A 55933-nucleotide genomic window follows, 5' to 3' on the forward strand; every position below is an offset into this window, starting at 1 on the left:
GCCGGTGATCAGGCCGTCGACGGCGGAGAACTGGCCGGTGACACCGATCGCGGCGCGGACCCCGTCCGGTGAGGTGGCGAGGTCGTGGCCCGCGACCTGGGCCTGTCCTTCGTCGGCGGAGATGAGCGTGGAGAGGATCTTCACGACGGTGGTCTTGCCGGCGCCGTTCGGACCGAGCAGCGCGAACACGGACCCGGCGGGGATCCGCAGATCGATGCCGTCGAGCACGGTCTTGTCGCCGTAGGACTTGCGCAGACCGACCGCGGAGACGGCCGGCGGCGTCTGGGGACCGTTGTTCCGGCTGGACGTGGGCATGACAGATGAAGGCATGGGGCCCTCCGGTCGAAGGCTGAAGTGGGTGAGGGGTGGGGCCGGACGAGGAGGTGCCGCTGGTGCCGCTCAGGCCTTGGCGCGGCGGATGTCGATGTTGCCGTGCCGGGTGCGGGCGCGGACCTGGACGGTGTCCTCGCTCTGCTCCGGTGTCTCGGACACGGTGAGCGTGTTGCGTACCTGGCCGGAGCCCGAGCTGACGTCGAGCCAGGCGGCCGTGCCCTCGCGGACACCGATCTCGATGGCGCCGTAGGAGGTCTCCAACTGGACGGTGCCACGGGCCACTTCGCCCACCCGCAGGGTTCCGTGGGCGGTGGTGGCGGTGACCGAGTCCTCGGCGCGCCGGATCTCGATGTCGCCGTTGGCGCCGCTCACCCGCAGTTCGCCGGTCGCGGCGCCGACGGTCGTGGTGCCGTGCGAGTTCTTCAGGACGGCCGGACCGTCGACGAGTCCGATGCGCAGGCTGCCGGAGCTGGTGGTGATCTCGGCCATGCCCTCGACCCGGTCCACGGTGATCGATCCGTGCGACGCCTTCAGCTGCAGCGGTCCGGTCGTGTCGAGGCGGACGTCACCGGACGACGTCTTCACCCGGACCTCGCCGAGCCGGCCCTCGCCGAGCACCTGGGCCCAGGAGCCGGTCATGTCGACGCGCGAGCCGGTGGGCAGCTCGACCGTCACGTCGACGGTGCCGGTGCGGCCGAACAGATTGGACTTGGGTGTCCTGACGGTCAGCGCGCCGCTCGTGTACGTGACCTCGGTCTGCTCGGCCGTCCGCACGTCCAGGTCCTTCTTCGGGTCGCGGGGCCGCACCTCGACGACCGTGTCGAGACGGTCGACCGCGGTGAACTGGATGGAACCGGCCTCCACGTGCGTCGTGGCCGAGATCGCTTCAGGAGTTTCGAAAGAAGGCATGGCTGTCCCGTCCTCTTGAGTCTCTGGGGCGTCCCCGCTGGTGGGACGTGGTGCGGATGAAGTGGAGCGGGCGGAGGCGCGGCTAGCGCACCCAGCCCGTGAAGCTCTGTCCGATGGTGCGGGCCTTCTCCGTCGTGCGCGGCCGGGTGTCGCCGTCGACCGCGGACGACACGGCACGCACCAGCCACGCGTTGACCGACAGGCCCTCCCGGGTCGCGGCCTCCTCGGCGCGGGCCTTGAGGTGGGCCGGCAGACGCAGGTTGACGCGGGCGGTGCCGCCCTCGTCGCCCTCGGCCGGGACCGGGGTCTTGAACGATTCGACGGGCGGGGCCGGCTCCGCGGGGGCGCCGCCGTCGGTGGGCGGCAGCGTCACCACGAAGTCGGGGTCGAGCCCCCGCAGCCGTACGTCGACCGAGCCGGGGGCGAGTTCACGGGTGATCTCGTCCATCGCGGCGGAGAGCACGTTGAGCATGGTCAGCCGGGTCGCCGACTCCAGGGGAGCGGTGAGCCTCTCGGCCAGCTCGCGGGCTTCGTCGCCGCCGGCCTCGGCAGCCACCGCGAGTTCGCGGCGGAGGTTGTCGACATACGGGGTGAGGTCCATAGCGCCATAATGGCACCACTGTGGTGCCATGCGCAAGCCTGAATGGTGCCGCGCTGCGTGAACTAGGGAGGAACCGCACTGCCTGCGGAAACATGGAGGGGTGGCTCAAGTCGTTGGGGTGCCATGGGCGTTCACGTGCTTTGGGGTGCGCGGAAGGGTGCCATGTGGCGCTATGTGGCACCCGGTGGCACCGGAGGGTGCCAGGTGGTGCCGGGGTGATGTCGAGTGGTGCCACTCGGTGCCGGGTGGTGCCACGTGGTGCCACTCGGCGCCAAGTGATGCCGCTTGATGCCGCGGGGTGCCACGCGCGGGCGGCCTGTCTCCGCCTCGCGGTCCGCCACCGCGCACTCGCCTGCCGCGGGGGAGGGCTCAGCCTCTCCGGTGCCTGCGGGGCGGGGTCCGGGGTGGAGCGCCAGGTGCCTGGGGAGCCTCAGGTGTGGGGGGAGCCCCGGGCGTGGGGGAAGTCCGGGTACGCCGAAGGCGGCGGCCCCGGGGAATGGGGTCGCCGCCTTGTGTGTGGCTGTGAGGCCTGTGGGCTGATCAGTACCAGCCGTTGGCCTGCCAGAAGTTCCAGGCGCCGGCGGGGCTGCCGTAGCGGGAGTTCATGTAGTCGAGACCCCACTTGATCTGGGTCTTGGGGTTGGTCTTCCAGTCGGAGCCGGCGGTTGCCATCTTCGAACCGGGCAGGGCCTGGACCAGGCCGTACGCGCCGGACGAGGAGTTCGTGGCGCTGATGTTCCAGCCGCTCTCGTGCTCGACGATCTTGCTGAAGGCGTTGAACTGCGCGGCGTCCGGAATCATCTTGTGCGCGATCGACTTCGCGGAGGAGGCGGCGGTGGGCGTGGCGGCCTGGGCGGGCGCCGCGGCCAGAACCATACCGGTGGTGGCAGCGGCCACGGCTGCACCGGCGAGAGCCTTCTTCGGGGAAGCGACGATGCGGCGGATGACGGAGACGGACACGGAGAACCTTTTTCTTCGGGGACATGGAGTCGCTCGCAAGCCGTGACCACGTGGTGTGTGGAGGGGGCGTACGTCGGCGCCGCGATCCCGAGTGGGCTCGTGGCGCCTGGCGACTGCTCCAGAGAAACAGGCTTGAACCGCGTCCGCAATGACCCCTTTTACTAGTCGTGGTCGCATCCGCGACGAAAGTCCCCCGTGTGACGTGGCTCTCAAACCCCAGGTCAGAGGGTATGGCGACGCGTTCATGCCACGGCATGAGGTCTACGAAGCCGCTTCGTATGTGACCTGGGTCCTGTGGCTCGGTTCACCCCGCACCTGACGGACGGTGCGGGGCACGCCACGGAGTGCCGCCGGACGATGTGACGTGGGTCCCGGGTCACCGGGGGTCGAACGTGACCGGGCTCTCGAAAGCCGCCCGGCGCGTGGCCCGGCGCAGCGCCTTGAGGAGGGTCCCGCCGACCGTCAGGGTCAGGACGACGGTGACGACCGCCCGGCCCAGGTCCCAGCCGAGGGACGTGGCCAGGCAGTACGCGAGGAAGCGGGCGAGGTTGGCGGGAACGGTGGAGTGCGGGTCGAAAGCGACGTTCGAGGCCAGCGCGTCCATGAAGGGCCAGCCGGCCAGATTCATGACGGTGCCGTAGGCGAAGGCGGCGAGGAAGCCGTATCCGGCGAGCATCAGCAGCTCTCCGCGGCCGCGCAGCCGGTCCGCGCCCGGCAGCAGCCCGGCGCCCATCGTGAACCAGCCCATGGCCAGCATCTGGAAGGGCATCCAGGGCCCCACCCCGCCGGTCAGCAGTGCCGACGCGAACATCGTCACGGACCCGAGCACGAACCCGAAGCCCGGTCCGAGCACCCGCCCGCTCAGCACCATCAGGAAGAACATCGGCTCGATACCCGCGGTCCCGGCCCCGATCGGGCGCAGCGCGGCACCGGTCGCGGCCAGCACGCCGAGCATGGCGACCGCCTTCGGGCCGAGCCCGGACTCGGAGATCGTCGCCGCGACCACCGCGACCAGCAGGACGAGCAGCCCCGCGAACAGCCACGGAGCGTCCTGGGCGTGCGCGCTGACCTGCGAGCCGGGCCCCGCGAAGAGCGGCCAGGCGAATCCGGCGACCCCGGTGGCGCTGACCAGGACCAGGGCGGCGACGGAACGCGGGCCGAGGCGGATGGCCCTGGCCTGGGGATGAGGCCGGGAGCGGGGCCGGGGGTGGTGGACGGAGGTTTCGGGGGCGCTCACGCGAGGGCCTTCCTGACCTGGGCGACGGTGAGCCACGGCTCGGGGGCCAGGATCTTGGCGACCTGCGGGGCGAAGGACGGGGACGCGACGACCACCTCGGCGGTGGGGCCGTCGGCGACGATCTCACCGTCCGCGAGGATCACCACACGGTGGGCGAGGTCGGCGGCGAGTTCCACGTCATGGGTGGCCAGCACGATGGCGTGCCCCTCGGCGGCCAGTCCGCGCAGCACGGTGACCAGCCGGGCCTTCGCCGCGTAGTCGAGGCCGCGGGTCGGCTCGTCGAGGAGGAGCAGCGGGGGGCGGGCCGTCAGGACGATGGCGAGCGCCAGCGCCAGCCGCTGCCCCTCCGACAGATCACGGGGGTGCGTGTCGTCCGCGATGTCCGGCAGCAGTCCGGACACCAGAGCCCGGCAGGATCCGGCCTCGGCCCCGGCGTCCTCGTCGGCCGCCGCGCACTCGGCGGCCACCGTGTCCGCGTACAGCAGATCCCGGGGTTCCTGCGGTACGAGTCCCACACGGCGTACGAGGTCGCGCGGCGCCGTGCGATGCGGCACCGCCCCACAGACCCGTACCGATCCGGCGGTCGGCTCGACCAGTCCGACCAGTGCCCCGAGCAGCGTCGACTTCCCGGCGCCGTTGCGGCCCATCAGCGCGATGGTCTCGCCGGGCCCCGCGGTGAGGTCGACCCGGCGGAGCGCCTCGACGCGCCCGCGCCGGACGGCCAGCGACTCGACCACGGCCACGTCCGCCGGAAGCGGTGCGGTGTCGGGGCCGCGCCTGCGCAGGAGACGGGAGAGGGAGAAGGGGGAGGTGACCGGAGGGGCGGGGCGCGCCGGTGCCGAACGGAGGGGGAGGGCCGCGGCGGGCCGCGTGCCGCCGGTGACGTCGGCGTTCTCGGCGCCTCCGGTCGGTGCGGTGCCTGCGGTGCCGTCGGCGAGTCCGGTGCCTGCGGTGCCTGTGACTGCGGTGCCTGTGGTGGGTTCCGTGGGTGCCGTGGAGAGTCGCTCGCGCAGTGTTCCCGCCCGGCGTCGCGCGTCGCGCACGGTCAGGGGGAGCGGGGACCAGCCGGCCAGGCGGCCCAGTTCCACCACCGGCGGGCAGACCGGGGAGACGGCCATGATCTCGGACGGGGTGCCGAGCGTCAGGGGCGCTCCCGGCGCGGGGAGGAGGGCGAGGCGGTCGGCGTACTGGACGACGCGTTCCAGGCGGTGCTCGGCCATGAGGACCGTGGTGCCGAGGTCGTGGACCAGGCGCTGCAGGACGCCGAGGACTTCCTCGGCGGCGGCGGGGTCCAGGGCCGAGGTGGGTTCGTCGAGGACCAGGACCCGGGGGTGCGGGGTGAGCACCGAGCCGATCGCGACCCGCTGCTGCTGGCCACCGGAGAGGGTGGCGATCGGGCGGTCGCGCAGGTCGGCCAGGGAGAGGAGGTCCAGGGTCTCTTCGACACGGCGCCGCATCACGGCCGGCGCCAGGCCCAACGACTCCATGCCGTAGGCGAGTTCGTCCTCCACGGTGTCCGTCACGAAGTGGGAGAGCGGGTCCTGGCCGACCGTGCCGACCACATCCGCGAGTTCGCGCGGCTTGTGCGTGCGGGTGTCCCGTCCGGCGACGGTGACCCGGCCGCGCAGCGTTCCGCCCGTGAAGTGCGGGACGAGTCCGCTCACCGCGCCGAGCACCGTCGACTTGCCGACCCCGGACGGGCCGACGAGCAGGACCAGTTCGCCCTCCGGGACCTCGAAGTCCACGCCCCGGATGGTGGGTTCGGCGGCCCCGGCGTACGTCACGGAGACATCCTCGAAGCGGATCACGATGGTTCCTCGGGGGCCGGGGTTCGTTGGGGGGTCGGGGCCACGAAGGCGGGGAGCAGGCCGAGCAGGACCGCCGCCGCCGGCCAGAGGGGAAGGGCGGGAGCCACCAGGGGGACGACTCCGGGGCGCAGCGCGGCGGGGTCGTAGGACGCGGCGGCGATCATCAGGGCCGCCACCGCGATGCCCGACCCGGCGACCAGCCAGGCCCGTACGCCCCAGGTGTCCGGCCGGTAGCGCGACCGCAGTGAGCGGCGGCCGCCCAGCCACAGGCCGCCGAGCGCCGCGGCGAGACCGGCCAGCAGGACCGGCAGGCCGTAGGTGTCGCCCTCGGCGGTCAACAGCCCGTATGTGCCCGCGCAGACGCCGATCAGGCCGCCCAGGGTGAGGGCTCCGGTGGTCCGGCGGACGGCGGGCGGGACCTGTGCCGTGCGTCCGTACCCACGTGCGTCCATCGCCGCCGCCAGCGCGACCGAACGTTCCAACGCGCCCTCCAGGACCGGGAGTCCGACGTGCAGCAGGCCGCGCAGGCCCCGGTCGGGGCGGCCGCGGAGCCGGCGGGCGGCGCGCAGCCGCTGGACGTCGGCGATCAGATGCGGGGCGAAGGTGAGCGCGACGACCACCGCGACGCCCGTCTCGTACAGCGCTCCCGGCAGCGACTTGAGCAGCCGCGCCGGGTTCGCGAGGGCGTTCGCCGCACCGACGCAGACGAGGAGCGTGGCCAGCTTCAGGCCGTCGTACAGCGCGAAGAGCAGGCCCTCGGCGGTGACGCGGCCGCCGATGCGGACCCCCTGAGCCCAGTGCGGGAGGGGGATCTCGGGGAGCGTGACGATCACATGGGTGCCGGGGATGGGGGAGCCGAGGAAGACGGCGAAGGCCAGGCGGATGGCGAGGACGGCGGCGGCCAGTTTGACGAAGGCGGTGTAGGAGCGCGCCCAGGGGGCGTCGGTGCGATGGGTGGCCACCACGAAGCCCGCCACTCCTATGAGGAGGGCGAGCAGGAGGGGGTTCGTGGTGCGGGAGGCCGCCGTGCCGAGACCCAGGGCCCAGATCCACCAGGCGCCGGGGTGCAGGGCGTCCGCGCGGTGCGTCCCCGGGGTTCGGGAAGGGGGGCGCGGACGCCCGTTCGGGCCGGTGCCCGGCGCCGTCCGCCGGGGCCGCGCCGTCCCGGGTTCCCGGCCCTGCTCGGACGGGCCCTGCTCGGACACACCTTGCTTGGACACACCTTGCTCGGACAGGCCTTGCTCGGAAACGCCCGTTTCGGACAGGGGGAATGCCCGTCGCTCCGCGGAGCGACGGCCCACGGCCGCGGCGGGGCGTTCACGGTCGCCCTTGGTCATGATCCGCGCCTCAGCCCTTGTGCCGACGGGCCTGCCAGACGGCCCCCGCGCCCAGCACCGCCACCGCGGCGGCGCCCGCCAGCAGGCCCACCGAGGGGCCGTGGTGGGCCGGCTCGGAAGCGTGCGGACGGGCTGACGCGGTCGGCCCGGTGGCCGCGACCTGGTCGCCGCAGCCCGTTCGCGGATAGCCCGCTATCGCGCACAGAAGCGCGTTGGTGTCGTAGCGCAGCGGTTTGGCGACCGAGGCCAGCGCCTCCGCGGTGCTCGCGTCGGGGGCGACGCGGGCGCAGGCGGTGCGCGGGGACGGCGGACCCTCACCGGACGGCGCGTCGGCGGCCGTGCCGGAGTCGATGACCAGGGCCACGCGCTTCTTGCCCTGCTGGACGGGCGTCCTGGCGCATATCGTGGCGAAGTCCCGCTCCCCGCGCGGCTGTACGGCGTGCTGGGAGTCCTCGCTCACCGCGAAGCGGAAGCCCTGGACATCGCCGTCGGACGGCCGCGCGGTGGACGGGCCCTGGGTGGCGTACGTCCACTTCCCGCCGGTCAGGTCCCAGAAGGACCAGTAGCGGTAGCCGACGGCCCGGGCCTGCCCCGCGCCACCGAGGACGAGGAGCAGGAGGGCCAGCGCGAGCGCCAGGGCCGGCGCGGTCGTCCGACGGCTGGTCACAGCTGCTGCTTCTTGTTGCGGCCGCTGATCAGGAAGCCGATGCCGATGCCGGCGACCAGGCCGATGCCGATGATCCACCAGACGCCGAGCCCGTTGCCGTCGTCCTTCTTCTCGTCGTTCTTCTTCTCGCTCGGGGTGGCCGAGGAGCCGGCCGCACCCGGCGTCGGGCCCGTCGCGTTCAGCTTCGCGACGAGGTCCTGGCCGCCGAAGTCACGCGGGTCGGTGCCGGTGGTGTGCGCGGCGAAGATCAGCTGCGCGTACGCGGCGGGGCCCGACTTGGCCGCCCAGTCGGCGGAGTTCTTCTCCAGCCAGGCGAGCGGCTTCTGCGCGGGCTTCGTCGCACCGATGGCCGACAGGGCCACGACCGCGTCCGCCGTGTTGCCGTAGTCGGGCTGGTCCTCGGCCCCGGCGAGCGCGGACTTCAGGTACGGGGTCTTCGCCAGTTCCTTGGCCAGATACTCGGCGCCGTTCGCCGCCGCGTCCGACCGGTTGGGGGTGTCGGCGACGACGCAACCCGTGAGGTCGAACGGGTTACCGGCCTCCGCCACGAAGCCCTGGCCCATGCCGGCGAGCACGCCCGCCGCGGTCGCGTCCGCGTTCGCCACCAGCTTGCCCTTCTTGTCGGGCTGGTAGGCGAAGGCGCCGCCGCCCTCTCCCCCGCAGGCCTTCGACAGCTTCACCAGGGCGTCGTACGGGGACTTGCCGTCCTTGGAGACGTCCTGGGGCTTCTTGCCGACCGCCTTCAGCGCGCCGATCACGACGGACGTCGAGTTGGCGTCGCTGGGACCGCCGGCCATGTAGCCCCAGCCGCCGTCCTTGTTCTGTGCGGACTTCAGCCAGGTCAGGGCCTTGCCCGTGGCGTCGTCGTGCCCGCCGAGTGCGGCGAGGGACTGGACGGCGGCCGCGGTGCTGTTGGTGTCGACCTGTGTCTTGGCGTCGCACGCGGCCGCGGCGTCGGCGCGGTACGCGGCGAAGGCACCGTTCGCGCACTGCTGTCCGGTCAGCCAGTCGACGGCCTTCCCGGCGGGCCGCACGCCGACGGTGTGCTGGGCGAGAAGCGCGAGCGACTGCCGCCAGACGCCGTCGTACGTCGGGTCGGTGGAGCCGTACAGACCCGAGGGGATCGCCGTCGAGGGCGACGCCGAGGGGGACGAGTCGGCGGCGGACGCGGCCGGCGCGACGACCGCCCCGATGACGGCGGTGGCGGCCAGTACCGCTGCGGTGCGGCGAACAAACATGACTCTCCCTGCGGGGAGCCGGGCAGCACCGGGCACACTGAGGCATCCGGGCGGCTCCGGCTCCGTATCCCTCGACGGTGCCGGCCGTCGGCGGGCTGCCGAGGGCACGAGCCGGTCACGTCCCGTCCGAGGCGATCCGGCTCACCACCGAAGTGGCTCACGGTTGCGGGTCAGCGCCGGATTTGCACCGGCTTCTCCTCGTACGGGTGTGATGACGACGCGCTCACTCTACCGGCCGCGCGGAATCCGCTGAGTGTCGCCTGTGGCACGGGCCCGGGGTGATCCAGGCGACATCCGCTAGGTTCGGGCCATGCGAACGGGGAGACTGCTCGGCTCGGGGCGTTCGGCGGACGTCTACGAGATCGACGAGGCGTGGGTGCTGCGGAGGGACCGCGAGGGCTGGGGAGACGCGACGGCCGAGGCGGCGGTGATGCAGCACGTGCGCTCGCACGGCTACCCGGTGCCGGGCGTGCGGGCGGCGACCCGCGGCGATCTGGTGATGGAGCGGCTGTCCGGGCCGACCATGCTGGAGGCCTTCGGCCAGGGCCTGCTCTCCGCCCAGGAGGCGGGCCTCACCCTGGCGCGGCTGCTGCGCAAGCTGCACGCCGTGCCCGCCCGGCTCTCCGCCGATCCCGCCGTCCGCGTCCTGCACCTGGATCTGCACCCCGACAACGTGATGCTCACCCCGGACGGCCCGAAGGTCATCGACTGGGCCAACACCGAGGAGGGGCCGCCCGGTCTCGACTGGGCCATGTCCGCCGTGATCCTCGCCCAGGTCGCCGTCGGCGGCGAGCCGGTCGGGGACGTGGCCGCCGAGACGCTGGACGCGTTGCTCGACGGGAACGAGGACCAGGTGACCGAGGAGGGGCTCGTGGAGGCGGGGCGGCGCCGGGCGGCCAATCCCACCATGAGCGCGCACGAGGTCCAACTCCTGGGCGAAGCGGACGGGTTGATCCGCGCGCTGCTGCGCTGAGCGGTGGCCGGCGCCGCGGGTCACCGCACGCGTGCGGGGACCGTCGCCTCCACCGGCTGGCACAGCACCAGGGCGAGATCGTCGGCGAGGGGCGCGCCGGTGTGCCGGAGCAGGCGGTCGTGCAGGATGCCCAGGGCGTCCTCGGGGAGGGGTTCGCGCAGCGCGAGGGCGGCCTCGCCGAGCAGCGGGAACGGGATGCCCTCCGGGTCGCGGCCCTCGGTCAGGCCGTCCGTGTAGAGCAGCAGACGGTCGCCCGGCTGGAGTCGTACGCGGTACTGGCGGGGATCGGGGCGCAGCCCCAACGGCGGTGAGGGGAACTCGGGTTCGAGGAACTCGATGCTCCGGCCGGAGCGAAGTGGCGCGGGGTGACCGCAGTTGACCAATCGCACCTCGCCGGGCGCGAACTCGGCGAGCAGGGCGGTGACGAAGTCCTCCGATCCCAGCTCCGGTGTGAGGCGGGTGTCGAGACCATGGGCGAGGGACGGCAAGTCCGGTGCCGTATAGGCGAGTTCGCGGAAACCGGTGATCGTCTCGACGGTCAGCCGGAGGGCGTCGAGGCCGTGTCCGCGTACGTCGCCCACCAGGACCCGCAGTCCGTACGGGGTCACCGCGACGTCGTACAGATCGCCCCCGACCGCCGACTCGCCGGCGGAGCAGTGGTAGCGGGTGCACACCTGAGTGCCGTCCAGGGTGCGGGAGATGGGTCGCAGGACCGTCTCCTGGGTGACCCGGGCGACCTCGCGGGACCGCGCGAGCGCGGCGCTCAGGCGCTCGCCCCGGCCGGCGGCGTACACGGTGACCGCACAGCCGAACAGCAGCCCTCCGGTACGGACACCGAAGTCGAAGCCGGCCACGGTGGTGTCGCCGAGATCCGTCGCGAGCCCCAGCGCCACCGCCCAGGCGCAGACCAGCAGGGTGCACCGCACCCCGAACCGCACGCACGCCAGCAGCGGCCCGATCAGCAGCAGCGTGACCAGCGACGGCACCCGGGCGTCCACCAGATGCGGCAGGGCGACCAGCAGGCAGACGGCAGGCGGCATCAGCGTCAGCCAGGAGAACCCGGCTCCGACGTGCCCACAGCCTCCGCCGGCGGCGGACCTCCGATCGTCCTGCTCCCTCTCGCGCATCACCCGACCATCGCCGAAAATCGCACCCGCCGCCCTCGCCGACGGAGACTTGATCGCATCTCGTCGCATGGTGCCCGGAACTGGCGTTGCGCTGCGGTCTTTCTGTCCGAGTCGGTGGAGCGGCGCGTCGCGCGCGTGCGGTCCGGCCACACTGGTCCGCGTGTCCGACAAGACGACCGGTGGACGGCCCGGCAATCCGCCCTCACAGACGCGGAGTTTCATCGGACGGCTGGAGGAACTCGGCCGACTGGAGCGAGAACTGGACCCCGGCGCCGGGACCGGCCGGCTGCTGAGCCTGGTCGGCGTCGGCGGAGTGGGCAAGACCCGGCTCGCCCTGCGGGCCGTCGGTCGGGTCGAAGGCGCGTACCCGGACGGCGTCCGGCTGGTGGAGCTCTCCCCGCTGCACACCGCCGGCCTGGTGGGCCTCGCCGTCGTGGAGGCGCTGCGGCTCACCGACCGCTCGACCCGGCCGGTCACCGAGGTCATCGCCGAATGGGCCGAGGGCAAAAGGCTGTTGCTGGTCCTCGACTCCTGCGAGCACGTCCTCGCGGACTGCGTGGGCTTCGTCGAGGAACTGCTGCCCGTCCTGCCGGGCCTGCGGGTCCTCGTCACCAGCCGTGAGCCGCTCGGCCTGCCGGGCGAACGCGTCCTGCGCCTGGAACCGCTGCCGGTCGCCGACGACGCGGTGGCCCTGTTCGCCGACCGCGCGGCCGAGACCGGATGCACCCTCGACGACACCGACCGTCCCGTCGTGGAGGCCGTCTGCCGTCGTCTCGACGGCATCCCGCTCGCCATCGAGCTCGCCGCCGTCCGGCTCGGCGAACTCACCCTGGACCAGCTGAGCGGCCTGCTCGGCGAGCGGCTGCCGTCCCGTCTCGACCTGCTCGTCGCGCGCGAGGGCGAGGGGCCGCCCCGCCACCGGACCCTGCGGACGGCCATCGGCTGGAGCCACGAGCTGTGCGCACCCCTGGAACGGCTGCTGTGGGCCCGGCTCTCGGTCTTCGCTGGCGGCTTCTGCGGGAGCGCCGCCGAGGGCGTCTGCGCGGGCGGGCCGCTGCCCGCCGACCTGATTCCCGGCCTGCTCGCCCGGCTCGTCGAGCAGTCCATCGTGGGCCGCCACCACGCCGGCCCCGCCCGCTACCGGCTCCTCGACACCGTACGGGAGTTCGGCGCCGACTGGCTGCGCGCACTGGGCGAGGAGCACACCGTACGACTGCGCCACCGCGACCACTACCGGGGGCTGGCCCGCCAGGGCTGTGCCGAGTGGAACACCGCACGGCAGGCGGCCTGGTGCGAGCGCACCCTGACCGAGCACGCCAATCTCCGGGCGGCCATGGACTGCGCGCTCGCCGGGTCCGACAGACGGGTCGCCCTGGCGATGGCGTCCGACATCGGCTTCCTGTGGCGGCACTGCGGCTATCTGCGCGACGCCCAGCACTGTCTCGACCAGGCGATGGCGGCCGACCCGGCCTCCGGCCCCGACCGCACCCGCGCGGTGTGGACCCGGGGCGCGGTCGCGCTGCTCCAGGGCGATCTGGAGGCCGCGGCCAACTGGGCGGTGCGCTGCGCCGACGCGGCGGGAGAACAGGGCGACCCGGCGGCGGTGGTGGCCGCGCTGTACCTCCGGGGCGGACAACTCGCCCTGAGCGGGCGCCTGTCCGAGGCGGTCCACGTCCTGGCCGGCGCGCCTCGGCTGCCCGTCCGGGGGGACTGGCTCGGAGCGGCACAGCTCCAGGTCCGGGTGGCGCTGTCGTACGCGTATCTGATGCGCGGGGAGCAGGAACGGGCGCGTGCGGTGGCCGAGGAGGTGCGGGCGGCGAGCCTGGCATGCGGGGAGTCGTGGGCGGGAGCCTTCGCCGACGGGCTCGTGGCCCAGATCGATCTGGCCCGCGGGGACATCGGCGCGGCTCTCGGCAACGCCCGGACCGCGCTGGCCGGGCACGGGCTGCTGCACAACACCGTGGGTGCCGCGATGGTCCTCGACGTGCTCGCCGCGGGGATCGTCGCGGCGGGCGACGGACACCGCGCGGCCCGCCTTCTCGGCATCGGCGAGCGCGTGTGGGAACTCACCGGGCGCGCCCAGATGGACTCACCCGATCTGATCGCCACCCGCCGCTCGCACGAACTCCGCGTCCGCGGCGAGATCGGCGACTCGGCGTACGAGAAGGCGTACGAGGAGGGGCGCACGATGCCGTACGAGGAGGGGCTGGACTACGCGGCCCACAGCCGCAGCCACTGAGTTCCGAGGCGCTGGGCGGGCCGCAGAAGGTGAGGTCCGCGGCGCCGAGCGGCCGTACCCGCGAAGGTGCGCGGCCCCGAGCGGCCGTACCCGCCGAGTCCCGCGCCCGGCTGCCGCGGCCCGCCGCCGGAGAGGCGGCCCGGACCGGCGGGCGAGAGGCGTCACACCGCCACGAACGTCACCGGGTCGCTGCCCGTCACCGCCTCCGCCCGTCCCAGCTTCACCAGCCTCCGTACATGAGCCTCGGCCTCCGAGACCGCGATGTTCCGTGATCCGTAGGGGATGTCGGCCCAGGGGCGGTTCCACTCCATGCGCTCGGCGAGCTGCCAGGGCGTGAGCGGGACGGACAGGAGGGTGAGCAGGCCGGTGAGCCGCTCCTCGTGGTGCGCTAGCAACTCCGCGACCCGGGACGGGGCGTCGGTGAACACGTGCTGGTGGGCCGGGAGCACCTCGGCCGGGTCGAGGCGGCCGACGCGCTCCAGGGAGTCGAGGTAGTCGCCGAGCGGATCGGCGATCTCGCCGAGGCTCTCGATCCCGTTCGCGTAGGGGGGACGCCCGTGGGTGTCCGGGTCTTCGTAGAGGCCGATGTGCGGGGTGATCCTGGGCAGCAGGTGGTCGCCGGAGAACAGCCTTCCGTTGCCCGGCAGCCGGGCCGGGTGGTCCTCTTCCAGGTGGAGGCAGACGTGCCCGGGTGTGTGGCCGGGGGTCCAGACGGCGCGCAGCCGGCGGCCGGGCAGCGCGAGGAACTCGCCGGGGACGATCTCACGGTCGGGGAGCGCGGGGGAGAAGCCGGGCAGGGTGCTGGGGCGGCGTACGGACGTGCTTGCCTCGCGCAGCGGGGTGATGTGCTCCTCCGGGGCACCGGAGGCCTCCAACTTGGCCGCCATGTAGGCGAACCAGCGCTCGGGCCGGTTCTCCCGGGTGCGCCGGACCAGTGCCGCGTCGGCGGCGTGCATCGCGATCCAGGCGCCGGAGGCCTCGCGGACCTGTCCCGACAGGCCGTGGTGATCGGGGTGGTGGTGGGTGATGACCACGCCGTGGATCTCCGTGACGGAGGTTCCGCAGTCGGTGAGTCCCTCGACGAGGGTGTCCCAGGAAGCGGGGTCGTCCCAGCCCGTGTCGATGAGCACGGGTCCCGCGTCGGTGTCGACCAGGTACACCAGCGTGTGGCCGAGCGGGTTGTCCGGGATGGGGACCCTGATCGACCGTACGCCCCCGCCGTGATCGGTCACGTGCGTCATGCGCTTCCACCCATCGCCGAGTTGTCGACACTATAACTAGAACGAGTTCCAATGGGAGCCCAAGTCGACTGTTCTGTCCGCGGGGACGGCAGCGTCCGTGCCGTGGACTCATCCGGCGGGAACTGGTATCAGTTCTCGTATCTGATGAAGCGTCAGAAGTGGTGGCAGAGAGCGTCCTTGGAGGCAGTCGGCCATGACCGAGCTCGTGGAACACGGACAGCTGTTCATCGGCGGGGAGTTGACCGATCCCCTCGGCAAGGACGTCATCGAGGTGATCTCGCCGCACACCGAGGAGGTCATCGGCCGGGTGCCGCACGCCTCGGCGGCCGACGTCGACCGGGCCGTCGCCGCCGCGCGCGAGGCGTTCGACCAGGGCCCCTGGCCGCGAATGAGCCTCGACGAGCGGATCGCGGTCGTGACGCGGATCAAGGACGCGATCGCCGTACGCCACGAGGAGATCGCCCGCGTCATCTCCTCCGAGAACGGCTCCCCCTACTCCTGGAGCGTCCTCGCGCAGGCCCTCGGCGCCATGATGGTGTGGGACGCGGCGATCACGGTGGCACGCGGCTACACGTACGAGGAGACGCGCGACGGAGTCCTCGGCAGGATTCTGGTGCGCCGTGAACCGGTGGGCGTGGTGGCGGCCGTGGTGCCGTGGAACGTCCCGCAGTTCGTGGCGGCGGCCAAGCTCGCGCCCGCGCTGCTGACCGGCTGCACCGTCGTCCTGAAGCCGTCGCCCGAATCACCCCTGGACGCCTATCTGCTCGGGGAGATCGCGAAGGAGGCCGGGCTGCCCGAGGGGGTGCTGTCCATCCTCCCGGCGGACCGCGAGGTCAGCGAGTACCTGGTCGGACACCCCGGCATCGACAAGGTCTCCTTCACCGGATCGGTCGCGGCGGGCAAGCGGGTGATGGAGGTCGCCGCCCGGCATCTCACCCGCGTGACCCTGGAGTTGGGCGGCAAGTCGGCGGCCGTGGTGCTGCCGGACGCGGACATCGGCACCTCGGTCCCCGGGATCGTCTCGGCGGCCTGGATGAACAACGGCCAGGCGTGCGTCGCCCAGACCCGCATCCTCGTACCGCGCTCGCGCTACGACGAGTTCGCGGACGCCTTCGCCGCGGCGGCGAACGCGCTCGTCGTCGGTGATCCGCTCGACCCGGCCACCCAGGTCGGCCCGCTGGTCGCCGAGCGGCAGCGGCGGCGCAACCTCGACTACATCCGCATCGGGCAGGAGGAGGGCGCCAAGATCCTGGCCGGCGGCGGACGTCCGCCCGGACTCGACCGCGGCTGGTACGTCGAACCGACGCTCTTCGGTGACGTCGACAACTCGATGCGCATCGCCCGGGAGGAGATCTTCGGCCCGGTGATCTGTCTGCTCCCCTACGGCGACGAGACCGAGGCCGTGAAGATCGCCAACGACTCCGACTACGGGCTGAGCGGCAGCGTCTGGACGGCGGACGTCGCCCACGGCATCGACATCGCCCGCCAGGTCCGCACCGGCACCTACTCGGTCAACACCTTCAGCCTCGACATGCTCGGCCCGTTCGGCGGCTACAAGAACTCGGGCCTGGGCCGGGAGTTCGGGCCCGAGGGATACGGCGAGTTCCTGGAGCACAAGATGATCCACCTGCCGGCCGGCTGGGAGGCGTGAGGATGGGCGACCGCTGGCAGGTCGGGGTCGACCGCTCCGTCTGCATCGGCTCCGCCCAGTGCGTCCACCACGCCCCGGACGCCTTCCGCCTCGACGCCGGCATGCAGTCCCACCCGGTCGAACCGGAGACCGACGCCAACGAGAAGATCCTCGAAGCGGCCGAGGGCTGCCCGGTCGAGGCCGTCATGATCTCCTTGCTGGGCAGCGGTGAGCCCGTGTTCCCGCCGGAGGAATAGCCAGGGGGCCGGATCCGGGGACCTCCCCGTCCCCGGATACCCTCCAGCCGATTCGACGGATCGACCGGGGCGGGAAGCGTGCACAAGTCCGAGGCCAGGAAGCTGATCGAGCAGGCGCGTACGGCGTGGGAGGCCGAGGAGTGGCAGCGGGCCGCCGATCTCCACGAACAGGTGCTCGCGCACTTCCCCGACGAGCGGCCGAGCGCGGTGTGGTGGTACGACGCCGCGCTCGCCCACAAGTTCCTGCGGAACTGGGAGAAGGCCCGCGACCTCGGACGCGAGGCGGCGGCCCGCGCTCCGCGAGGCGAGGGCGATCCCGCGTACTGGAACCTCGGCATCGCCGCCACGATCCTGCGCGACTGGGCGACGGCCCGCGACGCCTGGACCGGGTTCGGCATCGAACTACCGGACGGGGAGGGTGAGATCGCGGGCCGCTTCGGCGCCGCCTGCGTACGGCTGGACACCGACGGAGAGCGGGAGGTCGTGTGGATCGAGCGGTTGTGCCCGACCCGCGGGCGCGTGGTGAACGTGCCCGTCACGGGCGGGCGGCGGTACGGCGAGATCGTCGTGCACGACGGCGAACCCAAGGGGGAGCGGGTGTACGACGGCACGACGTATCCCGTCTTCGACGAGCTGACGCTCTTCGAGGCGTCCGCGCTCCCGACCCTGGAGGTGACGGTCGGCGCGGGCGACGCGACCGACCTGGAGGCCCTGCTCGCCCTGTTCACCGAGCATGGCTTCGGTGCCGAGCCCGCCAGTGCCGTGCGCGTCCTCTGCGCCTGCTGCAGCGAGGGCACCCATCAGCAGGAACGCGATGTGCGGGCGGGCGCCCAGGCGGTGTCGCTGGCGGCTCCGGAGCACGAGGCGCGACGGCTGCTGGAGCGCTGGGCCGGGGAGACGGCGATCGGGCGCAGCTGGAGCGGACTGGAGCAGGTGGGCTAGCCCCGGCTTCCGCGGCTGCCCCGGCAGTCTCGGTGGTCCTGGCCGTTCCGGCTCTCCCGGCCGTGCGGGCGCGCCCTGCTGTCCCGGCCGCTCAAGCCCGCCCGGCCGTCCAAGCCCGCCCGGCCGTCCGGGCGCACCCGTTCGTCCGGGGCCTACCGGCTCTTCGGGTCGGTCAGGTCGATCAGGCGGCACACCGTCTCGATGTCTATCTTGACCTGGGCGATCGAGGCGCGGCCCGAGAGCCAGGTGATCAGGGCCGAGTGCCAGGTGTGCTCGATGACGCGGACGGCGGAGAGCTGGGCCGGCGTCGGGTCGTCGAGGCCCATCGCGTCCAGGATGATCACCGTGGTCTGCCGCGAGACCTGGTCGACCTCGGGGCTGACGCTGCGATCCGCGAAGGTGAGCGCGCGGACCATGGCGTCGGCCAGGTGCGGCTCCCGCTGGAGGGCGCGGAACGCCCGCATCAGGGTCTCCGCCACCCGCTCCGCGGCCGTGTCCCCGGCCGGCGGCTTCTTGCGCAGCGTGCCGTGCATGTGCTCCAGCTGGTCCTGCATCGTGGCGACCAGCAGATGCACCTTCGAGGGGAAGTAGCGGTACAGCGTGCCGAGAGCGACCTGCGACGACTCCGCGACCTCACGCATCTGCACGGCGTCGAAGCCGCCCCGGCTGGCCAGCTGCGCGCTGGCGTGCAGGATCCGGCGGCGGCGTGCCTCCTGCCGCTCGGTGAGCGGGGGAGAGGCGGGGTGCGCGATGGGGTGCGGGGTGGAGCGCGCGGAGGTGGACGGCGTGGCGGGCGTGCTGCCCCCCGGCGCCGGTCGCGCGTTCTTCGAGTCCGCCTTGGCTTCCGCAGGCATGGGTCCGTTCCGTGACATCAGCGAGAGGGAGCGAGGAGTCAGCATGGCAACGCGTGTCACTGCCGTGCGGACCAGCCGATCCCGCCGCGCCGTCGTGGCGTGAATCACCTGATCCACCGCTCACAGTGGCGCTACCTGCCGGTAGATTCAATGCTCCTTGAACGATCAAGTCTGAAACTTGTTCTAGATTAGCGTCCCGGCGTAATCTCGCGGGAAAGTGCAGGGAGAAGGGGACCGGAAGTGACCGCTGAGGCCATGGAGACGGGCCCCGGGAAGGGCACGGCTGCCGACGGGGACGGACCCCTGCGCATCGCGCTCCTCACCTACAAGGGCAACCCGTTCTGCGGCGGCCAAGGTGTGTACGTACGGCACCTCTCGCGCGAACTCGCCCGACTCGGTCACCGCGTCGAGGTCATCGGCTCCCAGCCCTACCCCGTGCTCGACGAGGGCCTTCCCGAGCTGAGCCTCACCGAGCTGCCCAGCCTCGACCTGTACCGCCAGCCCGACCCCTTTCGCACCCCCGGGCGCGACGAGTACCGGGACTGGATCGACGCCCTCGAGGTCGGCACCATGTGGACCGGCGGCTTCCCCGAGCCGCTGACCTTCTCGCTGCGCGCCCGCCGCCATCTGCGGGCCCGGAGCGGTGAGTTCGACGTCATCCATGACAACCAGACGCTCGGATACGGCCTGTTGGGTGATGTCGGCGCCCCGCTGGTGACCACCATCCACCACCCCATCACCGTCGACCGGCAGCTGGAACTGGACGCCGCCGAGGGCTGGCAGCGCCGCGCGTCCGTCCGCCGCTGGTACGCGTTCACCCGCATGCAGAAGCGCGTCGCGCGCCGTCTGCCGTCCGTGCTCACCGTCTCCGGCACCTCCCGCCAGGAGATCGTCGAGCATCTGCGGGTCGAGCAGGACCGCATCCACGTCGTCCACATCGGCGCGGACACCGACCTCTTCTCGCCGGATCCGTCCGTGCGCCAGGTGCCGGGCCGGATCGTCACCACGTCCAGCGCGGACGTGCCGCTCAAGGGCCTGGTGTTCCTGGTCGAGGCGCTCGCGAAGGTGCGCACCGAACACCCCGGCGCGCACCTCGTCGTCGTCGGCAGGCGCGCCGAGGACGGACCGGTCGCCCAGGCCATCGAGCGGTACGGCCTCGACGGCGCCGTCGAGTTCGTCAAGGGCATCTCCGACGCCGAACTCGTGGACCTCGTCCGCTCGGCCGAGGTCGCCTGCGTGCCCTCCCTGTACGAGGGCTTCTCGCTGCCCGCCGCCGAGGCGATGGCCACGGGGACGCCGCTGGTGGCCACCACCGGCGGAGCGATCCCGGAGGTCGCGGGCGCCGACGGCGAGACCTGCCTGGCGGTCCCGCCGGGCGACTCGGGGGCGCTGGCGGTGGCCCTGAGCCGGCTCCTCGGTGACCCGGGACTGCGGGCGCGGCTCGGCTCGGCCGGGCGCGAACGCGTCCTCGCGCGCTTCACCTGGGCCAAGGCGGCCGAGGGCACGGTGGCTCACTACCGCGAGGCCATGGCCCTGCCCGCGTCCCCGTCCCGCTCGCGGAGGGCGGCCCCCGCCGCGGGCACGGCCGGGCGCGGCACCACGCCCGGCCCCGAACACTCGGCGGCCCCGGGCCCCGACCGCTCCGAGGCAGCGGACAGGACTCCCGTCGCCGAAGAACTAGTTGCAGCCAACCGCGAAAGCAGGGCCACGTGCTGACCGTCGACTTCTCCCGGTTCCCGCTCGCCCCGGGCGACCGCGTTCTGGACCTCGGATGCGGTGCCGGCCGGCACGCGTTCGAGTGCTACCGGCGCGGTGCGCAGGTCGTGGCGCTGGACCAGAACGGCGAGGAGATCCGCGAGGTCGCGAAGTGGTTCGCGGCGATGAAGGAGGCCGGGGAGGCGCCCGCCGGTGCCACCGCGACGGCCATGGAGGGCGACGCGCTCGCGCTGCCCTTCCCCGACGAGTCCTTCGACGTCGTGATCATCTCCGAGGTCATGGAGCACATCCCGGACGACAAGGGCGTTCTCGCCGAGATGGTCCGTGTGCTCAAGCCGGGCGGCCGTATCGCCATCACCGTGCCGCGCTACGGGCCGGAGAAGGTCTGCTGGACGCTGTCCGACGCGTACCACGAGGTCGAGGGCGGCCACATCCGCATCTACAAGGCGGACGAACTGCTCGGGAAGATCCGCGAGGCCGGTCTGCGGCCCTACGGCTCCCACCACGCCCACGCGCTGCACTCGCCGTACTGGTGGCTGAAGTGCGCGTTCGGCGTCGACAACGACAAGGCGCTGCCCGTGCGGGCGTACCACAAGCTGCTGGTCTGGGACATCATGAAGAAGCCGCTGGCCACCCGGGTCGTCGAGCAGGCGCTCAACCCGCTGATCGGCAAGAGCTTCGTGGCGTACGCGACCAAGCCGCACCTGCCGAAGCTCGCCGAGGCGACCGCTGCCGGGACGACCGTCTCCGAGGCGGACGCCACGTGACCACTCCCCGGACAGAACACCTCGTCCTGCCCGGGGTTCTCACCGACGAGGAGGCCGCCGCCACCGTGCGCGGGATCCTCGCGGTGCAGCGCCCCGACGGAGCCATCCCCTGGTTCCGCGGCCACCACCTCGACCCGTGGGACCACACCGAGGCCGCCATGGCGCTCGACGCGGCCGGGGAGCACGAGGCGGCCGAGCGCGCCTACGCGTGGCTGGCACGGCATCAGAACGCGGACGGATCCTGGTACGCGGCGTACGCCGACGGGGACTTCGAGGACGTCACCGACCGCGGCCGGGAGACCAACTTCTGCGCGTACATCGCGGTGGGCGTCTGGCACCACTACCTGGCGACCGGCGACGACGTGTTCCTGGACCGCCTGTGGCCCGCCGTCTACGCGGCCGTCGAGTTCGTGCTGCGGCTCCAGCAGCCCGGCGGGCAGATCGGCTGGAAGCGCGAGGACGACGGGACCGCGGTCGAGGACGCGCTGCTGACCGGGAGTTCGTCGGTCTATCACGCGCTGCGCTGCGCGCTCGCCATCGCCGAGCAGCGCGAAGAGCCGCAGCCCGACTGGGAGCTGGCGACCGGAGCGCTGCGGCACGCGATCCGGCGCCACCCGGAGCGGTTCCTGGACAAGGACCGCTACTCCATGGACTGGTACTACCCGGTACTCGGCGGCGCGTTGACGGGCGCCGAGGCCAAGTCCCGTATCGAAGAGGGCTGGGACCGCTTCGTGGTGCCCGGGTTCGGGGTGCGCTGCGTGATTCCCAACCCGTGGGTGACCGGTGGTGAATCGGCCGAACTCGCCCTCGCCCTCTGGGCGGTGGGCGAGTCCGACCGCGCCCTGGAGATCCTCCAGTCCATCCAGCACCTGCGCGATCCGAAGACCGGTCTGTACTGGACGGGTTACGTCTTCGAGGACCAGGCCATCTGGCCCGAGGAGCTCACCACCTGGACGGCGGGCTCCCTGCTGCTGGCGGTCGCCGCCCTGGGCGGCGACGAGGCCACCTGCTCGGTCTTCGGCGGCGAGCGCCTTCCGACCGGCCTGGACCCCGACTGCTGCGACCGGACCCGCTGAACCGTCCGGACCCGCTGAACCGTCCGGACCCGCTGAACCGTCCGGACGGCCCGGAGCCGCCGGGCCGTCCGGAGGCTCCGGACCGTCGGCACGCTTCGGTCCGTCGGGACACGCGGGTCGGTCGGGTTGCTCCGGTCCGTCAGTGCCGGTGCATGCGGTTGGCGACGGCGTGGCCCACGAACAGGTAGACGACGGCGGCGAGACCGTAGCCGGCGACGACACGCGCCCACTGCTCGTCGAAGGTGAACAGGTCACGCGACCAGCCGGCGAGCCAGCTTGCCACGTCATGGATGAACTGCACGAGATCGTTGCCGGGGTTGGCATCGAGCAGATACATCAGAATCCAGAGACCGAGGATGACGGCCATTACATCCGCGACGATCGCGATGACCGTCCCAGCAGAATTCGAGCCGTTGCGATATCGAGGGGACATGACCAGCGGGTTGCCCGTCAATCCTGGATGAAACCCGAACGGGTCGGCTCGAGTGGCACGGGAGCCGGGGCCGGGCGAGGCTGCCGGGGAGCGCCGTGTTCCCCCGGGATCGGGGAGAACCGGCGGACCGGGGAGAACCGTTCCCTCATCCGGAGGATCCCGTGCCCGTACCCATGCGGCGCCTGATGGTGGCGCTGACTCTCTGCTGCGCCCTGCTCGGCGGTACCACAGCCTGCGGTGGTGGCGGCACCGGACAGGACACCGCCACCACGGTGCAGGCGGCCGCCACACCGACCCCGACCAGCTCCGCGGAGAAGCAGAAGTTCGCCAAGACCCGCTTCGTGGCGAACGCGGGGCTCGCGGCGGGCGCCACCTACCAGTGGATCGTCAAACCCTGGAAGGCGGGCAAGTTCAAGAAGGACGCGAAGGGCCGCAGGCTCGCCCTGGTCAAGGCCGGCCTCGCGGGCGCCTTCGCGTACAACCGGCTCAAGGCGGCCACCAGGAACGCCCAGGGCGACCCCACGCTCTCCAAGGCCCTCGCCCCGCTCACCGCGGGCATCGAGGCGCTCAAGGACCTGCCCGCCAAGCTGCGTAAGGGCGACTCCACCGACGCCGTGGCGAACTCCTTCGACGACATCATCAACAAGGTGAAGGCGGCCGGGAAGAGCGCGGGCGCCGAGGTCAAGGACAAGGTGCCGTCGGCGTCCCAACTCAGCGGCGGCTAGGACGGTTCGGCGTACCGGCCCGGCCCGGGCCGGTACGCCGCCACGGCTAGGAGTTCAGCTCGGCCAGGACGCGGAGCGTGTGCGGGTCCGGGGACAGGACCAGCAGGTCGGTCACCGGGCCTTTGCGCCACAACTCCAGGCGCTCGGCGATGCGTTCACGCGGTCCGACGAGCGAGATCTCGTCCGCGAAGGCGTCCGGCACGGCCAGAACGGCTTCCTCGCGACGCCCTTCCAGGAACAGCCGCTGGATCCTGCGGGCCTCCTCCTCGAAGCCCATCCGGGCCATCAGGTCGGCGTGGAAGTTGCGGGCCGCGTGCCCCATCCCGCCGATGTAGAAGCCGAGCATCGCCTTGACCGGCAGCAGTCCTTCGGCGACGTCGTCGCAGACGTGTGCGCGGGCCATCGGCGCCACGAGGAAGCCGTCGGGCAGATCGGCGAGCGAGGCCTCGTACGCCTGCGGACGCGTCGGCGACCAGTACAGCGGCAGCCAGCCGTCCGCGATCCGGGTCGTCTGCGCGATGTTCTTCGGGCCCTCGGCACCGAGCAGGACGGGCAGTTGGGCCCGGAGCGGATGGGTGATCGGCTTCAGCGCCTTGCCGAGTCCCGTGCCGTCGGAGCCCCGGTACGGGTGGGAGTGGAAGCGTCCGTCCAGCTCGACCGGCCCCTCGCGCCTGAGGACCTGGCGTACGACATCGACGTACTCCCGGGTCGCGGTCAGCGGCGACTTGGGGAACGGCCGCCCGTACCAGCCCTCGACGACCTGAGGTCCCGACAGACCGAGGCCGAGCATCATGCGCCCGCCGGAGAGATGGTCGAGGGTGAGCGCGTGCATCGCGGTGGTGGTGGGCGAGCGGGCGGCCATCTGCGCGATGGCCGTGCCGAGCCGGATGCGCTCGGTGTGCGCGGCGATCCAGGTGAGCGGGGTGAACGCGTCCGAGCCCCACGACTCGGCGGTCCACACGGAGTGGTAGCCGAGCCGCTCCGCCTCCTGGGCGAGGGGCACATGGTCCGCCGAGGGGCCGCGCCCCCAGTAGCCGAGCGCGAGACCGAGCCGCATGTCGCCTCCAGAAGCAGATTCCTGACGGTCCGTCAGTTCTTGGGGTGCTGCGACTGTACGACAACGGCCCCCCGCCGGAAAGGGCGAGGGGCCGTTGCCACGGCGATGAGCGGGGTCAGCCGCGCTGGATCCCCGAGGTGTCCTGCAGCACGCCACGACGGCCGTCCTGCGTCTGCGCCACCAGGGTCCCGGCGCGCTGCTCGACGGCCAGGTACCAGGTGCCCGGCGCCAGTTCGGCGATCGGCGTCTGCGCGCCGTCCTCCGAGAACAGCGGTCGCGCCACCGGAACGGCGAACCAGAACGGCGAGAAGTCCTGGGCGGGCTGCTGCGTCTGCGGGGCCGACGGCTGGCTCGGCTGTCCGCCGAACGGCTGCCCCTGCTGCGGCGGCTGAGCGCCGTAGGGCGGCTGACCGGGCTGACCCGGCTGCGAGGCACCCGGGTACCCGTAACCACCCTGCGGCTGACCGCCGTAGGGCTGCGGGGCGTGCGGCGTCGGGGCGCCGACGAGGGCGCCCTTCAGCGCGGGCACGAGCGGGGTGGCCACGGCGGCACCGGCCAGGACGAGGGCCGAGATGAAGCCGATGATGGTTCCGGCGGCGGCGTCGGCACTGTCCGGGACGTCCACGAGCGACCAGAACATGGTCCAGGCGACGAGCACGGTGAAGGCCACGCCGACCGTGCCCAGGTCGAGCCCGGCGACCTTGCGCGGCTGCGGCAGGCAGCGGTTGATGACGATCAGAGCGGCGCCGATGACCCCACCCATGTAGATGCCGAGGCCTTCACCGAGGCTGTCCCAGGCGGTCGCGTCGTAGTTGTACCCAGAAATGGAGTAGAGCTTGAGGAACGACGCGATGAACAGCAACACCGCTGCTCCGATCACCACGCCGTCGCCTCGAGTGAGGGAGCGGATATTCACTTCAGGTCCTTCGTCAGTCGTCTCGTCGTCGATGGAGGCATCGCTGCTGGCCGTGTCGCCGTCATGGTGTCGCCGTCGGGACTCGGTGTGAAGCTTGGGGGTGGCCCTTTATCGTACGGAGGACACTATCGTCCGTACGATCCGGGTGTCCGCCGGGTTCGGTCCGTAGATCACTACCCGTGCAGGAAACTCACGATTCCCTCAGAGATCCCCCGTGCTGCCTTCTGCCGCCATGCGCCACTGGTCAGCAGCGCAGCGTCATTGGTATCGCGCATGTTGCCGCACTCGATGAACACCTTCGGAACCGTTGACAGATTGAGACCGCCGAGGTCCTTTCGGACCACCAGTCCGGTGCCGTCGCCGATGTAGTTGGAGGGCGCGCTGCCCGTCTCGCGGACGAACAGGCCCGCGACGCGCTCACCCAGGTCGCGGGAGGAGCCGACGATCGGGCGGGTGTCGGCGGCGTTCGCGTGCACCGATCCCGGAAGGATCACGTGGAAGCCGCGGTTGCCGGCCGCCGATCCGTCGGCGTGGATGGAGACGACCGCGTCCGCGTGCGCCGAGTTGCCGATGCGGGCCCGCTCGTCGACGCAGGGGCCCCAGGAGCGGTCGCCGTCCTGGGTGAACTTCACCGTGGCGCCCTGCTTTTCGAGGATCGTCCGCATCCGGTGCGCGACGTCGAGGGTGAACCGGGCTTCCGTGTAACCCGCGTTGGTCGACGTGCCGGTGGTGTCGCACTCCTTCGAGTTCGTCCCGATGTCCACCTGGCGGTTGATCTCGGAGGCGTGCTGGAAGTTGCCCGGGTTGTGCCCCGGATCGATCACCACGACCTTGCCCTTGAGGGAGCCGGAGGCGGCGGGCGCGGAGGAGGAGGGCGCCGGGGTCGACGACTTGCTCGGTCTGCCGTCGTCCGTCGCCGGGGCGGACGGCCGCGCGGAGGGGGAGGCGGAGCCGGGCGCGGAGGACGAGGACCCGGGAACGGCCCGGTCGGACCCACCCCCGGAATCGTCCCCCACCGCCTGCCACACCAGCCACCCGGCCAGTGCGCCAGGTACGAGCGCGGCGAGCGCGACGGTGAGAGGTCCGCGCCGGGAACGGCGCGGCTGGGGCGGATCGAAGTCAGGGCCTACGTACGACACGTCTGCCACCATACCGGCTGTCCATGGTGTGCATCGGGAATCACCGGAAGCTGAAATCCCAGGTCAGAGGCGACGAATCGCATCACGCGCACACAGCTTGTGAGACACGCGTGATACGGCGCACTACCGGTGCGGGAACACCGGCAGGCGCCTAGATCCGACCCTTCAGACCAAGGAGTCAGACATGGGCATCACCGTATCGCCCCCCGTCAAGCCGTCCGTCGATCACCTGATGGACGCACCGCTCGACTCGCTGCTCGCCGAGTTCGGCGTCGAGGAAGTCGAGACGCGCACGATCGACGACCCGACGTTCACCGGCTACATGACGGTCGGGAAGTCCGGCCGGCTGCTGCTGGCCTCGCCGCCGGCCCGTCCCCGAGCGGAGCGGGAGATCACCGTTCGGGCCATGCTCGGCACCGCGCTCGGCGTCGACCTCCCGGACCTGCCCGACCCGTACCGCGTCTCCGTCTTCGACAAGGACGGCGAGCCCCACCAGGTCAACCCGAAGCCTCACCGCTCCCAGGCCGACGAGGCGCTCCGCCGGGTCCGTGGGGAGGCTGTCTGATGCCGCGCCGTAACAGGAACGTCGACACGGCCCGCCTCCGCACGCCGCTGGAGCTGCTGCCCAAGAAGGCGGCCCGTCGGATCACCACCAAGTCCCGGCGTCGGGGGCGGTCTGCGTGAACGAGCGCGAAGCGCTGGCCCTGGTCCGGGGTCTCCTCACGGAGGCCCTGGGCGAGCCCGGCCAGCCCACCACCTACGTCCGTGACTTGGCCGGCCGGATCGGTGAGCTCCGCGCCACGATGCGCGCCGCCATCAGGGTCATCGACCAGACGGGGGCCGAGAAGTGAGCGCCCGCACGGTCACGCTGGCCACCCTCGATCGCGGCCTGGTCGTCGTTCCCGAGCCCGGCTGGTGCCGCGGCCACGAGGGCGAGCTGCCGCAGTTCTTCGCCGACATCACCCACAACGCCCGCCCGGTGCGGGCCGCGGCGACTATCGACCGGCTCGGCACCGTGCAGCTGATGCAGGCGCACCTGTCGCACGCCCCGTACCGGGAGCAGGTCCCGGAGCCGCACCCGGTCATCTCGGTCGTCTTGGACTGCAAGCAGGACTTCACCGTCGAGGACATCCCCGAGCTGCTCGAGGGACTCCGCTCCGTCGTGCGGATCCTCGCCTACATGTCCGTCGAGGCGAAGCGCCTGCGGGAGGTCCAGCCGTGACGACCAGGTGGCCGATCTCTCGTCCGACGGAGCACGCCGCGCTTCGTGCGGTCGACCGGTCGGCGCGGCCCCTTCCCCCTGTACCTGCCCTGATGGCTGCCCTGCTCGATGCGAACGAGCGGGGCGACCGGGAGGGCGTCTGCCTGGCCGCGCACCGTGTGGTGCGGGCCGCCGCCCCGGAGGTGGGCGAATGAACACTCCGAAGCTGCTTGCCCATACGTCGCTCGCCGCGGGCGTCGTCTTCACCGCGACCGCCGAGTACAGCCTCGCCCGGAAGATGGGCGCGATGGAGCCGGTAGCGGTCATGCTGCCGGTCGCCATCGACGCCTACGCGGTCGCCGCACTGAAGCGGTTCCGGTCGTTCGACATCACGCTGTCGCTGCTCCTCATGGGGGCGGCGCAGGTGTCGGCGCACCTACTCGACTCGCACGTGATGAAGGTGAACGGCTGGCTCGTCGTCATCGTGTCGCTGCTCGTACCCGTGGCGATCTGGCGTACCCACGCCCTCGCCCGCGACGACGACCAGGCGCCCGCCGAAGCCGACCTCTTGGATGTTATCCAAGAGGTTCCGACGCCCACGGTCGAGCGCGTACCCGAGACGCCCCCTGCGCTCGAAGGCGTCGTACTCGCCGCCGAGGAGCCGCGTACTCGCGTATCCGTCGATGTACCCGACAGCGACGACGACCTTCTCGCCAATGTCCGCACGGACTTCCACGGCCAGATCCCGACCTACCGCGATCTCAAGGACAGGTACGGGATCGGGCAGGCCCGTGCGAAGCGTATTCGTGCCGTACTCGAAGGAGAGCTGGCGTGAGTACGCCACTGGAGAAGGCGGCTCAGGAAGCCGTCGCCGCCGCCGACAACACCGAGTTGGTGCGGACGATCGCCGCGATCCTCGCCGTGCAGCAGGCCACCCAGCAGCAGGCGCCCGCCCCGCAGCCGGCCCGCTCCGAGTTCGACGCGAAGAAGTGGCTCGTCATCGGCGGGGTCGTCGTCTCCGTCGGCCTGGTCGGCGCCCTGTTCGCCGTGGCCATCGCCATCGGCGCGTGCTGCGCCACCGCCTGCCTGCTCATCCTTCGATCCCTGTACCGCGACATCCAGAAAGGACGATGACCATGAGGCACCAGACCAGCATCGAGCCCGAGCACCGCGGGAACGGCCGCTACACGTACAACTACCGCTGCAGCTGCGGAGCCTACGTGTACGGCCTGCTCAGCCGGGGCGCCGCCGAGGCGGCCGGCCGTAACCACCAGGCGAAGCAGGGGGACCGCTGATGGCTGCCACCGGCAAAGACCCGCACACCGTCGGAGAGCTGCTGAAGGTGGTGGCGCTCGGCGCCCGGATCACCCGCAGGGAGGCCCGCGGCAAGCCCACCAAGCGGCTGGAGAACCGCGTCGAGCGGATCCGCGAGGAAGCCCAGAAGCGCGAGGACAAGCGCGGCAAGAAGTAGGTACCCACGGGGCGGCCGTACCCGGCACAGGTACACCGGCCGCCCCGTGTCTGCCGATCACCCATCGAGCAACCGGAGAGACCAGCATGACGGATCTTCACGTACCCGCGAAAGTCGAGGCGCCGAGTACGCCCGTACCCGATGTACTCGCCGTACCCGTGAGCAAGGAGACCCGTACTCGCCGACGGGTACGCATCGACTCCCTGCGCCGCGTTTTCGTCGACACTCGCAAGAGCCCCACGTACCGGTTCACCGTCCGGCACGGCGCCTACGTACTCGGTGGCACCCGCGTACTCGCCCGCCGTACCTGGGACTCGAGGACGACCGCACGGCACGAACGGTTCATGCGGGCCGCCGAGATCGCCGGGCAGGAAGACGTCGCCCGCGACTGGGAGCAGCGCGCCTACATCTTTAGGCAGTCCCGGCACCGCCGGCGGATGGAGCTGCTGCAGCTGGCCATCAACGCCCCGAAGGCCATCGCCATGGGCACCGTTGGCGGGGCGGGCGTCCTGCTACTGCTCGGCATCCTGCTGGCCTGGGCCAACCATGATGCGCACGACGTCCTCGTTCCGCTGCACGCCGTCGTCGGCCTGATCGGCTGGGTCGCGTTCCTCGCCGGCGTCATCTGGGATCCGCTCCTGACGTCGCTGCCGTTCCTCGCCCTCGCCGGAGTCTGGGCTGTCGGCCGCAACCGCCAGGCCGCCCCGGCATGGGCGCTGCCCGTCGACGGCGACGAGCGGGACGTCGTGCCGGATGAAAACGCCATCATGCGGGCGCTTGGCAAGCTCGGCATCGCCCCGCTGAACGCCTCCATCAAGGAGGGGTGGAAGCCCCGCTGGGTGCAGCCGTCCACCCGGTCCGGGAACGGCTGGCACGCACAGCTGCAGCTGCCGGAGGGCGTGCCCGTCGAGATGATCGCCGACAAGAAGCAGATCCTCGCGCACAACCTGATGCGCAAGCCGATCGAGGTGTGGCCGACCGAGCCGCGCGACCAGGCCGGCGTGCTGGACCTGTGGGTCGCCGACCCCGGCGTCCTCACCAAGCCGGTACCGCCCTGGCCGCTCCTGACAGAGGGAACCACCGACTTCTTCAGGGGCGTGCCCGTCGCTCTCAACGCCCGCGGGGAGCAGGTCATCGCGCGGCTGATGGCAGCCAACTACCTGATCGCCGGAATCATGGGTTCGGGCAAGTCGTCGCTGGTCGTCGCCCTGCTTCTTGGCGCGATGCTCGACCCGCTGGTCGAGATCGACGTTCACGTCCTGGCGTACAACAGCGACTACGACCCGATGCGGCCCCGGCTGCGGACTCTGGTCAAGGGCGACGACGACGAGCATGTCGTTGCGGCCATGGACACGCTGCGCGCCCTGGCCGGCGAGGTGTCCCGTCGCGGGCAGGAACTGGAACGCATCGGCACAGACACCAAGGTCACGCGCGAGATGGCGGAACGCGACCCGTCCATGCGCCCGCGGCTCGTCGTGTTCGACGAGGTCCACGAACTGTTCTCGCACAAGGAGTACGGCAAGGAGGCTAAGGAACTGGCGTTGAAGGTCACCAAGAAGGCCAGGAAGACGGCCATCGCGCTGCTGTGGATCACCCCGGATGCCGATGCGGCCAGCCTGCCGCGCGGCATCTCCAAGACCGTGTCCCACCGGGTCGCGTTCGCGATCAACGACCACCAGGGCAACGACGCGATCCTCGGCACTGGCATGCACAAGAACGGGTACTCGGCGACAACCCTCGTCGCAGGTGAAGACGTCGGCACCGCCATGGCCGCGGGCTTCGGGAAGACGCCCGGACTGATCCGCTCCTACTACGTGCGGAAGGAGGCAGGCGTCGACGAGGTGACGCCGGTAGTCGAGCGGGCCATGGCCCTGTACGAGGGTCGGCCGGCGGACGCCGCCCCCGCGTTCGTCCCCGTCGACCACCTCGCCGACATCGCAGCCGTCCTCGGCCACGATCCGAGGATGCTCACCCTCGACGTGCTGCACGGGCTGAAAGACCGGAACCCGGTCGAGTACGGCAACTGGTCGCCCCGCGATCTGAAGCGCGTCCTCGACGACGCGGGACACGGCGAGTACAAGACCAACGGCGGCAAGATGCACGTCTCTCTCGACCGCATCCTCGACGCGATCGCGGCCCGCGACGACGACATCGACGACGAGGGAGGCGCCGAAGACTGAGGGAGTTCTCCCTCACCGCCTCCCTGCCCTGCCTCCCTCAAGGTGACCTGCACAAACGGTCATCGAGGGAGGCGAGGGAGGCACCTTCCAGGGGAGCCCGGGAGCCCGTATATGGGCCTCCGGGCTCCCCTTTCGTGCTTCCCTCCCTAGCTCGCGTTGAGCACCGAGATCAGGGCCGCGTCGTGGTCGCGGATCCGCACGTCGATGAAGTCGCCGATGGTGCCGGCCTTCGGGTGCAGCTCGACGATGACCGGCTGCTGCTCCTGGGGCCGGGATGCCATCGACGTGAGCGCCTGCGCCTGCCCCGTGGTGAAGACGGGTTCCGGGCGTCCGGTCCCGTTGTAGGCGAGGTTCATGCCGGGCTGCAGGTAGCCGCCGCTGTCGTAGCTGCCGGGCTTGAAGCCGTACCAGCTACGGAACAGCTTGTCGTGGTAGCCGCGGGCTCCGGAGCCGACGATGACACCGGCGCCGCCTCGCGATTCGACGTTGGTTTTGCCCAGCGTGCCCGCCGTGTGTCCGACACCGGCATTCGTAATGCCGATCTTGAACGGCGAGTTGCCGTGGTACACCCAGCCGGCAGGCGCCGTCTTCCCCGAGAACGCTCCAGTCGCCCACCTGCGGTGTGGCTTCTGGCCTCGGATGACGGACTCGATCGCCGACATGAAGCCGCTGCAGTCCCACGAGGGGTTGCCGTTACCTGCCCACTGGTACTTCTTGCCGTCCTGCGTCTTGGCCCACTTGAGAGCAGCCGCGATCCGCGGACCACCGAGTCCGCCCCCACCCTTCTTGTCCGCGCTCTTGCTGTAGCCGAACAGCGTGTCGATGATCTTCGTCGGGATGTGTCGGATCGCCTTCCCGAACAGCGTGTCCATGCCGGGGAAGTTCTTCAGCAGCGGGTCGACGACGTTCCGGACGCCCGCCCTGGCCGACGCCTCGAGCGTGTCGGCCAGCCATGACGCACCGGCCTTGATGCCGTTCCATGCAGCGGAGCCGGCACCTGCCACCTTGTTCGCGGCCGAGCCGATCCACCCGAAGATGCCGCCGTCCGCGTACCGCAGCGTCGTGTCCGTCCCCATCGGCGCGCTACCGCCGAAGACGGGGGCGAGCGCCGCCTTCACACCCTGCGCGCCACGGGACTTGGCGATGCTGTTCATCGCACCCACGAACCCGGACCCGACCGCCCGGGTGAACTCGGGCCGCATGATGGCCTCGCCACCCGACAGCTCCAGAGCGCCACCGGTCGGGGAGACGAACCGGTGAACGTCCCGGCCGGGCGTGTAGCCGGGCATGACGCCACCGGACGCGAAGTGGAACTCCTGCAGTGGGTCCGCACCGAACGCGGTCGCCACCTTGTTCCAGACACCGACGATGCCCTTGTTGTAGACGATGTCGACCACGTACTGGATAGGCGCCTTCGCGATCGCCTTCAGCTTGTCCCAGGCCGTCTTGATGCCCTTACGGGCCGCATCGAAGGCGCCGATCATCTTGTCGCGGACGGTGTTGCCCCAGCCGGGGATCGTCTTTGTGAAGAACGTTCCGATCGGCGAGAGGACGTTGCGCTTGATCGCACCCCAGGCTCCGGCGATGCCGTCCTTGATCTGATCCCAGTGCTTGATGATGTACACCGTCGCCAGGCCGATCGGTCCCGTGAGCGCTCCGAGGATCCAAGGCCAGTGGGTCTTCACCCAGTCGAGCGTCGTGTGGAACGCGCCCGGGATCGTCTTCGTGAAGAAGTCGACGAACGGGCCGGAGAACCAGTCGGCGACCGCCTGCCCGGCCCCCTTGATCGCATCCCAGACCGTCTGGACCGCCTCACGGAACCAGTCGCACTTCTTCCACAACAGGAAGATGGCGAGCGCGACACCGGCGATGGCGAGGGCGATCCAACCCCACGGACCCGCCATGGAGATCAGGTTGAAGGCCGCCATTGCCGCAGTGGCGAGCCACGTGACGCCCGTCCAGATGATTGTGGCCAGCCGCCAGGCTCCCATGGCCGTGACGATCCCGTAGATGCCCAGCACCACCCACGGCGCGTTGTCGGCGATCCACTGCACGCCCTGCGCGATCAGACTGATCGCCTGGAGCACCGGACCCGACAAAGGTGCGGCGGCCGTGGCGACCGACAGCAGCGCGCCGGCGATGTGCTTCAACGCATCCCAGATCAGCGGAGCCTTGTCGGAGGCGTAGCCGAGGAACCGCTCGAACTCCGGGGAACCCTTCAGGCTGGCACCCCAGTCCGCGAACTTCCCCGTGACCTTCTGCATGCGATCGGAGATGCCATCCATGTGCGGCAGGAAGGCGCCGACGATGCCCGCCATGCCCTTGAAGACGTTCCCGAAGGCGACGCCGAGACCGATGATCGCGGGCTTCACGGACTGGTCGAGATCCGTCTTGAAGTCCTTCCAGAACGGCTTCTTGAACTCCGCCCCGGCCCGGTCCATCAGCTCTTTGATCGCGTCCGCAGCCCCGTGGACCAGCGGGGTAAGACCGGGCAGCGCGTTCTTCATCGCGTTCAGGGCCCGGGTGAAGATGGGCATCACCGCGGGCTGCAGAGACTTCGACCAGGCGCCGAAAGCCTTCCGCAGGTCGAGGTAGGCGTTCATCGTGCCCCGGGCGGCCGGCGACAGCTTCGCCAACTCCGCCTGATAGCGGGCCTGCGCAGCCGCGGCCTGGTCGACTCCACCCACCGACTGCTGCTGCGCCTGAGCCAGCTGCCGCTGAGCCGAAGCAGCAGACTCAGCCGCCTGCACCTGCGCCTCGCCCACACCGCGCTGCGCCTCCGCCACCCGCTCCTGGGCACCCGCGATATCCGACGCGTTCTGCGTGGCGGTACGGGCCTGGTCGGCCTGCGCATCCTTCAGCGTCCGCGTCTGATCGGCGACCTTCTTCTGAGCCTGCGCCACCTGATCCTGAGCGTTCTTGACCGTGGTCGAGCCCTCGACGCCGGCCTTGTTCGCCGACTCGGTCTGCTCCTTCAGACGGCCCGTCTCGGTCGTCTGCTCCTTCAGCCGCTGGACCGCCTGGTCGTACTGAAGGATCGCCTTCTGCTTGTCCAGCTCGGTCGCGGTCGCCGACTTCAGCACCGCGTCCCGGGCGGCCGTCGCCTCCTTGAGCGCGATCTCCGCATCCCGCTGAGAGAGCACCGAGTCGGCGAGCCGGTTGTTCAGGTCCTCGAGCTCCACGGCCGCAGCACGACGGGCATCCGTCAGATCCCGCTGAACCTGCGCTGCGGTCTTCTGAGCGTCCGCGAGAGCCCGTTCGGCGTCCTGTACCTGCCGGGCCGCCTGCTGAGCCCTCACGGCCGCCTGAGCGGTCACCGTGCCCACGTTCTTACGGGCCGAAGCGACCTGAGCCTGAGCCTGCGCGATCTGCCGGGCCCCGTTGCGTTCCGCCGCAGCGACCGCAGCCTGAGCCGACGCCAACTGGTTCGCCTTCGACGCCGCCTGAGAGGCAGCCTGCGCACCGCTGTTCGTCGACTGCGTCGCCGCATCCTGTGCAGCCTTCTGCGCCTGCAGAGCTGACCCGATCTGCTTGAACGCGGGAACGGCGACCAAGCCGAGCGCACCCAGCCCAGCGCCGGCCGCAACCCCGGCCGCAGCAATCGCACCCAGACCCGCGGCGACGACCGGAAGGACCGGGAGGATCGCCGGTCCGAACGCCAGCGCCGCCGTGGTGAGCAGGTTGAAGTTCGCGGCTGCCGTGTGCGTGTCGACGTCGATGTCGACGTCCTGGCCGTCGAGTCGGCTTACTTCAGCCTGGAACGCGGCCAGCTGCGCGGCAGCCGCTCCGGCGTCCACCCGGACTGCCACGTCCGCATCCGAGGCAGACAGCCGGGCCAGACGCTCCTGCATGGTGGCGATGGCCGCGTTCGCGTCCGCCGACGAGACATCAATCCCGATGCGGACATCCCGGAGCGCAGTGAGCTGCGCCCGGATCTGATAGATCTCGCGCTCGGCATCCGAGCTGTTGGCGTGCAGGCGGACCTCGGGAAGATCGGCTAGCGCTGCCTCGACCCGGGTCTTGAAGCTACGGGCGAACGTCGACCCCGTCGACGAACCCTGACGGACAGCCGCGGCCTGGCCCTGACGGCCACCCGTCGTGATGCCCTGCACCAGACCGGACGCCACATGCGACATGACGTACCGGCCAATGACACGGCCGACCTCGTCACCCACCGAGTTCGCGGCCGGAAGTAGCTGCTGCTGCAACCGGGCACGAACACCGGTCGCATTGGGAATGACGTCGACTTCAACAGAGCCGACAGAGATAGCTGGCACCGCTGCCCTCCTAGGCAGGCGCGGCGCGGGCCCTCAGGAGGAATAGCCAGAGAACAGATGGATCAGAGGAGACCGGGATGCGGCTCGTCACCGCGACGCCTGGTCGGCCGAGGAGCAGCAGCCCGGAACGCAGCAGCCTCTTGGGCGGTCTTCTGCCGATGGCACGGCTCGCACACGCCCTGAAGATCCTCAGGTTCGTGGTGATCGTCCTTCGGGATGATGTGGTCAGCGACGGTCGACTGGCGAACCCCACAAAGTACGCAAACCGGATCGCGAGCGATGATCGCCGCGCGACGCTTCCGCCAGTCACCTGGCAGCCGGCTCCGCCGATCCGACGTACCCCAGTTGTGAGACATGGACAACTCCTTCCATTCCGGTCAGTTCAGGGGTGGGAGTGGGGCCCCGGAGGTGACCCCTCAGACCTCGATACCGTCTAGCTCTGAGCCTTTTGCATGCGCTGGACTGCTGTTTTTTCGATGCGTAGTCGGTCGATTACGGAGAGTGCCAAAACCTGGAAACCCGTCCAGAAGGTCAGCTGCATTACGGCTCCGAGGTCTGGAAGATCACCTCGGGGGATATCCCCCCAGGTGGGTTGATCCACTTTTGGTGCGGTCCGGCCGGCCACTCAGGAGACCGACCGGACCGCGGTGTCGACGCTGCAACGCGAGCTCGTCATGCCTGAACCCACTCGCGGAGCGTCGACGTCTCATGGGCTCAGCCTCGGAGTGCGGCTTGGACCGCGTGCTGAGCCTGCTGGTGTGACAGTCCTGATCCCATGACCACTGCGATCGCCTGCTGCCAGCGCTCCATCACCTGCTGCCGCTGCGTGACCTCACCTGGTGTGGCGAGCTGCAGGGTGAAGTGAGGTGAGCGAGTCAGGTACAGCCAGCGTGCGATGGGTGTGGACTTGAGGTCTCGCCACTCACGCAGTGCTGGTCCGACCTCCTCGCGCAGCTTGTGGGCGAACACGTCGGCGCTGCTCGGCTCTGCGATCTCGGCGACCGCCCAGAGTTCGGCGTCGCGTCCGAGATCCTGGCCTGACGCACGAGCGAGGATCTGCCTGTCGCTCACCAGCTGGTCGAGCTTGACGGCCGCGTTGGATGCGGTCTCCCATGGTGCGCTGATCTTCGGGTCGCGGAGGTCGATGTGCTGCCGGTCGAGGAGTTCGGGCAGCTTCTTCTCCTGCTTGGCCAGGACTTTGATCAGGGCGAGGAAGTCGGGCTGGAGTGCCCGGATCCATCCGTCGACCTGGTCGCGGGCGAGTGCGTTGTACTTGCGGGCGATCGGTTCGAGGAAGTCGGTACCGATCTGGTTGTGTGCGAGCGCGATGCGGTGGGCGTGGGCCCGGTCGGCGATGAGTGTCCGGAGTTCGCCGGCTGTGGCGGGGATGTCGTCGACGGTGGGCCGCTCGGGTGTCTTCATGTGGGAGGCGTCGACCGCGACCTGCCACATGCCGGCGACCTGGTCGACTTCTGCGGGCACGCCGAGGTCGCGCCGTCGTGCGACGGCGACAGCGTTCTGTGCCTTGCTGGTGTCGGCGTCGAAGGTGATCACGCTGCTTCGCCTCCGAGGTCGTCGCGGGCGAGGCTGTCGATGTCCTGCTCCCGGAGTCCGCTCAGGATGGACGGCTGGTTGACGTGGAAGTCTCCGGCGACGCTGAACCGCCACGCCGTGTCGTTGGTGTCGGGCAGCTGCTTGAGGTCCAGCAGGTTGCGCAGTGACCGGTCGTTGGAGCCGTCGTGGTTCCACTGGTCGACGACGTCTTCCCAACCGCGGCTGAAGGCGTGTCCGGCGACGACCTTGGCGAGCTGGGTGTCGCCGTCCTGCTGCGCCGTGGCCAGCATGTCCATGGCCTTCCAGGACTCGTCGAGTCCGGCGACCATCTGCTGTGCCTGCCGACGGGCCATGAGGGTCTGCGCGTCGCCGCCGTTGCTGCCGAAGGCGCGGTCGACGAGGGTCTTCTTGTGGCGCTCGATGCCGGCGATGTGCTCCTCGAGCAGCCTCTGCGACTGCGCCTGGGCCTGCCGGTAGGTGCGGGCGGCGACTGTCTGCCGGGCCTGGTCGGTGAGGCCCTTGCGGTCCATGGTCCGCTGCACGGTGGTGTTGGCGGAGTCGATGAACGCGGCGGCCTGCTGTCGGGTGCCGTCGATGACGCGCTGGGCTTCGGCGGAGAGTTCGGCGCCGGTCTTGTTGAAGATCTGCTCGTGAAGACTGGTCATGTCTGGGCTCCTTCGGTGGCTGCTTCGTGGGCGATTTGCTGGGCTTCGCGGATGGCGCCGGCGAGGGCTTGGGGGCAGACGGCTTCGCGGACGAGTCCGGCCATGGCGGTGATCCCTGCGATGGCGATGGCCCGGACCTCGTCGGGGTGGAGGGTGTTGAGGAGCAGGGTCACGGCGAGGTCGTCGCCCCGCAGCGCGGCAGCTGTGATGAGGGCACCGGTACGCAACAGTTCTCGTTCGGTCATGACGCCTCCGCGGCGAGGTGGTTGGGGCACTGGCCGCCGTGAACGTCGGAGCACTGCGGGATGCGGGCGCCTCGGCACAGACGGGCGCCGCATCCGCGGACGCACGGCCTGCCCCGGCCGGCTTTCAGTGGGCGATCGCAGACAGTGCAGCGATGGCGGGTGCGGGTCATGCGGCATCACATCCGGGGTGTGCGGTCTCGCCAGAGGCGCGATGGACCGGGTCGAGGGGTGTCTTGCAGACGGAGCAGAGATCGAGGTCGGCGACCACGGAAAGTGATGGACGCTGCGGCTGGTCTCCATTCGGGTCACCATTCGGGCCATTCAGCTCAGCTTCTGAAAGCTGGACTGAATGAGCTGAATGTGAGCTGGATGGCGAGACCGGTTCACTGTCAGTAGCCGCGTTGGACTTCTTGAACTTCCAGACGGACCCTTGGCCGAACCCCTGCCGGACCGCTTCGACGCCCGCCTTCGACATGGCCCGCTTGAGAGTCGACTCGGAGATGTCGTCGGCTTTCGCTGCCGCCTTGACGTCCTTGGCAGCCGCCTCCCCGCCTCGGTCGGTGAGATAGTCGCGCAGCCAGACAGCAGCCTCTGAGCGCTCGCTGCGGTCGACGTCGGGGCCAGCCGCGAGGATGTCGTCAACGGACCGTTCGGACTCCCCGAGGAAGACGAACCGCCCGACGTGGGCCGGTCCCTTCTTCGTGGGTACCTCTACCGACTCGATGTTGTAGGCGAGTGACGGCAGGTCAGATCGGCCGAGCGAATTCTTCGCCTGGGTCATGACGCGCTGCCCTGCGTCCTCGTCCTTGGCGAACCCGAACACTGCCCGGGGCACGTTTTTGAACGCCCCCGATCCGGTGATCAGTGACGCGGGATCCGTGCCGCTGCCCTTATTGAAGTGGGCGATGCCGAGCAGCACGCAGCCCGTGCGGTCCGCCATGCGAGCGAGAGGGTCGAGCGCGGTACGCACGTCTCTCTCGCGGTGGGTGTCGATGCCCGCGCCGATGCAGGACATCAGCGGGTCGAGGACGACCAGGGCCACCTTGTACTCGGCGATGGCCTTCTCCATCAGGGAGTTGTCCTGAGGCAGGCTGAGGGTCGTCTCTCCGTATTCGGCCTCGACTGCGTCGACGCGGAAGACGAGGTCAAGGTCTGCATTCGCTGCGAGCAGACGCACCACGATGGTCTGCTTCCACGAGTCCTCGACTGCCACGTAGAAGACAGCCCGAGGCTGGCCGAAGAACGCGCCGGGCAGGGTGCCCCGGGTGATCTTTGCGGCCATGTCGATGCCGAACGAGGACTTGCCCGTGCCTTCACGGCCGGCGGCCACGGTCATGGCCCCGGATGGGATGCGGCCCTCTCCGTTGTCGAGCCAAGCCCACTCAACCGGCTCGGGCTCGATGGACGACGCGGCCGTGATGCGGAGCGTCCTCGCGGGCAGCTGCTCGTCTCCCTCGCTCATGCGGCCCTCCGCCCCTCGCACCGCAGGTACCGGCCGGGCTGCCCGGGGATGGCGATGGGCGGCCAGCCGGCCGTTGCCCGGAGCTGGTGCGCCGGCTTGGGCTTGGCGGCCTGGTCGAGTTCGGCGCGGGCCCGTCGGTCTGCGATAGACGGCCGCGGACGGGATGCCTCCCGGAACCAGGCGAGGAGCGCTTCCTCGTCGCCGTACTTCCGCCAGAGCTCCGCGGCTTCCAGAGCAGCGGCGAGGCGGCGCGGATCGTCGGGGTGCAGTGCCTGCCACGCGGCGGACCCGTACTTGGGGAAGTCCCTGGAGAAGTACGAGGTGCGGGCCGCGGCCCACAGATGGACGAAGGCGTCCGTCTGTTCGTTGCTCATGCCGCCCCCTTGAATTCCAGGAGGTAGTGGGCGCCACAGGGTGCGATCTTGATGCCGAGTGCGACGTGTCGATGCCAGTCGTGGCACTTGGGGCAGCGGGCTGCGAACTCGAGCCGGCCGGACGTCTGGACGGGTACCGGGCGGGCGATGAGCTGTGGCATATTGGCCTCTGCGACCACCGCGTTGCTTTCACGGACCCGAGATGTTTCGACCATCTCGGGTCCGTTGCTGTTCTGGGTCATGCGGCTCCTCGATCCTCCCCGGAGAGCAGGCGGACCAGGTCGGCTGTGATGACGAGCTGGCGCCGGCTGCTGCCGAGCGGGACGGTCTTGACGGGGGATTCGCCCCGCCTGATCAGGCTGCCGAGATGGGTCGGGCTGCATCCGATGGCGCACGCGGCCTGGCGCACGCTGCACGTGGCTGGCCACTGTTGGATCTCGGCGAGCGTGGGCCGTGAGGGCGTCTGGACAGTGCCCTTTCGGGCAGCGGTATCGATGGAGAGGCGGACAGGCTTCGTCATGCCGCCGCTCCGTGGCTCACGGTGTGCTTGTTGAGGAACTCGCGGAGACTGCTGCGCCTGTAGAGGATGCGGCCGTTCTCGCCAGGCCCTTTGATGAACACCGGGCCGATGCCCAGCAGCCGCCAGTTCGCGAGTTGTGCGCGGGAGTAGGGGAACTCTTCGTCCTCCTCAACCTGCCTGGGGCTCAGGAACTCGTCTTGCCTGCCCATCGAGAAACTCCCTCCAGTAAGGATGCGAATCTGCATTAACCAATGCTAGAGTTTGGCTGTGACCAAGACACTAACAGCTCTCCCACTGTCAAGAACACTGGTTCCGCCCAATAAGCTGTGGCGCATGACTGAGGAGCAGCAGCGACGCGGACCGGCAGCCACCCAGATCGAGGCCACAGGAGAGAACGTGCGGGCCAACGTGGCGCGGCTCCGCAAGGCGCGAGGGTTGACGACCTATCAGCTGGCGACCGCTCTGAAGGCAGCCGGGCGGGCCATCCCTCAGTCCGGCATCTCTCGTATCGAGTCGGGAGCCCGCCGCGTCGACGTCGACGACTTGACGGCCTTGGCGGTGGTCTTCGGTGTCTCTCCTCAGGCGTTGCTGCTTCCGCTCACGGACCGCCCCGACGAGAACGTCGAGATCACGGGTAGAGGTGAGGTTGACGCACTCACCGCCTGGGAGTGGGGCATTGGCCGGCTGCCGCTCAAGACGACTCCCGGCAGGGAAAAGACGGAACTGTTGGAGCACCGCCTGTTCGGCATGCCTCAGTGGTTGCTCGACCACGTGAGCTACAACGTCATCGGCAGGGTGGACGATGGGCGTCTTGAGCTGAGTCAGGACCTGAGGGCGACGATCGATGCCGACCGGACCCGGTTCGAGAGGGAGACGGGCGAGACGGTCGACTCTGAGACCTTCACGCGGCTATGGATGCAGGCAAGGTTCGGGGGAAGCGATGGCTGACCCGATCAAGAAGGTCACGCTGCAGAACGGCACTGTGCGGTGGCGCACGATGGTCGACGCCGGTAAGGACGCGGACGGCCGGCGTAAGCAGCTGACCATAACGATGGACACCCGCGCCGAGGTCGTCGCGGAGCGGGCCCGCATCATCAACCAGCGTCGTACCGGCTCGCTCATCGTGCCCAGCAAGGTGACCGTCGGCCAGCTGCTTGACGCCTACATGGTGGCCAAGGAAGACGACTTGGAAGAGACGACCATCGACGGGTACGAGAACCGGCTCACTCACATCAGGGCCCGTCTCGGATCGCTGCGAGTGCAGGAGCTCACCGAGGAGCACGTCGAGGACTTCGTCACCTGGCTGCTCACCGAGGCTCGCCGCCGTGGCGGCCCGGCCGGGACGGGTCTGCGGCCCTCGACGGTCGACGGTGTGCTTGGCCGGCTGCGCGCAGCTCTCCGGTACGCCGTGCGGAAGCGGATCGTCGCCCGCAACGTCGCCGAGTACGTCACCGTCCCCCGGAAGGCCCGGAAGCAGGACCGCCGCGACAACCAGCGCGAACAGCCCTGGGGTGTAGTCGAGGTGAAGGAGTTCGTCCTCGGCATCCGGGAGGACCGACTCTTCGCCCCGCTGCTGCTGTCCTGCATGGGGCTGCGCCCCGCTGAGGTCGCCGGCCTTCGGTGGGCCGAGGACATCGACCTCGAGGCCGGTGCGCTCGACATCGCCAACACCCGGACGATGATCCGCAACGCTCGAGTCGTCGAGAAGGACACCAAGTCCGAGGCGGGCGAACGGACGCTGCCGCTCCCCGAGCCGGTACGCCTGGCCCTCATGAACTTCCGTCTTCTACAGGAAGCCGAGCAGGCGCAGTTGGGGGAGTACTACCTCTCATCCGGCTACGTGTTCGCCGACGAGATGGGGCAGGCCATGTCTCCCCGCCAGCTGCGAGAGCACGCGTACCGGGTGATGGCCAAGCTGGGACTGCGCCGGGTCCGCCTGTACGACGCCCGCCACAGCTGCCTGACGTTCCTCGCGGTGAACGGCGTCCCTGACGTCATCCTCGCCGCGTGGGCCGGCCACACGAACGCGTCCTTCACGAAGAAGAAGTACGTCCACCCGACAGCCGCCGACATGGGCGCCGCGGTGACTCACCTCAACGAACTTCTCGGCGTCACCGACGGGCTCCCCGAAAGTGCCGTGTGAGAATCCGTGAGATTTCTTCTCTCACATCGACAACTGAATAGCCGCTGAGCTGGGAAGACTTCCGATTCCTTACAGCACGTCTGCGACTCTAACCGGGCGCTCAGATCCCTGCTCCGGTTCGCCGCAGGACGCGCAAGGAGCCGGTCACCGTGATCTCGGTGAACGCGCCTGATTCCAGGGCCCGGAGGTAGACGCGGTAGGGAGCCTGGCCGGTGAACTCGTCCTCGGGGTCCGGGAACACGTCGTGAATGACGAGGAGGCCGCCCTCGGCGACATGCGGTGCCCAACCCTCGTAGTCGCCGCTCGCGTGCTCGTCGGTGTGGCCGCCGTCGATGAAGACGAGTCCGAGGGGCGTGCGCCAGAACGCGGCGATCTGCGGCGAGCGGCCGACCAGCGCGACCACGTGGTCCTCCAGGCCCGCCCGGTGGAGGGTGCGGCGGAAGGTGGGGAGCGTGTCCATCAGGCCGATCTCCGGGTCGACCGTGGACGGGTCGTGGTACTCCCAGCCCGGCTGCTGCTCCTCGCTGCCCCGGTGGTGGTCGACCGTGATCGCGGTCACCCCGGCCTCGCGCGCCGCGTCGGCGAGCAGGATCGTGGAGCGGCCGCAGTAGGTGCCGACCTCCAGGAGCGGCAGCCCGAGCCGGCCGGCCTCGACGGCGGCCTCGTACAGCGCGAGTCCCTCACCCGGGGGCATGAACCCCTTCGCGGCCTCGAAGGCGGCGAGGATCTCGGGCTTGGGTGCCGCGGGCATGGGGTCTCCTCCATCAAGTGCGAACAGTGCGTGCGGAAGTCCGGCGCGGACTGTGCGTGCCTTCGTCCGTCGCGGACGTCGGGTGCCGTGTCCGGCACGGACGCCGGGTGCCGACATCCGGTGCGAACGGACCCGGCGCACGGGTACCCGGCCGCCCCATCGTGCACCACACCCCCGTCGCGTGGGCGGCGGAGGTGTGAATGATCACTCGGCGGCGGCGGGTCCGGTGTCAGGCGGTGACGTCGGCGTTCTCGCCCGGCAGCGACAGGTCGAGGGCGACCGGCCGGTCGTCGCCCGTGTGGGTCGCCGACGAGGCGAGCGGGCCGTGGCCGGTGGCCCGGGCGGCGAGCACGTACGGGCCCTGGGCCGGCACGGCGAGCGCGTAGCTGCCGTCCTCGGCGGACAGCGTGGCGCCCGCCTGGCGGCCGCGCCGGTCGATCAGGGTGACCTTGGCGCGGGCGACGGGGCCGCCATCGGTGTCCAGGACCCGGCCGCGGAATCCGCCGAGCACCTCGTTCGCCCGCTCCAGCGCGGCGTCCTCCTCGCTGCTGGCGCGGAGCAGGGGCTTGGTGGCCGGCGGCCGCCCGGGGAGGAACAGGGCCATCAGCAGGCCGACCGCGACCGCGCCCGTGGCGATCAGGAAGGACACCCGGAAGCCGTGCATGGTCGGGACCGCGACCCCGCCGACATGGTCCGCCGTGTTGGCGAGCACCATGCCGATGACGGCGCTCGACACGGACGTACCGATGGAACGCATCAGCGTGTTCAGGCCGTTGGCCGCGCCCGTCTCCGAGGCCGGGACGGAGCCGACGATCAGGGCGGGCAGCGAGGAGTAGGCGAGGCCGATGCCCGCGCCCAGGACGACCGCGATGACCAGGGACTGCCAGGCGGCGCTCATCAGGCCGAGGCCCGCGCCGTAGCCGATCGCGATGATCACCATGCCGATGATCAGGGTGACCTTCGGGCCGTACTTCGCCGACAGCCGGGCGTACACGGGCGCCGTGACCATCATCGTCAGGCCGAGCGGCGCCACGAGCAGACCCGCGCTCACCATCGACTGGCCGAGGCCGTAGCCGGTGGACTTCGGCAGCTGGAGCAGCTGCGGAAGGACCAGCGAGACGACGTAGAAGGAGACGCCGACCATGATCGAGGCGAGGTTGGTGAAGAGGACCGCGGGGCGGGCCGTGGTGCGCAGGTCGACCAGCGGAGCCTTCAGGCGCAGCTCCATCACGCCCCACAGCAGGAGCACGGCGACCGACGCGCCGAACAGGCCGAGCGTGGTGGGCGCGGTCCAGCCCCAGTCGCTGCCCTTGGTGATCGGCAGCAGGAAGAGCACGAGTCCGGCCGACAGGCCTATCGCGCCCAGCACGTCGAAGGTGCCCTCGGCGCGCATCGGGGACTCCGGTACGAAGACGAGGGTGAGGACGATCGAGAGGACACCGAGGGCCGCGGCGCCGTAGAAGAGGGCGTGCCAGTCGGCGTGCTGCGCGACGAGGGCCGCGGCGGGCAGCGCGAGTCCGCCGCCGACGCCGATGGAGGAGCTCATCAGGGCCATCGCGGAGCCGAGCTTCTCGCGGGGCAGCATGTCGCGCATCAGGCCGATGCCCAGCGGGATCGCGCCCATCGCGAAGCCCTGGAGGCTACGGCCCGCGATCATCGGGAGCAGGGTGCTGCTCAACGCGCTGACCAGTGCGCCGACCACCATCACGGCCAGGCTGGAGAGCAGCATGCGCCGCTTGCCGAAGAGGTCGCCGAGACGGCCCATGATCGGCGTGGCCACGGCACCCGAGAGCAGGGTCGAGGTCAGTACCCAGGTGGCGTTGCTGGGCTCGGTGCTCAGCAGCCTCGGCAGGTCCTTGATGACCGGGACGAGCAGGGTCTGCATCACCGCGACAACGATGCCCGCGAAGGCGAGCACCGGCACGGTCGTGCCGCTCGGCCTCCGCGCGGGCCGGCCGGTCGTCGTGTGCGTCATCGCGTGGGGCCTCCAGGCCGTAAGAAAGGGAGCGCTCGTAAGAGAGGCGAGCGGTGAACCGGGCGGATGCGGGGACGGTCGGTCGGGTGATCCGTGCGGATACGGGGACGTCGGTCAGGTGATCCGTGCGGGATACGTGCAGGGGGAACCCGGTGTGCCTGGGCAACTATTCCGATGCTTCGGCGTACTAACGAATTCTTGACCGATCCATGGGTATCTGACCTACCGTCAGAATGAAACGTGTTCTAGTCTGGCGCGGATCCACGCACCTTGGGCCTTTGGGGAGGCACGCATGGGCATCGCGATCACGCCGGAGCAGCGGGAGCTGGCCGAGGCCGTACGCGGCTGGATCGCCCGGGCCGTGCCGCCCGAGGAGGTCCGCAAACTCCTGGACGCCCCCGGCAGCGGCAGACCGCCGTTCTGGGACGCGCTCGCCGCACAAGGACTCCTCGCCGCGCACCTTCCCGAGGCGTACGGCGGTGGCGGCGGCGACCTCGTCGACCTCGCCGTCGTCGTGGAGGAGGCCGCGCGGGCGGCGCTGCCGGGACCCTTCGTCGCGAACGTCCTGGCGTCGGCGGTACTGACGGCGGAGGTCGCCGGCGGAACGGGCGATGCCGTACGGGCGGCGGGGCGCGGGGATCTCGTACGGGCCCTGGGATGCGGGGAACGCATCGGCGCCGTCGCGTTCGGCGCCGGCTCCCTGACGGTCCGGGCGGCGGACGGCGGATACGTGCTCGACGGGACGGCGCCGCCCGTGCTGTCCGGTGCCGACGCGGATGTGCTCGTACTGGCGGCAGGTGGAGGCGAGGGCGTGGCGGCAGGCGGGGGCGCGGCGTCGGACGGCGGCACGGCGTCACACGCAGACGCGTCGTCCGGGGCCGTTCTCTGGATGGTCGTGGATGCCGCCGATCTCGTCGTCCGGCCGCACGAGAGCGCCGATCCGACGCGGGCGACCGCCGAGGTCCGGGCGCAAGGGGTGCGGGTCCCCGCCGGCCGCGTCCTCGCGGTCGACCCGTCGCTGGTGCGGGACCTCGCCGCCGTCGTCCTCGCCGCGGACGCCTGCGGCACCGCGGCATGGGCGCTGGACACGGCTGCCGGGCACGCCAAGGTCCGCGAGCAGTTCGGCCGGCCCATCGGACACTTCCAGGGCGTCAAGCACCTGTGCGCCGACATGCTCGTACGGCTGGAACAGGCGAGGGCCCTCACCTGGGACGCGGCACGCGCCGGGCAGGAGTCTTCCGCGGCCGGGCGGAAGCCTTCCGGTGTACGGGAGTTGGTGGCGTCCCTCGCGGTCGGCGCCGCCCTCGACGCCGCCTGCTCCTGCGCCAAGGACTGCGTCCAGATCCTCGGCGGCATCGGGTTCACCTGGGAGCACGACGCCCATCTCTATCTGCGCCGGGCCGTGGTGGCACGGCAGTTGCTCGGGGCGGGGAGCGGACATCTGCGGCGGGCCGCTCGGTTCGCGCGCGGCGGCGCACGGCGCGAACTGCGCCTGGAACTGCCGCCGGAGGCGGACGCGTACCGGGCCGAGGCCCGTCAGGTGATCGACCGGGTGCGCGGGCTCGATCCCGCGGCCGTACGCCGGTCGCTGGCACCCACCGGATACGCCGCACCGCATCTGCCCCCGCCGTACGGACTCGGCGCGGGCCCCGTCCAGCAGCTGGCCGTACAGCAGGAGTTGGCGGCGGCAGGGGCGCGGATCAGCGATCTGGGGATCGCGACCTGGGTCGTACCGTCCCTCATCGCGTACGGCACCGGCGGGCAGCAGGAGCGTCATCTGCTGCCCACCCTGCGCGGCGACCAGCTCTGGTGCCAGCTCTTCTCGGAGCCGGGCGCCGGCTCCGACCTCGCCTCCCTGCGGACCCGCGCCGAACGGACGGCCGACGGGCGGTGGCGGATCAACGGGCAGAAGGTGTGGACGAGCGCGGCGCAGTGGGCCGACCACGGCATCCTCCTCGCCCGGACGAACCCGGCGGCGCCCAAGCACAAGGGGCTCACCTACTTCGTCGTCGACATGAAGAAGACGGACGGCATCGACATCCGCCCCCTGAAGGAGATCACCGGGGACTCCCTCTTCAACGAGGTCTACTTCGACGATGTGCTGCTGCCCGCGGACGCGGTCGTCGGCGAGGTCGACGGCGGCTGGCGCGTCGCCCGCAACACGCTCGGCAACGAACGCGTCCACATGGCCGACCAGTTGACCTTCGACACGGGCCTCGAGGCGCTGATGTCCGCCGACGCCGACGACTCCCGGATGGGAGCCCTGCTCGCCGAGGCGCACGCGCTGGCCTGCATCGGACTGCGCACCACCCTCCGGCAGATCTCCGGCGTGGAACCGGGCGCGGGCGCCTCCGTGCGGAAGCTGGTGCAGACCGCGCACCAGCAGAAGGTCGCCGAACTCGGACTCGAACTCCTCGGCCCCGAAGGCGCGTTGCGCGAAGGCCCGGGCGAGCGGGCCGTGCACGGTTTCCTGCTCTCCCGCTGCCTGACCATCGCGGGCGGCACCACCCAGGTCCAGCTCAACGTCGTCGCCGAGCGCATCCTCGGCCTGCCACGAGACTAGGAACGCCATGAAGACGTACGTCGTCGGTGTCGGCATGACCAGGTTCGAGAAGCCCGAGACCCGGGACTGGCAGTACTGGGACATGGTCCGGGAGGCCGGCTCCAACGCCCTGGCCGACGCCGGGATCCCGTACACGGACGTGGAACAGGTCCCCGTCGGATATTGCTTCCAGGCATCCACCGCCGGTCAGCGCGCCGCCTACGAACTCGGCCTGAGCGGTGTGCCCGTCTACAACGTCAACAACAACTGCGCCACCGGGGCGAGCGCGTTGATGCTGGCCCGGCAGTTCGTGGAGGGCGGTATCTCCGACTGCGTCCTCGCGCTGGGCTTCGAGAAGATGAAGAAGGGTGCCCTGGGCTCGGGCGCCGACGGAGGGGACTTCACGACCTCGCCCGTCGCCCGCCACTACGGGATCATGGCCGCCCGGCACGGCTTCGAGATGTCCCCGCCCACCGCGCAGATCTTCGGTGACGCGGCCCGCGAGCACATGGAGCGGTACGGCACGACGGAGGCCCAGCTGGCCGCCGTCGGCGCCAAGAACCACCGCCACTCGGCGCACAACCCGTACGCCCAGTTCCAGGACGTGTACTCCGTCGACGAGATCCTCGCCGCCCGGACCGTGCACCGGCCGCTGACCAAACTCCAGTGCTCGCCCACCTCGGACGGAGCCGCCGCGGCCGTCGTCGTGTCCGAACGGTTCGCCGAGCGGCACGGGCTGGGGGACAGGGCGGTCGAGATCGTCGCCCAGTCGATGACCACCGACACCGAGGAGTCCTTCGCCTCCGGCTCCTGCATCGACGTCGTCGGACAGCCGATGTCGCGGGAGGCCGCGCGCCAGGTGTACGAACGCTCCGGACTCGGCATCGAGGACGTGGACGTCATCGAACTCCACGACTGCTTCTCCGTCAACGAACTGCTGACCTACGAGGCGCTCGGCATGTGCGGGGAGGGGGAGTCGGGCAAACTCGTCGAGTCGGGCGCGACGACGTACGGCGGACGGTGGGTGGTGAACCCCTCGGGCGGGCTGATCTCCAAGGGGCATCCCCTCGGGGCGACCGGGATCGCCCAAGTGGCCGAACTCGTATGGCAGTTGAGAGGTCAGGCCGCAGCGCGGCAGGTGCCGGGGGCACGGGTCGGACTCGCCCACAACATCGGACTGGGCGGCGCGGCGGTGGTCACGCTGCTGCGCGCGGGGACCTGAGCGGACATCGTGTCCTCGGCCGACTTGGTGCCTACTTGGTGCCGGTGCCGGTGCCGGTGCCGGAGCCTGGGGCGGGCCGAGTTCGAGCCCGATCCCGAGTCGGAGCCCGACCCCGACCCCTAGCCCGATCCCGAGTCGGTGGCGGGTCGCGGGTCGCCGCCGACCCGCGGGAGGTCCTAGGTCCCGTGACGCACACTCGCCTGCTTCGAAATCCCGATGCCAGGGGCGTAGGCCGCTTGAGAGCATGACACCCATGCTCCGAGCCGCTGAAGACACCCGCGTATCCGCACGTAGCGCGCCACCCACCTGGGTGGTGGTCGCGCTCGCCTGCGCCGGACAGTTCCTGGTCGTCCTGGACGTGTCCGTCGTCAACGTTGCCCTGCCGTCCATGCGGACCGACCTGGGGCTGAGCGCGCCGGGGCTGCAATGGGTGGTGAACGCCTACTCGATCGCCTTCGCCGGATTCATGCTGCTCGGCGGGCGGGCCGGGGACCTGTACGGGCGCAAGCGGATGTTCCTGGTGGGTCTCGCGCTCTTCACGCTCGCCTCGGTCGGCGGCGGCCTCGCCCAGGAGGGCCCCCAGCTCCTGGTCGCGCGGGCCGTGCAGGGGCTGGGAGCGGCGGTGCTCGCGCCCTCGACCCTGACGATCCTGACGTCGGCCGTCCCGGAGGGCGCCGCACGCGCGCGCGCCATCGCGACCTGGACCGCCGTCGGCGCCGGTGGCGGCGCGGCGGGCGGACTCGTCGGCGGACTGCTGGTCGACGGGCTGTCGTGGCGCTGGGTGCTCCTCATCAACGTGCCCGTCGGCGCCGTGGTGCTGGCCGGCGCGGCCCGCTGGCTGGTGGAGAGCAGGGCCGGGGGCGGGCGACGGCTCGACCTGCCGGGCGCGCTCCTGGTGACGGCGGGACTCGCCACCGCGGCGTACGGGATCGTGCAGACGGAGGCCGAGGGATGGACGGCGGCGACGACGCTGGTGCCGCTCTGCGCGGGGACGGCCCTCATCGGGGCCTTCCTGGTCGTCGAGGCGCGGACCGGGGCGCCGCTGATGCCGCTGAAGCTGCTGCGGCTGCGGTCGGTGTCGTCGGCGAACGCGGCCATGTTCGTCTCCGGTTCCGCGATGTTCTGCATGTGGTTCTTCATGACGCTGTACGCGCAGAACGTGCTCGGCTACTCACCGCTGGGCGCGGGCCTCGCCCTGGTGCCGAGCTCGCTCGCGGTGGTCATCGGCTCGAAGCTGGCGCCGCGCCTCATGCCGGTGATCGGGGCGCGCAACGTGGCGGTCCTCGGGACCCTGCTGGCCGCGGCCGGCTTCGGCTGGCAGTCCACCATGACGGCGGACGGCTCGTTCCTCACGGCGGTCATGCTCCCCGGCGTCCTGATGATGGCCGGCGCGGGCCTGGCCGCGACGCCGCTGGCCGCGATCGCGACCTCGGGGGCCGCTCCGGAGGACGCGGGGCTGGTGTCGGGCCTGGTCAACACCTCACGGGTGATGGGCGGCTCGCTGGGGCTCGCGATCATGTCCACGATCGCGGCGGCCCGTACGGGTGGCAGCGTCTCCGGCGAGGCGCTGACCGCCGGGTACGCCCTGGCGTTCCGCGTCAGCGGCGTGCTGCTGCTGGTGGGGGCGGTGCTGATGCTCGTCTGGCTGCCGCGGAAGAACTCACGGATGTGAGGCAACGAAAACCGATCCCCGCGGACTCCTTCAAACATCTAGGAGGTGCTCATGGGGGATCGGAAACAGTCACGGGACGAGGAGTTCCAGAGTTTCGTCGTCGGCCGCTGGCCGCGGCTGATGCGTACGGCATTTCTCCTGACAGGGGAACAGCACGCCGCCGAGGACCTGGTCCAGACGACGCTGGAGCAGGTGTACGTGGCGTGGCGCAGGGTCGGCGCGGCCGACGAGCCGGAGGCGTATGTACGGCGCGTGATGATCAACGCGCACGCTCGCAAGCACCGCAGGAAGCTCAAGGAGTTCCTCGCGCCGAAGGACGACTCGGGCCTGACGTGGGAGCTCCCCGACGGCGGTGACCCGATCGCCCGGGCCGACGACCGCGGAGCCCTGCTCACGGCACTCGCCCAACTGCCCCCGCGCCAGCGCGAGGCGGTGGTCCTTCGCTACTGGGAGGACCTGAGCGAGAGCCAGACGGCCGGGGCGATGGGCTGCTCGGTGGGCGCGGTGAAGAGCAACGCGGCCAAGGGGATCGCGAAGCTCCGGGTGATACCGGGCCTGGCCGACATGGTGACGTACGGAGGGCGGAAGTGATGAGTGCGAACCGGGAGACGAACCACGACATGGCGACGGACAGGGACATCGCCCTCCTGCTGGCCGAGGCGGCGGACGAGGTCGAGATCGGCATAGCCCCCTACCAGGCGGTACTGCGCGGCGGCCGTCGGCGCAAGGCGCGTCGCTGGGCGATGGCGGCAGCGGCGGCCCTCGTCATCGCCGGTTCCACGGGGACGCTGGCGCTGGCCGGGGGCACGGGCGGCGACGGCAGGCGGGTCGAGCCGGCCGCCACCTCGCCGTCGACGCCGCAGCAACGGCATGTGTTCGATCCGCAGACGACCACCGTGGCGCGGGGGACCCACCACGGCAAGGACTGGAGCGTGACCGTCGCGGTGTGGGGGGCGCCGAAGAACGAGACGGAGGCGCGGCAGCAGCGGAGCAGGATGAGCGCCTACGGGCTCGCGCCGACGGGTGCCCGCGTCCCCGCGGACCTTGTCGGCAAGGGCTGGCTCTTCGTCCGTCTGTCCGTGCAGGGCGGGAACCCGACGGCGAGGACGGTGACGAACGGACCGGTCGAGAAGGGCTACGCCCTGTCGGGCAAGGACATCGAGGCTGCTTCGATGCCGCTGGAACACGACGGGTCGGACGGGGCCGTCGCCTCTCCGCGGATCATGATCGGCCAGGTCGCGCCGACCGCCCGGGAGGTCACCTGCACCTGGGACGACGGCACGAGGATCAAGGCCATGAAGGCCGCCCCGGGCACCGGCCTGACCTCGGGCTTCGAGGATCTGATCCGGCCGGTGGACGGCTCCCAGCCGAACTGGTTCGTGTGCGTGGCGTCGGAGGGCACGAACCACACGTCGGCGGAGGCGAAGGTGACGAAGGGCTGACGGGCCTTCCGGGTCGGGATCCGGCGCCGGGCGCCCGGCGCCGGGAACCGCGGACCGCCTGGGCACCCGGGAGCCGCCGGCCGTTGGCGTCCGGAAGTGCCCGTACGGACCGGGCTGGACCGGGCCGGGTGGGCCGGCGACCCCGCCCGGCGCGAGGCCGGCCGGGCCCGCTACAGCCAGCCCTGTTGGCGGGCCTCCCGCATCGCCTCCATGCGGTTGCGGGTGCCCGTCTTGCCGATGGCGGAGGAGAGGTAGTTGCGGACGGTCGACTCGGAGAGATGGAGCTTGCCGGCGATGTCGGCGACGGTCGCGCCGTCCGCCGACGCCTTCAGTACGTCGCACTCGCGGGCGGTGAGCGGATTGGGCCCGGCGCTCAGCGCGGCGGCGGCGAGCGCCGGATCGATGACGGTCTCCCCGGTCAGCACCCGCCGGATCGCCTCGGCCAGTTCCTCGACCGGGCCGTCCTTGACCAGGAAGCCGGCGGCACCCGCCTCCATGGCCCGCCGCAGGTAGCCGGGGCGGCCGAAGGTGGTGAGGATCAGCACCCGGCAGTCGGGCGCCTGCTCGCGCAGTTCGGCGGCGGCGTCCAGTCCGCTCATCCCCGGCAACTCGATGTCCAGCAACGCCACATCGGGCCTGCTGAGCAGAGCCGTGTCCACGATCTCGTCCCCCGCGGACACCTGCGCGACCACCTCGATGTCCGCCTCCATCCCGAGCAGCAGAGCCAGTGCCCCGCGCATCATTCCCTGGTCCTCGGCGAGCAGGACACGGATGGACTTGGCGGGCCGGTGGTCCCGGGGCATCTCGTTCACGGGGCAAGGGTAGGCGGCGGGTGCCGGTACGGACCCCTGCCACCGGCCCTTCGACCGGCGATCTTCCGGCCTCTCACCTCTCGCCTCCCAGCTCTCGGCCCTCAGTGGTAGTTCTCCAGGTGGAGCTTGAGGAGGTCCACGCCGTAGTCGTTGCCGTTGGGGGTGCGGATGACGGTGTGGATGTGCTGCTGGGTGGGCGTGCCGTTCGGTCCGCCCATGCCGCCGCCGCTGTCCTTGGTCCCGTAGGCGAGCGGGGACTGGGCGTCGTACTCGATGAGCACGACCGGGCCGTGCACCCGGTAGTAGAAGGCGGAGGAGTCCTTGGTCTCGCCGATCCAGAAGAAGTACGTCCCGTCGAGGTGAGCCTCCACCTCTGTCATCTTCACGTCGGCGTGTCCGTCGTCCATGGCGCCGACGTAGACGCGTACCAGATCGAGCAGTTTGTCCCGCTGGGCGCCGGTGAGTTCGGAGCCGGCCAGACCTTGGTGGGCGAGTCGCGCGTTGTCCTGGCCCGCACCGGCCTTGAGGTTGTCACCGGCCTTCTTCTCCGAGGAGATGACCTTGTCCCGCTGGGAGTCGGTGAGCGAGCGCAGCAGGGCGAGACCGGCCTTGGTCTCCTTCCTGAAGAGGGTGATCTTCTCGCCCTTGTAGGTGGCCGAGGTCGGCTCGGAGCCCATGAAGGTCGGTGTCATGACGACCTGGTCGCCCAGGACGAAGTAGTTGATGACCACATGGTGGCCCTCGAACTGGAACCCCCACGGCTTGGTGGTCGAGGGGGTGCCCATGAAGGTGAAGAAGTAGGCGCCCTCGGTGAGGGTGTCCCGGTTGCCGCCGCTGTAGTCGCCCAGGAACGCGTTGAGCTTCATGATGTTGCGGGTCTGGGCGAGTCCGTCGGCGGACAGGGCGGCGCCGAGGAGCGCGTGGCCGAGGTCGCGCTGCCGCTCCGTGATGTCGCCCATCCGGACGCCCGCGCGCTGGTACCCGTCGACATTGCTCCAGGCCAGCCATTCGTCGTCGTCCACGTCGAAGACGGCGGACTTCCGCTGCTTCGCGGACAGCCCGTCCAGGAACGCCTGCGCGGACTGCACCACCGCGTCGGTGGAGACGCCGGTGGAGTGGATCGTGTACAGGTCGTCGACGATCTCGCCGTCGGTGGTGACGCCCTTGAAGTCGGCGTACTTGACCTCGGTGGCGCCGGGTCCCATGTCCCCGGCGCCACCACCCGGACCGCCGGAGGGGCCACCGGGCGGCATTCCCGAGGGCATGCCGCCCGGTGCGCCGGAGGGCGCGGAGGGCGAGGCGGAGCCGGCCGAGCCGGACGTGTTCGACGAGCAGCCGGTCATGGTCGCCAGCGCGGCGACGCCTCCGGCGAGCAGCGCCCTGTTCATGAACCAGCGGCGGCCGCGGTCGGCTTCGGGGGTTCGGGGTCGGTGTCCATGCATGGTCGCCAGAGTCCAGGACGGACCTGAAGGGGACCTGAAGTCCGCCCGGGCGGGAGACCAAGCGCCGGGCGCGGAGGCCGCCTAGATCGACACCTCCGTCAAGTCCGGCACCTCCACCGGAAGTTCGGCCGCCACTTCGAAGCCGCCGCGGGGAGTCCGTCCCGCCCGCAGGGAGCCGCCCGCCGTGGCGAGGCGTTCGGTGAGGCCCTTGAGGCCGGTGCCGCCGATGCCCGGCTCGGGAGCGGCAGGGGAGGCGTCGGAGCCGTTGTCCGAGACGGTCAGGCGGACGAGGTCCGGCGTGCCGTCGACGGTGATCTCGCAGCGGGTCGCGTCACTGTGGCGTACGACGTTGGTGACGGCCTCGCGGAGCACCCAGCCGAGCAGGGCCTCGGTCTGCGGGACGAGGGGCGTCCCCGACTGCCGTACGACCGGCTCCACACGCGCCGCGGACAGCGCCGAGCGGGCGCGGTCCAGCTCGGTGGCGAGGCTGCCCTCGCGATAGCCGGTGACCGCCTCGCGGATCTCCGTGAGGGCCTGCCGGCCGACCGACTCGATGTCCGTGACCTGTTCGAGGGCCGCGTCCAGATCGCGAGGGGCCAGCCGGCGGGCCGCCTCCGACTTCACCACGATGACGGAGAGCGTGTGCCCGAGCAGGTCGTGCAGGTCGCGGGAGAAGCGCATACGTTCCTTCTCGACGGCCCGGCGTGCCAACTCCTCACGTGCTTCGCGCAGTTCGCGCACCGCCTCGGAGAGGGAGAGGATCGCGGCCGTCACCATCGTGGACAGGAACGTGCCGTAGGCGACGTTCACCGCGTCCCAGCCCGCCCGGACGACGGAGACCGTCGCGGCGAGCGCGGTCAGGCCGAGGCCGATCTGCCCGAGCCGGGGGCCGCGCAGGACCGCACCGGTGGCCAGCCCGAGCAGCGGGAAGAAGTACAGCCAGCTGCCGCCGTACCCGAGGGCCAGCGCGCAGGTGACGATGCCCATCAGGACGAGCGCCACCCGGGTGGAGCGCGACTCCCGCTTGTTCTTCACGAACGCGCGGAACGTGACGTAGATGTAGAGGGAGTTGAAGACGAACAGGCCCAGGCCGCCGATCCAGGGCTGCGGTGTCCTGCCCTGGAAGAGGTTGGAGAAGGCGCCCATCCCCAGCAGCAGCCACGGCAGCAACGCGAAGCCGGTGGGCGGCGGGCCCGGGGTCTCGGGCAGCCGGCCGCCGCTCCTGCGCGCGGCCCGCTGCTCGGCCTTGAACCGTGCCATGTCCGCCTTCCAGCGGATCCGTTCGGCCCGCCACACGCGGATCTGGCAGCCGACGCCTCGCATCAAGGACATGTCCCGCTCCCCGTTCAGACGGTTCGTGCTGATCGACGGTACGAGACCACGGCGTACGAACCGAACGCCAGCAGCCAGGCGGTCAGGACCGCCACCGCTCCCAGGGCCGGCGCCCGGCCCTCCGTGACCGACACGCCCAGCTGCGCGAAGCGGTTCGTGGGCGTGTACGCGGCGATCGAGCGCAGCCAGCCGGGGAAGAGGGCGAGCGGGAACCACAGGCCGCCGACCACCGAGAGCCCCAGATTGCACACCATGTTCACGACGCCCGTGGTCTGCGGGGTCAGCCGGTAGCCGTTGCCGAGGCCCAGCAGCGTGAAGGGCACCGAGCCGAGCCACAGCAGCACGGCCGTGACGGCCCACTGCCAGGCGTCCAGCCGTACGCCGTTGACCAGGCCGCCGGCCGCCAGCACCGCGGTGATCGCGGGCAGCACGGTCACCGAACCGGTCAGCGCCCGCCCGAGCACCACCT

The 55933-nt window shown here is 70.9% G+C and carries 56 protein-coding genes (1 of these 56 cut by a window edge); 24 read left to right on the forward strand and 32 right to left on the reverse strand.

Features of this window, described 5'->3' with window-relative positions; all coding sequences use genetic code 11:
* From ACWD68_RS11165 to ACWD68_RS11205, 9 genes are all read right to left on the reverse strand, one after another.
* Window positions 1–330 (reverse strand): ATP-binding cassette domain-containing protein (locus ACWD68_RS11165; protein ID WP_451806154.1); only part of this gene is annotated, 330 nt, incomplete at its 3' end.
* Between the two features lie 69 nt (window positions 331–399).
* A complete protein-coding gene (locus ACWD68_RS11170) occupies window positions 400–1242 on the reverse strand; it encodes a DUF4097 family beta strand repeat-containing protein (protein WP_451806155.1) in 843 nt (280 codons plus the stop codon).
* Window positions 1243–1324: 82 nt separating this feature from the next.
* Window positions 1325–1843, reverse strand: coding sequence for a toxin-antitoxin system HicB family antitoxin (locus ACWD68_RS11175; protein ID WP_451806156.1), 519 nt, complete (start codon window positions 1841–1843; stop codon window positions 1325–1327).
* Window positions 1844–2383: 540 nt separating this feature from the next.
* The gene (locus tag ACWD68_RS11180; RefSeq protein ID WP_451806157.1) at window positions 2384–2803 is read right to left on the reverse strand and encodes an aggregation-promoting factor C-terminal-like domain-containing protein; all 420 of its coding nucleotides are present in this window, start codon (window positions 2801–2803) and stop codon (window positions 2384–2386) included.
* Window positions 2804–3179: 376 nt separating this feature from the next.
* Complete coding sequence (locus ACWD68_RS11185) at window positions 3180–4040, reverse strand: ECF transporter S component (protein WP_451806158.1); 861 nt, start codon at window positions 4038–4040, stop codon at window positions 3180–3182.
* Window positions 4037–5848: an ABC transporter ATP-binding protein gene (locus ACWD68_RS11190; RefSeq protein ID WP_451806159.1), complete on the reverse strand. Its 1812-nt coding sequence runs from the start codon at window positions 5846–5848 to the stop codon at window positions 4037–4039. The genes ACWD68_RS11185 and ACWD68_RS11190 overlap by 4 nt, the downstream gene beginning before the upstream one ends.
* A complete protein-coding gene (locus ACWD68_RS11195) occupies window positions 5845–7053 on the reverse strand; it encodes an energy-coupling factor transporter transmembrane component T (RefSeq protein WP_451806160.1) in 1209 nt (402 codons plus the stop codon). The genes ACWD68_RS11190 and ACWD68_RS11195 overlap by 4 nt, the downstream gene beginning before the upstream one ends.
* 142 nt (window positions 7054–7195) lie before the next feature.
* Window positions 7196–7852, reverse strand: a complete 657-nt coding sequence (locus ACWD68_RS11200; RefSeq protein ID WP_451806161.1) for an SCO2322 family protein — start codon at window positions 7850–7852, stop codon at window positions 7196–7198.
* Entirely contained in the window at window positions 7849–9090 is a 1242-nt protein-coding gene (locus ACWD68_RS11205) for a prenyltransferase/squalene oxidase repeat-containing protein (RefSeq protein ID WP_451806162.1), read from the reverse strand. The genes ACWD68_RS11200 and ACWD68_RS11205 overlap by 4 nt, the downstream gene beginning before the upstream one ends.
* A 310-nt stretch (window positions 9091–9400) precedes the next feature.
* Here ACWD68_RS11205 and ACWD68_RS11210 point away from each other — a divergent pair, with 310 nt between their 5' ends.
* Window positions 9401–10063: a phosphotransferase gene (locus ACWD68_RS11210; RefSeq protein WP_451806163.1), complete on the forward strand. Its 663-nt coding sequence runs from the start codon at window positions 9401–9403 to the stop codon at window positions 10061–10063.
* Window positions 10064–10083: 20 nt separating this feature from the next.
* Here ACWD68_RS11210 and ACWD68_RS11215 read toward each other — a convergent pair whose 3' ends face one another.
* On the reverse strand, window positions 10084–11190 hold the full coding sequence (locus ACWD68_RS11215; RefSeq protein ID WP_451806164.1) for a PP2C family protein-serine/threonine phosphatase: 1107 nt from the start codon (window positions 11188–11190) through the stop codon (window positions 10084–10086).
* Between the two features lie 160 nt (window positions 11191–11350).
* On the opposite strand from ACWD68_RS11215, the gene ACWD68_RS11220 reads away from it, so the two are divergent.
* Window positions 11351–13429, forward strand: a complete 2079-nt coding sequence (locus ACWD68_RS11220) for an ATP-binding protein (RefSeq protein WP_451806165.1) — start codon at window positions 11351–11353, stop codon at window positions 13427–13429.
* A gap of 161 nt (window positions 13430–13590) precedes the next feature.
* On the opposite strand, the gene ACWD68_RS11225 is transcribed toward ACWD68_RS11220, so the two are convergent.
* Window positions 13591–14670 (reverse strand): MBL fold metallo-hydrolase, encoded by a 1080-nt coding sequence (locus ACWD68_RS11225; protein ID WP_451806166.1) that lies wholly within the window; start codon window positions 14668–14670, stop codon window positions 13591–13593.
* Between the two features lie 193 nt (window positions 14671–14863).
* Between ACWD68_RS11225 and ACWD68_RS11230 the strand changes: the two genes are divergently transcribed.
* The 3 genes from ACWD68_RS11230 to ACWD68_RS11240 all read left to right on the forward strand — a co-directional run bounded on the left by ACWD68_RS11230 (window position 14864) and on the right by ACWD68_RS11240 (window position 17499).
* The gene (locus ACWD68_RS11230; RefSeq protein WP_451806167.1) at window positions 14864–16321 is read left to right on the forward strand and encodes an aldehyde dehydrogenase; all 1458 of its coding nucleotides are present in this window, start codon (window positions 14864–14866) and stop codon (window positions 16319–16321) included.
* Window positions 16322–16323: 2 nt separating this feature from the next.
* On the forward strand, window positions 16324–16557 hold the full coding sequence (locus ACWD68_RS11235; RefSeq protein WP_451806168.1) for a ferredoxin: 234 nt from the start codon (window positions 16324–16326) through the stop codon (window positions 16555–16557).
* Window positions 16558–16635: 78 nt separating this feature from the next.
* Complete coding sequence (locus tag ACWD68_RS11240; protein WP_451806169.1) at window positions 16636–17499, forward strand: tetratricopeptide repeat protein; 864 nt, start codon at window positions 16636–16638, stop codon at window positions 17497–17499.
* A 152-nt stretch (window positions 17500–17651) separates the two neighbouring features.
* On the opposite strand, the gene ACWD68_RS11245 is transcribed toward ACWD68_RS11240, so the two are convergent.
* Window positions 17652–18353 carry a TetR family transcriptional regulator gene (locus tag ACWD68_RS11245; protein WP_451806170.1) on the reverse strand — a complete coding sequence of 234 codons (702 nt, stop codon included), beginning with the start codon at window positions 18351–18353 and terminating at the stop codon, window positions 17652–17654.
* A gap of 240 nt (window positions 18354–18593) precedes the next feature.
* Here ACWD68_RS11245 and ACWD68_RS11250 point away from each other — a divergent pair, with 240 nt between their 5' ends.
* The 3 genes from ACWD68_RS11250 to ACWD68_RS11260 are packed head-to-tail and all read left to right on the forward strand — an operon-like array spanning window position 18594 to window position 21912.
* Window positions 18594–20069 carry a glycosyltransferase family 4 protein gene (locus tag ACWD68_RS11250; RefSeq protein ID WP_451806171.1) on the forward strand — a complete coding sequence of 492 codons (1476 nt, stop codon included), beginning with the start codon at window positions 18594–18596 and terminating at the stop codon, window positions 20067–20069.
* Window positions 20063–20836: a class I SAM-dependent methyltransferase gene (locus ACWD68_RS11255; protein ID WP_451806172.1), complete on the forward strand. Its 774-nt coding sequence runs from the start codon at window positions 20063–20065 to the stop codon at window positions 20834–20836. The genes ACWD68_RS11250 and ACWD68_RS11255 overlap by 7 nt, the downstream gene beginning before the upstream one ends.
* Window positions 20833–21912 carry a prenyltransferase gene (locus ACWD68_RS11260; protein WP_451806173.1) on the forward strand — a complete coding sequence of 360 codons (1080 nt, stop codon included), beginning with the start codon at window positions 20833–20835 and terminating at the stop codon, window positions 21910–21912. Before ACWD68_RS11255 ends, ACWD68_RS11260 begins: the two co-directional genes overlap by 4 nt.
* Window positions 21913–22051: 139 nt before the next feature.
* On the opposite strand, the gene ACWD68_RS11265 is transcribed toward ACWD68_RS11260, so the two are convergent.
* A complete protein-coding gene (locus ACWD68_RS11265; RefSeq protein ID WP_451806174.1) occupies window positions 22052–22345 on the reverse strand; it encodes a hypothetical protein in 294 nt (97 codons plus the stop codon).
* 161 nt (window positions 22346–22506) lie between these two features.
* Between ACWD68_RS11265 and ACWD68_RS11270 the strand changes: the two genes are divergently transcribed.
* Window positions 22507–23070 carry a hypothetical protein gene (locus tag ACWD68_RS11270; protein WP_451806175.1) on the forward strand — a complete coding sequence of 188 codons (564 nt, stop codon included), beginning with the start codon at window positions 22507–22509 and terminating at the stop codon, window positions 23068–23070.
* 46 nt (window positions 23071–23116) lie between these two features.
* Here the strand turns inward: ACWD68_RS11270 and ACWD68_RS11275 are convergent, their stop codons facing one another.
* From ACWD68_RS11275 to ACWD68_RS11285, 3 genes are all read right to left on the reverse strand, one after another.
* Window positions 23117–24127: an LLM class F420-dependent oxidoreductase gene (locus ACWD68_RS11275; RefSeq protein WP_451806176.1), complete on the reverse strand. Its 1011-nt coding sequence runs from the start codon at window positions 24125–24127 to the stop codon at window positions 23117–23119.
* Window positions 24128–24242: 115 nt separating this feature from the next.
* Window positions 24243–25043, reverse strand: coding sequence for a hypothetical protein (locus ACWD68_RS11280; protein ID WP_451806177.1), 801 nt, complete (start codon window positions 25041–25043; stop codon window positions 24243–24245).
* Window positions 25044–25216: 173 nt separating this feature from the next.
* Entirely contained in the window at window positions 25217–26182 is a 966-nt protein-coding gene (locus ACWD68_RS11285) for an N-acetylmuramoyl-L-alanine amidase (protein WP_451806178.1), read from the reverse strand.
* Between the two features lie 184 nt (window positions 26183–26366).
* On the opposite strand from ACWD68_RS11285, the gene ACWD68_RS11290 reads away from it, so the two are divergent.
* The 8 genes from ACWD68_RS11290 (at window position 26367) to ACWD68_RS11325 (ending at window position 31034) form a co-directional block, all read left to right on the forward strand.
* Window positions 26367–26747 carry a hypothetical protein gene (locus ACWD68_RS11290; protein WP_451806179.1) on the forward strand — a complete coding sequence of 127 codons (381 nt, stop codon included), beginning with the start codon at window positions 26367–26369 and terminating at the stop codon, window positions 26745–26747.
* 115 nt (window positions 26748–26862) lie between these two features.
* Window positions 26863–27033, forward strand: coding sequence for a hypothetical protein (locus ACWD68_RS11295; protein ID WP_451806180.1), 171 nt, complete (start codon window positions 26863–26865; stop codon window positions 27031–27033).
* Window positions 27030–27404 (forward strand): DUF6907 domain-containing protein, encoded by a 375-nt coding sequence (locus tag ACWD68_RS11300; protein WP_451806181.1) that lies wholly within the window; start codon window positions 27030–27032, stop codon window positions 27402–27404. The genes ACWD68_RS11295 and ACWD68_RS11300 overlap by 4 nt, the downstream gene beginning before the upstream one ends.
* A gap of 190 nt (window positions 27405–27594) precedes the next feature.
* Entirely contained in the window at window positions 27595–28218 is a 624-nt protein-coding gene (locus ACWD68_RS11305; RefSeq protein WP_451806182.1) for a hypothetical protein, read from the forward strand.
* Window positions 28215–28517, forward strand: coding sequence for a hypothetical protein (locus ACWD68_RS11310; protein WP_451806183.1), 303 nt, complete (start codon window positions 28215–28217; stop codon window positions 28515–28517). The genes ACWD68_RS11305 and ACWD68_RS11310 overlap by 4 nt, the downstream gene beginning before the upstream one ends.
* Before the next feature lie 2 nt (window positions 28518–28519).
* Complete coding sequence (locus ACWD68_RS11315) at window positions 28520–28678, forward strand: hypothetical protein (protein ID WP_451806184.1); 159 nt, start codon at window positions 28520–28522, stop codon at window positions 28676–28678.
* Window positions 28678–28854, forward strand: coding sequence for a hypothetical protein (locus tag ACWD68_RS11320; RefSeq protein WP_451806185.1), 177 nt, complete (start codon window positions 28678–28680; stop codon window positions 28852–28854). Before ACWD68_RS11315 ends, ACWD68_RS11320 begins: the two co-directional genes overlap by 1 nt.
* 86 nt (window positions 28855–28940) lie before the next feature.
* Window positions 28941–31034 (forward strand): cell division protein FtsK, encoded by a 2094-nt coding sequence (locus ACWD68_RS11325; protein WP_451806186.1) that lies wholly within the window; start codon window positions 28941–28943, stop codon window positions 31032–31034.
* 146 nt (window positions 31035–31180) lie between these two features.
* On the opposite strand, the gene ACWD68_RS11330 is transcribed toward ACWD68_RS11325, so the two are convergent.
* The 10 genes from ACWD68_RS11330 to ACWD68_RS11375 all read right to left on the reverse strand — a co-directional run bounded on the left by ACWD68_RS11330 (window position 31181) and on the right by ACWD68_RS11375 (window position 40376).
* Window positions 31181–35311 (reverse strand): hypothetical protein, encoded by a 4131-nt coding sequence (locus ACWD68_RS11330; protein WP_451806187.1) that lies wholly within the window; start codon window positions 35309–35311, stop codon window positions 31181–31183.
* Between the two features lie 62 nt (window positions 35312–35373).
* Complete coding sequence (locus tag ACWD68_RS11335; RefSeq protein ID WP_451806188.1) at window positions 35374–35667, reverse strand: HNH endonuclease; 294 nt, start codon at window positions 35665–35667, stop codon at window positions 35374–35376.
* Between the two features lie 358 nt (window positions 35668–36025).
* Complete coding sequence (locus ACWD68_RS11340) at window positions 36026–36865, reverse strand: hypothetical protein (RefSeq protein ID WP_451806189.1); 840 nt, start codon at window positions 36863–36865, stop codon at window positions 36026–36028.
* Window positions 36862–37530 carry a hypothetical protein gene (locus tag ACWD68_RS11345; protein WP_451806190.1) on the reverse strand — a complete coding sequence of 223 codons (669 nt, stop codon included), beginning with the start codon at window positions 37528–37530 and terminating at the stop codon, window positions 36862–36864. Before ACWD68_RS11345 ends, ACWD68_RS11340 begins: the two co-directional genes overlap by 4 nt.
* On the reverse strand, window positions 37527–37775 hold the full coding sequence (locus tag ACWD68_RS11350; protein ID WP_451806191.1) for a hypothetical protein: 249 nt from the start codon (window positions 37773–37775) through the stop codon (window positions 37527–37529). The genes ACWD68_RS11345 and ACWD68_RS11350 overlap by 4 nt, the downstream gene beginning before the upstream one ends.
* A 166-nt stretch (window positions 37776–37941) precedes the next feature.
* Window positions 37942–39237, reverse strand: coding sequence for an AAA family ATPase (locus tag ACWD68_RS11355; RefSeq protein ID WP_451806192.1), 1296 nt, complete (start codon window positions 39235–39237; stop codon window positions 37942–37944).
* Complete coding sequence (locus ACWD68_RS11360; protein WP_451806193.1) at window positions 39234–39611, reverse strand: hypothetical protein; 378 nt, start codon at window positions 39609–39611, stop codon at window positions 39234–39236. The genes ACWD68_RS11355 and ACWD68_RS11360 overlap by 4 nt, the downstream gene beginning before the upstream one ends.
* Complete coding sequence (locus ACWD68_RS11365; RefSeq protein ID WP_451806194.1) at window positions 39608–39853, reverse strand: hypothetical protein; 246 nt, start codon at window positions 39851–39853, stop codon at window positions 39608–39610. The genes ACWD68_RS11360 and ACWD68_RS11365 overlap by 4 nt, the downstream gene beginning before the upstream one ends.
* The gene (locus tag ACWD68_RS11370; RefSeq protein WP_451806195.1) at window positions 39850–40131 is read right to left on the reverse strand and encodes a DNA-binding protein; all 282 of its coding nucleotides are present in this window, start codon (window positions 40129–40131) and stop codon (window positions 39850–39852) included. The genes ACWD68_RS11365 and ACWD68_RS11370 overlap by 4 nt, the downstream gene beginning before the upstream one ends.
* Entirely contained in the window at window positions 40128–40376 is a 249-nt protein-coding gene (locus ACWD68_RS11375) for a DNA-binding protein (RefSeq protein ID WP_451806196.1), read from the reverse strand. Before ACWD68_RS11375 ends, ACWD68_RS11370 begins: the two co-directional genes overlap by 4 nt.
* 88 nt (window positions 40377–40464) lie before the next feature.
* On the opposite strand from ACWD68_RS11375, the gene ACWD68_RS11380 reads away from it, so the two are divergent.
* Together ACWD68_RS11380 and ACWD68_RS11385 are read left to right on the forward strand one after the other, a co-directional pair.
* On the forward strand, window positions 40465–41079 hold the full coding sequence (locus ACWD68_RS11380; protein WP_451806197.1) for a helix-turn-helix domain-containing protein: 615 nt from the start codon (window positions 40465–40467) through the stop codon (window positions 41077–41079).
* Window positions 41072–42274 (forward strand): site-specific integrase, encoded by a 1203-nt coding sequence (locus tag ACWD68_RS11385; RefSeq protein WP_451806198.1) that lies wholly within the window; start codon window positions 41072–41074, stop codon window positions 42272–42274. The genes ACWD68_RS11380 and ACWD68_RS11385 overlap by 8 nt, the downstream gene beginning before the upstream one ends.
* 100 nt (window positions 42275–42374) lie before the next feature.
* On the opposite strand, the gene ACWD68_RS11390 is transcribed toward ACWD68_RS11385, so the two are convergent.
* Window positions 42375–43025, reverse strand: coding sequence for a class I SAM-dependent methyltransferase (locus tag ACWD68_RS11390; protein ID WP_451806199.1), 651 nt, complete (start codon window positions 43023–43025; stop codon window positions 42375–42377).
* A 229-nt stretch (window positions 43026–43254) separates the two neighbouring features.
* Window positions 43255–45000, reverse strand: a complete 1746-nt coding sequence (locus ACWD68_RS11395) for an MFS transporter (RefSeq protein WP_451806200.1) — start codon at window positions 44998–45000, stop codon at window positions 43255–43257.
* 292 nt (window positions 45001–45292) lie between these two features.
* Here ACWD68_RS11395 and ACWD68_RS11400 point away from each other — a divergent pair, with 292 nt between their 5' ends.
* The 5 genes from ACWD68_RS11400 (at window position 45293) to ACWD68_RS11420 (ending at window position 51878) form a co-directional block, all read left to right on the forward strand.
* A complete protein-coding gene (locus ACWD68_RS11400) occupies window positions 45293–47563 on the forward strand; it encodes an acyl-CoA dehydrogenase (protein ID WP_451806201.1) in 2271 nt (756 codons plus the stop codon).
* A 7-nt stretch (window positions 47564–47570) separates the two neighbouring features.
* Window positions 47571–48764, forward strand: a complete 1194-nt coding sequence (locus tag ACWD68_RS11405) for a lipid-transfer protein (protein WP_451806202.1) — start codon at window positions 47571–47573, stop codon at window positions 48762–48764.
* A 244-nt stretch (window positions 48765–49008) separates the two neighbouring features.
* Window positions 49009–50436: an MFS transporter gene (locus tag ACWD68_RS11410; protein WP_451806203.1), complete on the forward strand. Its 1428-nt coding sequence runs from the start codon at window positions 49009–49011 to the stop codon at window positions 50434–50436.
* A gap of 51 nt (window positions 50437–50487) precedes the next feature.
* Entirely contained in the window at window positions 50488–51027 is a 540-nt protein-coding gene (locus ACWD68_RS11415) for a SigE family RNA polymerase sigma factor (RefSeq protein WP_451806204.1), read from the forward strand.
* The gene (locus ACWD68_RS11420) at window positions 51027–51878 is read left to right on the forward strand and encodes a hypothetical protein (RefSeq protein WP_451806205.1); all 852 of its coding nucleotides are present in this window, start codon (window positions 51027–51029) and stop codon (window positions 51876–51878) included. The genes ACWD68_RS11415 and ACWD68_RS11420 overlap by 1 nt, the downstream gene beginning before the upstream one ends.
* Window positions 51879–52048: 170 nt before the next feature.
* On the opposite strand, the gene ACWD68_RS11425 is transcribed toward ACWD68_RS11420, so the two are convergent.
* From ACWD68_RS11425 to ACWD68_RS11440, 4 genes are all read right to left on the reverse strand, one after another.
* Window positions 52049–52681, reverse strand: coding sequence for a response regulator (locus tag ACWD68_RS11425; protein WP_451806298.1), 633 nt, complete (start codon window positions 52679–52681; stop codon window positions 52049–52051).
* A 110-nt stretch (window positions 52682–52791) separates the two neighbouring features.
* Window positions 52792–54132 (reverse strand): DUF3500 domain-containing protein, encoded by a 1341-nt coding sequence (locus ACWD68_RS11430; RefSeq protein WP_451806206.1) that lies wholly within the window; start codon window positions 54130–54132, stop codon window positions 52792–52794.
* Between the two features lie 81 nt (window positions 54133–54213).
* The gene (locus tag ACWD68_RS11435) at window positions 54214–55464 is read right to left on the reverse strand and encodes a sensor histidine kinase (protein ID WP_451806207.1); all 1251 of its coding nucleotides are present in this window, start codon (window positions 55462–55464) and stop codon (window positions 54214–54216) included.
* 14 nt (window positions 55465–55478) lie between these two features.
* Window positions 55479–55933, reverse strand: the 3' portion of a protein-coding gene (locus ACWD68_RS11440) for an ABC transporter permease (protein WP_451806208.1). Its footprint extends 265 nt past the window's final position; only the last 455 of its 720 coding nucleotides appear in the window; its start codon lies beyond the right edge, outside the window — the gene reads right to left on this strand; the stop codon is at window positions 55479–55481.

The organism is Streptomyces sp. NPDC005141 (genome assembly GCF_053599975.1).

Bases quoted from the DNA above. Each gene is read 5' to 3' on its own strand.
- ACWD68_RS11170 (WP_451806155.1), bottom strand. From the start codon at position 1,242: ATGCCTTCTTTCGAAACTCCTGAAGCGATCTCGGCCACGACGCACGTG.
- ACWD68_RS11175 (WP_451806156.1), bottom strand. From the start codon at position 1,843: ATGGACCTCACCCCGTATGTCGACAACCTCCGCCGCGAACTCGCGGTG.
- ACWD68_RS11205 (WP_451806162.1), bottom strand. From the start codon at position 9,090: ATGTTTGTTCGCCGCACCGCAGCGGTACTGGCCGCCACCGCCGTCATC.
- ACWD68_RS11210 (WP_451806163.1), top strand. From the start codon at position 9,401: ATGCGAACGGGGAGACTGCTCGGCTCGGGGCGTTCGGCGGACGTCTAC.
- ACWD68_RS11215 (WP_451806164.1), bottom strand. From the start codon at position 11,190: ATGCGCGAGAGGGAGCAGGACGATCGGAGGTCCGCCGCCGGCGGAGGC.
- ACWD68_RS11225 (WP_451806166.1), bottom strand. From the start codon at position 14,670: ATGACGCACGTGACCGATCACGGCGGGGGCGTACGGTCGATCAGGGTC.
- ACWD68_RS11230 (WP_451806167.1), top strand. From the start codon at position 14,864: ATGACCGAGCTCGTGGAACACGGACAGCTGTTCATCGGCGGGGAGTTG.
- ACWD68_RS11235 (WP_451806168.1), top strand. From the start codon at position 16,324: ATGGGCGACCGCTGGCAGGTCGGGGTCGACCGCTCCGTCTGCATCGGC.
- ACWD68_RS11245 (WP_451806170.1), bottom strand. From the start codon at position 18,353: ATGCCTGCGGAAGCCAAGGCGGACTCGAAGAACGCGCGACCGGCGCCG.
- ACWD68_RS11265 (WP_451806174.1), bottom strand. From the start codon at position 22,345: ATGTCCCCTCGATATCGCAACGGCTCGAATTCTGCTGGGACGGTCATC.
- ACWD68_RS11275 (WP_451806176.1), bottom strand. From the start codon at position 24,127: ATGCGGCTCGGTCTCGCGCTCGGCTACTGGGGGCGCGGCCCCTCGGCG.
- ACWD68_RS11290 (WP_451806179.1), top strand. From the start codon at position 26,367: ATGGGCATCACCGTATCGCCCCCCGTCAAGCCGTCCGTCGATCACCTG.
- ACWD68_RS11305 (WP_451806182.1), top strand. From the start codon at position 27,595: ATGAACACTCCGAAGCTGCTTGCCCATACGTCGCTCGCCGCGGGCGTC.
- ACWD68_RS11315 (WP_451806184.1), top strand. From the start codon at position 28,520: ATGAGGCACCAGACCAGCATCGAGCCCGAGCACCGCGGGAACGGCCGC.
- ACWD68_RS11320 (WP_451806185.1), top strand. From the start codon at position 28,678: ATGGCTGCCACCGGCAAAGACCCGCACACCGTCGGAGAGCTGCTGAAG.
- ACWD68_RS11325 (WP_451806186.1), top strand. From the start codon at position 28,941: ATGACGGATCTTCACGTACCCGCGAAAGTCGAGGCGCCGAGTACGCCC.
- ACWD68_RS11335 (WP_451806188.1), bottom strand. From the start codon at position 35,667: ATGTCTCACAACTGGGGTACGTCGGATCGGCGGAGCCGGCTGCCAGGT.
- ACWD68_RS11345 (WP_451806190.1), bottom strand. From the start codon at position 37,530: ATGACCAGTCTTCACGAGCAGATCTTCAACAAGACCGGCGCCGAACTC.
- ACWD68_RS11350 (WP_451806191.1), bottom strand. From the start codon at position 37,775: ATGACCGAACGAGAACTGTTGCGTACCGGTGCCCTCATCACAGCTGCC.
- ACWD68_RS11355 (WP_451806192.1), bottom strand. From the start codon at position 39,237: ATGAGCGAGGGAGACGAGCAGCTGCCCGCGAGGACGCTCCGCATCACG.
- ACWD68_RS11360 (WP_451806193.1), bottom strand. From the start codon at position 39,611: ATGAGCAACGAACAGACGGACGCCTTCGTCCATCTGTGGGCCGCGGCC.
- ACWD68_RS11365 (WP_451806194.1), bottom strand. From the start codon at position 39,853: ATGACCCAGAACAGCAACGGACCCGAGATGGTCGAAACATCTCGGGTC.
- ACWD68_RS11370 (WP_451806195.1), bottom strand. From the start codon at position 40,131: ATGACGAAGCCTGTCCGCCTCTCCATCGATACCGCTGCCCGAAAGGGC.
- ACWD68_RS11375 (WP_451806196.1), bottom strand. From the start codon at position 40,376: ATGCAGATTCGCATCCTTACTGGAGGGAGTTTCTCGATGGGCAGGCAA.
- ACWD68_RS11380 (WP_451806197.1), top strand. From the start codon at position 40,465: ATGACTGAGGAGCAGCAGCGACGCGGACCGGCAGCCACCCAGATCGAG.
- ACWD68_RS11385 (WP_451806198.1), top strand. From the start codon at position 41,072: ATGGCTGACCCGATCAAGAAGGTCACGCTGCAGAACGGCACTGTGCGG.
- ACWD68_RS11390 (WP_451806199.1), bottom strand. From the start codon at position 43,025: ATGCCCGCGGCACCCAAGCCCGAGATCCTCGCCGCCTTCGAGGCCGCG.
- ACWD68_RS11395 (WP_451806200.1), bottom strand. From the start codon at position 45,000: ATGACGCACACGACGACCGGCCGGCCCGCGCGGAGGCCGAGCGGCACG.
- ACWD68_RS11400 (WP_451806201.1), top strand. From the start codon at position 45,293: ATGGGCATCGCGATCACGCCGGAGCAGCGGGAGCTGGCCGAGGCCGTA.
- ACWD68_RS11405 (WP_451806202.1), top strand. From the start codon at position 47,571: ATGAAGACGTACGTCGTCGGTGTCGGCATGACCAGGTTCGAGAAGCCC.
- ACWD68_RS11410 (WP_451806203.1), top strand. From the start codon at position 49,009: ATGACACCCATGCTCCGAGCCGCTGAAGACACCCGCGTATCCGCACGT.
- ACWD68_RS11415 (WP_451806204.1), top strand. From the start codon at position 50,488: ATGGGGGATCGGAAACAGTCACGGGACGAGGAGTTCCAGAGTTTCGTC.
- ACWD68_RS11420 (WP_451806205.1), top strand. From the start codon at position 51,027: ATGAGTGCGAACCGGGAGACGAACCACGACATGGCGACGGACAGGGAC.
- ACWD68_RS11425 (WP_451806298.1), bottom strand. From the start codon at position 52,681: ATGCCCCGGGACCACCGGCCCGCCAAGTCCATCCGTGTCCTGCTCGCC.
- ACWD68_RS11430 (WP_451806206.1), bottom strand. From the start codon at position 54,132: ATGCATGGACACCGACCCCGAACCCCCGAAGCCGACCGCGGCCGCCGC.
- ACWD68_RS11435 (WP_451806207.1), bottom strand. From the start codon at position 55,464: ATGTCCTTGATGCGAGGCGTCGGCTGCCAGATCCGCGTGTGGCGGGCC.